The organism is Leptolyngbya sp. FACHB-60 (assembly GCF_014695775.1).
Taxonomy (GTDB): Bacteria; Cyanobacteriota; Cyanobacteriia; order Phormidesmidales; family Phormidesmidaceae; genus Nodosilinea.
Map to the genome: position 1 here is coordinate 1 of NZ_JACJOX010000064.1, position 50,563 is coordinate 50,563.

36 protein-coding genes and 2 pseudogenes are annotated in these 50,563 nt (G+C 58.7%); 16 read left to right on the forward strand and 22 right to left on the reverse strand.

Features of this window, described 5'->3' with window-relative positions; genetic code table 11:
* From H6F57_RS24125 to H6F57_RS28470, 3 genes and pseudogenes are all read left to right on the forward strand, one after another.
* Positions 1-129: pseudogene (locus H6F57_RS24125) on the forward strand (photosystem II D2 protein (photosystem q(a) protein)); the annotation flags it as partial.
* On the forward strand, positions 113-1,495 hold the full coding sequence (gene psbC, locus H6F57_RS24130) for a photosystem II reaction center protein CP43 (RefSeq protein WP_190630897.1): 1,383 nt from the start codon (positions 113-115) through the stop codon (positions 1,493-1,495). The pseudogene H6F57_RS24125 and the gene psbC, both read left to right, overlap by 17 nt.
* A 124-nt stretch (positions 1,496-1,619) precedes the next feature.
* A pseudogene (locus tag H6F57_RS28470) lies at positions 1,620-2,284 on the forward strand (amino acid ABC transporter ATP-binding protein); the annotation flags it as partial.
* A gap of 93 nt (positions 2,285-2,377) precedes the next feature.
* Here the strand turns inward: H6F57_RS28470 and H6F57_RS24140 are convergent.
* The 5 genes from H6F57_RS24140 to H6F57_RS24160 form a co-directional block, all read right to left on the reverse strand.
* The gene (locus H6F57_RS24140; RefSeq protein ID WP_190630899.1) at positions 2,378-2,620 is read right to left on the reverse strand and encodes a DUF6761 family protein; all 243 of its coding nucleotides are present in this window, start codon (positions 2,618-2,620) and stop codon (positions 2,378-2,380) included.
* A gap of 177 nt (positions 2,621-2,797) precedes the next feature.
* On the reverse strand, positions 2,798-4,009 hold the full coding sequence (gene hpsP / locus H6F57_RS24145; protein WP_190630901.1) for a hormogonium polysaccharide biosynthesis glycosyltransferase HpsP: 1,212 nt from the start codon (positions 4,007-4,009) through the stop codon (positions 2,798-2,800).
* A 161-nt stretch (positions 4,010-4,170) separates the two neighbouring features.
* The gene (hpsO, locus tag H6F57_RS24150; protein ID WP_190630962.1) at positions 4,171-5,349 is read right to left on the reverse strand and encodes a hormogonium polysaccharide biosynthesis glycosyltransferase HpsO; all 1,179 of its coding nucleotides are present in this window, start codon (positions 5,347-5,349) and stop codon (positions 4,171-4,173) included.
* Positions 5,350-5,486: 137 nt separating this feature from the next.
* Positions 5,487-5,786 (reverse strand): DUF3253 domain-containing protein, encoded by a 300-nt coding sequence (locus H6F57_RS24155; RefSeq protein ID WP_190630903.1) that lies wholly within the window; start codon positions 5,784-5,786, stop codon positions 5,487-5,489.
* The gene (locus H6F57_RS24160) at positions 5,783-6,649 is read right to left on the reverse strand and encodes an alpha/beta hydrolase (protein ID WP_190630904.1); all 867 of its coding nucleotides are present in this window, start codon (positions 6,647-6,649) and stop codon (positions 5,783-5,785) included. The genes H6F57_RS24155 and H6F57_RS24160 overlap by 4 nt, the downstream gene beginning before the upstream one ends.
* 483 nt (positions 6,650-7,132) lie before the next feature.
* Here H6F57_RS24160 and H6F57_RS27755 point away from each other — a divergent pair, with 483 nt between their 5' ends.
* A complete protein-coding gene (locus tag H6F57_RS27755) occupies positions 7,133-7,528 on the forward strand; it encodes a hypothetical protein (RefSeq protein ID WP_199289969.1) in 396 nt (131 codons plus the stop codon).
* On the forward strand, positions 7,480-8,016 hold the full coding sequence (locus tag H6F57_RS27760) for a hypothetical protein (protein WP_199289970.1): 537 nt from the start codon (positions 7,480-7,482) through the stop codon (positions 8,014-8,016). The genes H6F57_RS27755 and H6F57_RS27760 overlap by 49 nt, the downstream gene beginning before the upstream one ends.
* On the opposite strand, the gene H6F57_RS24170 is transcribed toward H6F57_RS27760, so the two are convergent.
* From H6F57_RS24170 to H6F57_RS24180, 3 genes are all read right to left on the reverse strand, one after another.
* On the reverse strand, positions 8,009-8,503 hold the full coding sequence (locus H6F57_RS24170) for a histidine phosphatase family protein (protein WP_190630906.1): 495 nt from the start codon (positions 8,501-8,503) through the stop codon (positions 8,009-8,011). The genes H6F57_RS27760 and H6F57_RS24170 overlap by 8 nt on opposite strands.
* A gap of 97 nt (positions 8,504-8,600) precedes the next feature.
* Complete coding sequence (locus H6F57_RS24175; protein ID WP_190630908.1) at positions 8,601-10,754, reverse strand: Tex family protein; 2,154 nt, start codon at positions 10,752-10,754, stop codon at positions 8,601-8,603.
* A gap of 115 nt (positions 10,755-10,869) precedes the next feature.
* The gene (locus H6F57_RS24180; RefSeq protein ID WP_190630910.1) at positions 10,870-14,547 is read right to left on the reverse strand and encodes a hypothetical protein; all 3,678 of its coding nucleotides are present in this window, start codon (positions 14,545-14,547) and stop codon (positions 10,870-10,872) included.
* Positions 14,548-14,834: 287 nt separating this feature from the next.
* Here H6F57_RS24180 and H6F57_RS24185 point away from each other — a divergent pair, with 287 nt between their 5' ends.
* Positions 14,835-15,755 carry an ATP-binding cassette domain-containing protein gene (locus H6F57_RS24185; RefSeq protein ID WP_190630912.1) on the forward strand — a complete coding sequence of 307 codons (921 nt, stop codon included), beginning with the start codon at positions 14,835-14,837 and terminating at the stop codon, positions 15,753-15,755.
* Positions 15,752-16,531, forward strand: a complete 780-nt coding sequence (locus H6F57_RS24190; protein WP_190630914.1) for an ABC transporter permease — start codon at positions 15,752-15,754, stop codon at positions 16,529-16,531. The genes H6F57_RS24185 and H6F57_RS24190 overlap by 4 nt, the downstream gene beginning before the upstream one ends.
* A 152-nt stretch (positions 16,532-16,683) precedes the next feature.
* On the opposite strand, the gene H6F57_RS24195 is transcribed toward H6F57_RS24190, so the two are convergent.
* The 5 genes from H6F57_RS24195 to H6F57_RS24215 all read right to left on the reverse strand — a co-directional run bounded on the left by H6F57_RS24195 (position 16,684) and on the right by H6F57_RS24215 (position 22,321).
* Positions 16,684-18,471 carry an NAD+ synthase gene (locus H6F57_RS24195; protein WP_190630915.1) on the reverse strand — a complete coding sequence of 596 codons (1,788 nt, stop codon included), beginning with the start codon at positions 18,469-18,471 and terminating at the stop codon, positions 16,684-16,686.
* A gap of 115 nt (positions 18,472-18,586) precedes the next feature.
* Positions 18,587-19,555, reverse strand: coding sequence for a DNA methyltransferase (locus tag H6F57_RS24200; protein ID WP_190630917.1), 969 nt, complete (start codon positions 19,553-19,555; stop codon positions 18,587-18,589).
* A gap of 54 nt (positions 19,556-19,609) precedes the next feature.
* Entirely contained in the window at positions 19,610-20,356 is a 747-nt protein-coding gene (locus tag H6F57_RS24205; protein WP_190630919.1) for an NUDIX domain-containing protein, read from the reverse strand.
* Positions 20,317-20,949, reverse strand: coding sequence for a nicotinate-nucleotide adenylyltransferase (locus H6F57_RS24210; protein WP_190630921.1), 633 nt, complete (start codon positions 20,947-20,949; stop codon positions 20,317-20,319). Before H6F57_RS24210 ends, H6F57_RS24205 begins: the two co-directional genes overlap by 40 nt.
* A gap of 10 nt (positions 20,950-20,959) precedes the next feature.
* Positions 20,960-22,321, reverse strand: coding sequence for a nicotinate phosphoribosyltransferase (locus tag H6F57_RS24215; protein WP_190630924.1), 1,362 nt, complete (start codon positions 22,319-22,321; stop codon positions 20,960-20,962).
* A 460-nt stretch (positions 22,322-22,781) separates the two neighbouring features.
* Between H6F57_RS24215 and H6F57_RS24220 the strand changes: the two genes are divergently transcribed.
* From H6F57_RS24220 to H6F57_RS24235, 4 genes are all read left to right on the forward strand, one after another.
* Complete coding sequence (locus tag H6F57_RS24220; RefSeq protein WP_190630926.1) at positions 22,782-23,021, forward strand: NfeD family protein; 240 nt, start codon at positions 22,782-22,784, stop codon at positions 23,019-23,021.
* A 300-nt stretch (positions 23,022-23,321) separates the two neighbouring features.
* A complete protein-coding gene (locus H6F57_RS24225) occupies positions 23,322-24,329 on the forward strand; it encodes a peptidoglycan-binding protein (RefSeq protein ID WP_190630928.1) in 1,008 nt (335 codons plus the stop codon).
* 362 nt (positions 24,330-24,691) lie between these two features.
* Positions 24,692-25,066: a hypothetical protein gene (locus H6F57_RS24230; protein ID WP_190630930.1), complete on the forward strand. Its 375-nt coding sequence runs from the start codon at positions 24,692-24,694 to the stop codon at positions 25,064-25,066.
* 173 nt (positions 25,067-25,239) lie between these two features.
* Positions 25,240-27,345 carry a TIGR00300 family protein gene (locus H6F57_RS24235; RefSeq protein WP_190630932.1) on the forward strand — a complete coding sequence of 702 codons (2,106 nt, stop codon included), beginning with the start codon at positions 25,240-25,242 and terminating at the stop codon, positions 27,343-27,345.
* Positions 27,346-27,418: 73 nt separating this feature from the next.
* Here H6F57_RS24235 and H6F57_RS24240 read toward each other — a convergent pair whose 3' ends face one another.
* The 5 genes from H6F57_RS24240 to mgtE all read right to left on the reverse strand — a co-directional run bounded on the left by H6F57_RS24240 (position 27,419) and on the right by mgtE (position 33,094).
* A complete protein-coding gene (locus H6F57_RS24240) occupies positions 27,419-27,826 on the reverse strand; it encodes a hypothetical protein (protein ID WP_190630934.1) in 408 nt (135 codons plus the stop codon).
* 116 nt (positions 27,827-27,942) lie between these two features.
* A complete protein-coding gene (ftsY, locus tag H6F57_RS24245) occupies positions 27,943-29,598 on the reverse strand; it encodes a signal recognition particle-docking protein FtsY (RefSeq protein WP_190630936.1) in 1,656 nt (551 codons plus the stop codon).
* 172 nt (positions 29,599-29,770) lie between these two features.
* Positions 29,771-30,415, reverse strand: coding sequence for a transcription antitermination factor NusB (nusB, locus tag H6F57_RS24250; RefSeq protein ID WP_190630938.1), 645 nt, complete (start codon positions 30,413-30,415; stop codon positions 29,771-29,773).
* A 115-nt stretch (positions 30,416-30,530) separates the two neighbouring features.
* Positions 30,531-31,307: a DUF502 domain-containing protein gene (locus H6F57_RS24255; protein ID WP_190630963.1), complete on the reverse strand. Its 777-nt coding sequence runs from the start codon at positions 31,305-31,307 to the stop codon at positions 30,531-30,533.
* Between the two features lie 389 nt (positions 31,308-31,696).
* A complete protein-coding gene (mgtE, locus tag H6F57_RS24260; protein WP_190630939.1) occupies positions 31,697-33,094 on the reverse strand; it encodes a magnesium transporter in 1,398 nt (465 codons plus the stop codon).
* A 240-nt stretch (positions 33,095-33,334) separates the two neighbouring features.
* Between mgtE and H6F57_RS24265 the strand changes: the two genes are divergently transcribed.
* A complete protein-coding gene (locus H6F57_RS24265) occupies positions 33,335-34,705 on the forward strand; it encodes a serine/threonine-protein kinase (protein WP_190630941.1) in 1,371 nt (456 codons plus the stop codon).
* Positions 34,702-35,256 carry a bifunctional adenosylcobinamide kinase/adenosylcobinamide-phosphate guanylyltransferase gene (cobU, locus tag H6F57_RS24270; RefSeq protein ID WP_190630942.1) on the forward strand — a complete coding sequence of 185 codons (555 nt, stop codon included), beginning with the start codon at positions 34,702-34,704 and terminating at the stop codon, positions 35,254-35,256. The genes H6F57_RS24265 and cobU overlap by 4 nt, the downstream gene beginning before the upstream one ends.
* A 97-nt stretch (positions 35,257-35,353) precedes the next feature.
* On the opposite strand, the gene H6F57_RS24275 is transcribed toward cobU, so the two are convergent.
* Complete coding sequence (locus tag H6F57_RS24275) at positions 35,354-36,907, reverse strand: metallophosphoesterase (RefSeq protein ID WP_190630943.1); 1,554 nt, start codon at positions 36,905-36,907, stop codon at positions 35,354-35,356.
* Between the two features lie 82 nt (positions 36,908-36,989).
* Here H6F57_RS24275 and H6F57_RS24280 point away from each other — a divergent pair, with 82 nt between their 5' ends.
* The 3 genes from H6F57_RS24280 to H6F57_RS24290 all read left to right on the forward strand — a co-directional run bounded on the left by H6F57_RS24280 (position 36,990) and on the right by H6F57_RS24290 (position 39,393).
* Positions 36,990-37,604, forward strand: coding sequence for a class I SAM-dependent methyltransferase (locus H6F57_RS24280; RefSeq protein ID WP_190630945.1), 615 nt, complete (start codon positions 36,990-36,992; stop codon positions 37,602-37,604).
* Between the two features lie 126 nt (positions 37,605-37,730).
* A complete protein-coding gene (locus tag H6F57_RS24285; protein ID WP_190630954.1) occupies positions 37,731-38,408 on the forward strand; it encodes a hypothetical protein in 678 nt (225 codons plus the stop codon).
* A gap of 118 nt (positions 38,409-38,526) precedes the next feature.
* Positions 38,527-39,393, forward strand: coding sequence for a DMT family transporter (locus tag H6F57_RS24290; RefSeq protein ID WP_190630956.1), 867 nt, complete (start codon positions 38,527-38,529; stop codon positions 39,391-39,393).
* Between the two features lie 11 nt (positions 39,394-39,404).
* On the opposite strand, the gene H6F57_RS24295 is transcribed toward H6F57_RS24290, so the two are convergent.
* The 3 genes from H6F57_RS24295 to H6F57_RS24305 form a co-directional block, all read right to left on the reverse strand.
* Positions 39,405-44,519, reverse strand: a complete 5,115-nt coding sequence (locus tag H6F57_RS24295; protein ID WP_190630958.1) for a PAS domain S-box protein — start codon at positions 44,517-44,519, stop codon at positions 39,405-39,407.
* A gap of 35 nt (positions 44,520-44,554) precedes the next feature.
* Complete coding sequence (locus tag H6F57_RS24300) at positions 44,555-45,682, reverse strand: response regulator (protein ID WP_190630960.1); 1,128 nt, start codon at positions 45,680-45,682, stop codon at positions 44,555-44,557.
* Positions 45,683-45,823: 141 nt separating this feature from the next.
* Positions 45,824-50,023: a response regulator gene (locus tag H6F57_RS24305; protein ID WP_190795048.1), complete on the reverse strand. Its 4,200-nt coding sequence runs from the start codon at positions 50,021-50,023 to the stop codon at positions 45,824-45,826.
* Between the last annotated feature and the right edge of the window lie 540 nt (positions 50,024-50,563).

Sequence of the window (50,563 nt, forward strand, 5' to 3'; positions counted from 1 at the left end):
TTTGAGACCTTCTACACCAAGAACATCTTGCTGAACGAAGGCATTCGGGCCTGGATGGCACCGACCGACCAGCCCCATGAGAAGTTTGTATTCCCCGAAGAGGTACTCCCCCGTGGTAACGCTCTCTAGCAACTCGTATATTGCTGGGCGCGACCAAGAATCTACCGGCTTTGCCTGGTGGTCTGGTAACGCTCGTTTAATCAACCTATCCGGCAAGCTGTTGGGTGCCCACGTGGCCCACTCTGGCCTGATTGTGTTCTGGGCCGGGGCTATGACCCTGTTTGAAGTAGCCCACTTTGTTCCCGATAAGCCTCTGTATGAGCAGGGCTTTATTCTGCTACCTCACCTAGCCACTCTGGGCTGGGGCGTAGGGCCCGGTGGTGAAGTGATCAACACCTTCCCCTACTTCGTTGTCGGTGTGCTGCACCTGATTTCGTCGGCGGTACTAGGTCTTGGCGGTATTTACCATGCCCTGCGCGGTCCCGAAGTGCTGGAAGAGTACTCTTCCTTCTTCGGCTACGACTGGAAAGACAAGAACCAGATGACCAACATCATCGGCTACCACCTCATCCTGCTGGGTTGCGGTGCGCTGCTGCTGGTGCTGAAAGCTTCCGTGTTCGGCGGTGTCTATGACACCTGGGCACCGGGTGGTGGCGATGTCCGCCTCATCACCAACCCGACTCTGAACCCCGCCGTTATCTTTGGCTACCTGCTGGGTTCTCCCTTTGGTGGCGACGGCTGGATTGTCGGCGTCAACAACATGGAAGACATCATCGGCGGCCACATCTGGGTTGGCCTGATCTGCATTGCTGGCGGCATTTGGCACATTCTCACCACGCCCTTCGGCTGGGCCCGTCGTGCTTTGATTTGGTCTGGTGAAGCTTACCTATCGTACAGCCTGGGCGCTCTGTCCCTGATGGGCTTTATCGCCTCCTGCTACGTATGGTTTAACAACACTGCGTATCCCTCTGAGTTCTACGGCCCCACCAACGCCGAGTCTTCTCAGGCTCAGGCAATGACCTTCCTGGTGCGCGACATGCGCCTGGGTGCCAACATCGGTGCGGCCCAAGGCCCCACTGGTTTGGGTAAGTACCTGATGCGCTCCCCCACTGGTGAGATCATCTTTGGTGGTGAAACCATGCGCTTTTGGGACTTCCAGGGTCCTTGGTTGGAGCCCCTGCGTGGCCCCAACGGCCTTGACCTCGATAAGCTGACCAACGATATCCAAGATTGGCAGGTGCGTCGCGCAGCCGAGTACATGACTCACGCGCCCAACGCCTCCATCAACTCGGTGGGTGGTGTGATTACGGAAATTAACTCCGTGAACTTTGTTAACCCCCGCCAGTGGCTATCGACCTCTCACTTTGTATTGGGCTTCTTCTTCCTGATTGGCCACCTCTGGCATGCTGGTCGCGCCCGCGCGGCTGAGGCAGGCTTTGAGAAAGGTATTGATCGCGAAACTGAACCCGTGCTCGCTATGGGCGACCTCGACTAAAGTTGAGGCCAATCCGAGAGGGTTAACTAAGTAAAAGGCTCCTGCCCTAGGGCAGGAGCCTTTTTTATTGATCTAGAAACATGACAGGTCTGAGCGAGATTTGCAGTGAAAGCCCTCCCAGTATTTGACTAAGCCTAGAGTTGGCGAAGTTGTTGTGTTGATGGGGCCATCTGGGTCGGGCAAATCAACCTTTATTCGCACCTTCAACGGCTTAGAGCCCTACCAAGGGGCAGCATCGATGACGGCACAGAAATCGCCCACGATAAGCAGGGTATAGAACTGGTGCGGTGAAAGGTCGGCATGGTGTTTCAGCAGTTCAACCTATTTCCCCACCTGACGATTTTAAAGATTTAAAAAACGTCACCCTGAGGCCAATTCACCTGTGCGGGCTATTCAAGGATGAGACGGAAGTCAGGCTATGGAACTGGTAGAGCGAGTAGGCATTCTCACCAGGCCAATAAGTATACCGGGCAGCTTTCGGGGGCAACAGCAGCGAGTCGCCATTGCTCGCGCCCTAGCTATGCGTCCCAAAGTAATGCTGTTTGATAAACCGACCTCTGCCCTAGACCCAGAGAGAGTACAAGAAGTGCTGGCTGTAATGCGTGACTTGGCAAAATCGGGTATGACAATGGTGTGTGTCACCCATGAAGTGGGGTTTGCCTAGGAGTAGCCGATCACATTATTTTTCTATCCGAGGGGCATTTAGTCGCTGACACAACCCCCGATGACTCCTTCAATAACCTCCAAGAGGAGCGGATTAAGAAGTTTTTATCTCAAATACTGCACTAAAAAAACTTTGCCCTAAAATATTTTCCATAGCCAAAGACTAGGCGCCGCTACAGCAAAATCCTGGCAATTTTTAGGTGGAGTCTTTTTAGGGAGTTAATAAATCTCAGGCTCGGGCTGGGCCATGATGAAGTTTGACGGGTCGTTGAGGTAGCGAATGGTATCTTCTTCGAGGCGGTGAATGAGATAGGGTTCGAGGGCGTCGGAGTGGCGAAGGGCGGCTAGATAGCCTTCGAGGTAAAGCCGCAGCTCGCTGGTGCGATAGCCTCGGTTCCACTGGTCGACGAAGGCATCGGTAATTCGTTGATAGTACCGAACAGCTTTGGCATCCTGAAGCATGGGAGGTAGACCTATAAAACTCGACGGTGGTTGGGGGTAGATCTCGCTCTGTAGTTAAGATTTTCCCCTAAAGGGTGAAAAACCTGATGAGTTTCTTAACGTACCGTTATACGTATCTTTATACACCGTTCTCCCAGGGCAGGGAGTGCGGGTTATGACACTACTCAATGTCGGTTACTAAGGAAACAGAGCTTTGGAGTTGGTTAAGGACTCGGGCAGAACGTTACGGTAAGCGGCAAGGGTTTGATGGGCGATCGCATCCCAGTCGTAATACTCTCTAGCATAGGCCCTAGCCCGCTGCCCCCGCAGCCGCCGTTGGGCAGAATCTTTCAAGGCCTCAGCTAAGACCTGGGTGACCCCGTCTAGGCTTAAGTCGCACACCCAGCCGCTGCCGCTGGCAGCGATGTCGGGCCAGATATAGACCCCCTTAGACACGACCACCGGCACCCCCGCAGCCATGGCCTCAGCTACGGCAATGCCAAAGTTCTCGTAGTAGGAGGGCAGCACAAATAGATCCGCAGCTTGCAGCAGGGCAGCTTTGGCATCACCGCTCACAAACCCTGTGAGCGTGGTGCGATCGCCCAGAGGAGTGGCCCGCAGGCGATCGCCAATAGTCCGCTCATAGGCTGGGTCTTGAGGATTTCCCCCCGCCAGCACCAGATGAAACTCACTGCCCAGGGCAGTGAGCTGTTCCAGGGCCGGCAACAGCAGATCGAGCCCCTTCTTAGGATCTAGGCGAGAGAGGTAGAGCATTAGGGGGCGACCCTGGGGAATCTGCATCTGCGCCAAAATTCTCTGGCATTCAGCTTCTGGCAACGCGTTTGGCGACTGCACTCCCAGCGGGATTACCCAATCTTCAGCGCTGGCCCCAAACCGATGGGAGACCTCTGCCTCGATCGGGCTAGTGAAGTGCAGCGCTGCCGCTCCGGCAATGTTGGGGGCTTCAAACAGCCGTCCGTAGATTTGCTTGAGTCGCTTTTTTTTCTGCAAATCTGCTGGGTCGAGGGTACCCAGGGGACGCAGCACATAGGGTAGACCGCGATCGCGCGCCACCGTTGCCGCCGCCGTGCTCAGGGGCGAAAACAACGCGTGAATGTGGGCCAGATCAAACTCGTGAGCGTGTTGGTAAAGCCAAGTCAAAAGCCCCGCCGAAAACTTATACCGCCGCCAGGGCGAACAGGCAAAGTAGCGCACTGAATAGTTTTCTTCCCGTACCGGCACGCCTAAGGGAACCGCCAGCGGTGACTGACCCGAGTCGCCATTGGCATTAGTGGTAAGAATCGTCACCTCCGCCCCCGCCGCTGCCAACCCCTGGGCAAAGCCACGCACCATTTGGCTGGGGCCGCCGTAGATGAGGGAGATGGAGGGGACGATTTGGAGGACGCGCATGGGTAGAGGAGGTGAGGGAGATAAGGGAGATGGGGAAATAGGGGAGTAAAGAAGTGGAAGATAGTAAGCGGAGGAGGAAACATTTAAGGATGGATATGTTTGACTGTTGAAGTAACCTCCTCGCCCCAACTCTTCCATCCCCCTCACCTCCCCTATCTTCCTCACCGCACCCCAATCTCTTCGTAGAACTCCAACAATTGCTTTGCCAACGCTCGGTTCGTATAACGACCCATGGCGCGGTAGTAGCCTGATTCCCCGAGAGATTGCCTCCGGGCAGGATTCTCCATCAAGAGGCGCAGGTGCTCCGCAAGGGCAGGGGCGTTGCCTTCGGGAAAGACGAGGCCGGCCTGGTCAATAACGTGGGGAATTTCGCCGGAGTCGGAGCCGATGACGGGAACAGCGCAGGCCATAGCTTCAATGAGAACGTGACCGAATTGTTCTTTCCAACCTTTGGCGGTAAGCGTTTTAAACTTCTCAGTGGTTTCGGAGGGCAGCACTAGGGTGTGCATGAGGTTGATATAGTTGGGCACCTGATCGTGGGGAATGCCAGTCACCCAGCGGAGGCGATCGCCGATGCCCAACCCATCAGCCTTTGCTTGAATGGTATCTCGCAGTTCGCCTCGACCCACTAGCAGCCACACCCAGGGCTGAGGCTGGTCTCGCAGAGTGGTCAAGGCAGCGCAGAGAGTCAGCAGTCCCTTTTCTTCGACGAAGCGACCGCAGTAGCCCACCACAAAGGCATCACTGGCAATAGCGAGGGACTGGGCTAACTCGGGCTGGGGCTGGGGACGGAACAGGGTTTCATCGACGCCGAGCTGAGGCATGACCCGGTAGGGGGCGATGTAACCGCGATCGCGCAAAACATTTGCCCCGTCCTGGTTGCCCACCACCAGACCGTGGGTATGCCGCAAGTTATAGGCTTCGAGAGCAGAGATCGGGAATTTGAGCTGGTAGGGTAAGTTCCACCAGGTGAACAAGACGTTTTTGGCCCTGAGGCCCAGCAGGCGGTTGAGAGTGATGGTTTGGGCGTAGCCCAGCGCTTTAGCGCCCTGCTCAACCTGAATGACCTGGGGCCGAAATTTTTGCAGCAATCTAATCAGATCGGGACCAAAGGTGAGCAATCCCTGGTTGTTTTGGCTGAGATTGCTGAGGGGCTGCACCCGAAAGTTACCCGCTCGCAAGGGTTCAGAGACAATCAGCCGGTTTTGCACGCCGCCGGGCTGCCAGCGTTGAGGAACGCCCACCACCACCTCCATCTCGGGGGAAAGCTGGGCCAATGCACGCAGCTTTTCGCGGTTGAGGTCAACAATATAAGTGTGGCTAAGCACGAGCACACGCATGGTTGGCGGCATCCACAGAAAGGGACACTTCTAGGTTGCCCAAGGGGTAGTCAGGGGTTGCACTGGGCAACCGTCAGAGGGCAGGGTTACTCAAAATGCAGGTGCCAAGCAGTGTTGCCAGGGCTGACCAGATGCCTTTACCCATCACTTCCAGAAACTGTTTCCGCATCCCCGCGATTGCCTACTGCACTCTCGGCCTGGCCGTAGCGAATTGGCCCCCTAACAGTTTTGGGGTCAACCATTTGCCCTCTCTGTTGGGCAACGATCTGCCCCTCGGCCACTAGCTCAACGCCGACTTCACGAACAGCAGGCATGAGTTCGCGCCAATTTTTAGGACTGAGGGCGCGGGCGACTTCGGAGGGGCAGATCGTTTTGCTGGGGCCGCGTTGGGCAAGCAAACCGAGCAAGGTGGTGCGGAGGTCTGCAGAAACGATCATGGCTCCAAGGCGAGGAATTCGTCCATGAGAGCGTTGACCTGGAGAGGGCGCTCCTGCTGCACCCAGTGGCTACATTGGGGAATGTAGCGCAGCCGCAGATGGCGTACGTAGTCTTCGGTGCCGACGGAGAGTTCTTTGCCCAGAGCCGCATCGGCTTCGCCCCAGATCAACAGGGTGGGCACTTCGAGAATGCCCCAGGGTCGCCACTGCGGGCCGCTAAAGCTCAAGGCCCGGTAGTAGTTGACCATGGCGGTGAGGGCACCGGGTTTGGCGGCGGCGGTTTTGTAGGCTTGCAGATCAGCGGCGCTAAAGGTACTTTTATCGATCGCCATGCCCTGCAACATTTGCTCGATCAGCCAGTAGTCGCCTGCCTGCAACAGGAGTTCGGGCAACAGCGGTAGCTGAAAGGCCCCAATATACCAGCTGCGCAATAGCTGCTGAGGATGGCGCAGCCCCTCGGCAAACTTAGCGGGGTGGGGAATATTCATCACGATTAGCGACTGGAGCAGCTCGGGGTGGGCGTAGGCAAAAGCCCAGGCGATCGCGCCCCCCCAGTCGTGTCCCACCAGCACCGCCCGGTCATAGCCTAGAGCGGCAATAGCCCCCCGCACATCCTCCACTAAAACATCCAGGCGATAGGCGTCGACACCTGGGGGCTTGTCGCTGTCGTTGTAGCCCCGCAGGTCTAGGGCAACGCAGGTATATTGGGCCGCAAAATGGTCGAGCTGGTGCCGCCAAGAGTACCAAAATTCTGGAAAGCCGTGCAAAAACAGCATCAGCGGTCCTTGCCCCTGACGGACGTAGTGCAGGTGCAGGCCGTTAGTTTGCAGAAACCCGTGCTGTCTGTTGACGGTTGCGGTCATCGCACTACTGGGTTCAACGTCTCCTTAACTATACCGAGAACCCCCAGGGACCGGGCCAATCCCTAATTTAAATCAGGGTTCTAATTACATAATCGCTTAATAGCGACCCAGGTAATACCGGGGCACTAGCTCCAGCAATAAGTTCCGCCAACTTGGCCTAGCCGAGACGCTGAGCAAAGCAAACCTATGTAAATTATGGCGGCGGTTGTAACGCTCTCACCCACAGATGAACTGTATAAGAATTTACAAAATCTTCTTGATACCACGGAGAAAACATCCGGATTCTGGCATCAGATTGCATAGCATTAGGAATGCATTGATCTGATACAGGGCATTGGCCAGCCTTCCTTAGGTCAAAGTTGTGGCTACCTTGCTAGACCTAGTGGGCTTAATAAATTTGCGATGGTGAAAGCTTTCAGCGATCGCGGCCTAGATAGCTCTTCAGAGCTTAGCCCTCACCACATTTCTGAAACTGGTGCGTACATGACCTCACTTGATGATTTGACTCTGTTGCAGTGGTTTGTCTCGGGGGATGCCACCCTAGAGGCAAATCAGTCGCTGCGCCTTCAGCCCGCCAACAATGTGCGTCAGCTTCTAGGCCGCAAAGGATCGTTGTTAGCCACCGCCTACGATGCCACTACTCCGGCTCGCATTGAGGTGCGCCGCCACACCGACTACACCAATGTGCTGCACCAGGTCTTGATCGATCATCACTTTTTGCCCGTTGGTCAGGGATTAGATAGCCAGTGTTGTGCTATGCCCAGCACCCTATCCCCCAGGGCTACCACGTCAACTACGCCGCCGCCCGCCAGCTCTGGAAGCAATGGTGGATGCAGCATAGCCGCCGCGGCAATCGCCCGCTGCAGCTTGACCTGCTAGTGTTGGCCCAAAATCAGTGGTACCCGATTCGCGACATTGCCATTAATAGCGGCACCCTCTACGTCGAGACCCTGCGGGGCGAGAACGTTTACCACGGCGATGACATGGTGGCCTGGCTTGAAAAAGAGCCCTGCGAAGAGGGCGACAAAACCTGTGTTTGGTCACCGCCGCCAGGTCGAGCTGTACCAACTCCGACTGCTGAGCCACCCGTTTCTGCTGCGCCTGTGCCGGTAAGAGTACCCGATCCAGCCCCTCGCCCGGCCCCTCCCCCAAGATTCCCAGGTGCCCCAGCCCCTCAGGCTACCGTAGACCCCACTTTGGCCCCAGTAGTCTATGCCCTAGATGGCAAGGTCTACATCCAGACTGCTGTGGGTGTGGTCGTAGTTGAGGGCAAAGAGCTAAAGGCTTATAAATCCCTGCATCAGACGGCGATCGCCTCCGAGAGCCAGTCTACGAGCGTGGCAACAGTCAGTCAGCGTCTTAGGTAAACAGCCTAGGGGGCAGCAGCCACAGCAGAGTGCCTCGACCATAGTCAATCTGAGCCCAGGTAGCGATTTCAAACTCAAGGCAGACCATGGCAGCCGTGGGCATGGCCACGGTACCACCGCCCAAAAAAAACGAAACTGCATCAGCCCAGGTTGGCTGATGACCCACCAGCATGAGCGATCGGTGGTGGTTTGGCACCGAGTGAATCACCTCTAGCACCTGGTCGATCGAGGCTTCGTAGAGGTCGTCGGTGACGCTCATGGGGCAGGGCCATTGACCGGCTTCCATGGCAATCTCTAGCGTGGTGCGGGCTCGCACCGCCGACGAGGTAATGGCCAGATCGGGGACTTTGCCCGCCGTCGCCAGCAGCTTGCCCATGGTTTTGGCGGCAACAATGCCGCGCTCGGCTACCGGGCGATCGCGATCGCGACCATTGCTCACGTTCCAGTCAGATTTGCCGTGGCGAAAGAGAATTAGCTGCTTGGTCATGGTTATGGGTCAATCATGGCTCCAGGGGCGGTATGCCCTTGATCACCTTAGGGGATCGCCCGAGGGGAATCAACGTTGCCCCCACTTTTCTCCAGCTTTAGGATGCCGCCCGCATCGACAGACCGATGCGCTTGAGCTTGGTATCCACCTCCATCACCCGCACCATCACCACCTGGCCCACCTTGACAATCTCGTTGGGGTCACTGACAAAGCGATCGGCCATCTGCGAAATATGCACCAGCCCATCCTGGTGCACCCCCACATCCACAAACGCGCCGAAGTTGGTGACATTGGTGACCACCCCTTCCAGGGTAAGGCCCGGCTTCAGGTCGGTAATTTCGTTGATGCCGTCCTGAAAGCGGGCGTAGGCAAACTGCTCGCGGGGGTCGCGGCCGGGCTTTTCTAGCTCCTGCAAGATGTCGCGCAGGGTGAGTTCTCCAGCCTCGGCGGTGGTGTATTTTTTGATATCGAGGCGCTTTAGGCGATCGGCGGCTTTGGGAATTTGCGTCAGGGGCAGGGAGAGATCCGCAGCGATCGCATCCACAATGCCGTAGCTCTCGGGGTGCACCGCCGTGTTGTCGAGCGGGTTTTTGCCGTTGCGAATCCGCAAAAACCCCGCCGCCTGCTCAAAGGCCTTGGGTCCCAGCTTTTTCACCTTCAGCAGCTCCCGACGCGAATGAAATGCGCCGTTGGCATCGCGAAATTCCACAATATTGTTCGCCACCGCCGGGGTCAGCCCCGATACGTAGGTCAGCAGCTCACGGGAGGCCATATTGAGATCCACCCCCACGTAGTTAACGCAGCTCTCAATGGTGTCATCCAGCTTTTGCTTCAGCCGCTTTTGATCGACATCGTGCTGGTACTGGCCCACGCCGATCGATTTGGGGTCGATCTTGACTAGCTCCGCCAGGGGATCTTGCAGCCGCCGGGCAATGCTAATCGCCCCCCGCACCGTTACATCCAGGTCGGGGAATTCTGCCGCCGCTACTTCACTGGCGGAGTAGATCGAGGCCCCCGACTCATTCACCAAAACTTTCACCGGGGGATTCGACAGAGTCTTCAAGACTTCCCCCACAAAGGCGTCGGTTTCGCGGCTGGCGGTGCCGTTGCCGATCGCAATCAGCTCGATCTTGTGCTTACGTATCATCCCTGCCAAAGTCTGAGCAGCCTGCTGTCGCTGGTTTTGGGATTGGTGGGGAAACACCGCTTGGTATTCCAAAAATTTGCCGGTGCTATCCACCGCCGCCACCTTACAGCCAGTGCGAAAGCCGGGATCAACCCCCAGGGTGGGCTTCATGCCTGCCGGGGGCGACAGCAGCAGATTCTTTAGGTTGGCCTCAAAGTTTTGAATCGACACCTCATCGGCCCAGGCCTTTTTCTCGGCCATCACCTCGCTGGTCAGCGACGGCTTCATCAACCGACTGTAGGCATCTTGAATCACTCCCCGGTAAAACTGGCGAATCTCGGGTACAGGGGTCTTCACCACCCGCTTTTCTAAGGTTTGCAGAATGGGGTCGGGCTCAACCTCCAGCCCCACCTTGAGAATGCCTTCGCGATCGCCCCGCAGCAGCGCCAGCAGGTTATGGGAGGCAATCGATCGCACTGGGGCCTGGTAAGCCCGATACATCTCGTACTTGGTGCTGCCCTCGGGATGGCCTTTTTTGATGCTGGCGGTGAACTGGCCGTGGTTAAGGAGGCGATCGCGCACATAGCGCCGCAGCTCTGCCCGCTCCGCCACCTGCTCTGCCAAAATATCCGCCGCCCCCTGGAGCGCTTCATCCGTAGACTGAACCCCTTTATCCGGGTTCACAAACGACTGGGCTTCCTGAAGCAGAACCGCCCGCTTGCCCGTTCTATTTAGCTCCTCAATTTTTTGGGCCAGCGGCTCTAGCCCCTTTTCCTTCGCCATGGTGGCGCGGGTGCGGCGCTTGGGCCGGTAGGGTAGGTAGAGATCTTCTAGCTCCGTCTTTTGCTGGCAGGCAAGAATCGCAGCTTTTAGTGCATCCGTGAGCTTGCCCTGGCTCTCAATTTCGGTTAGCACCGTCTGTCGCCGATCCTCAAGCTCCGTCAGGTACTGGTATCGCTCAGCAATCTGCCGCAGCTGCACCTCATCTAGATCTCCCGTGCGCTCTTTGCGGTAGCGAGCCACAAAGGGTACCGTCGCCCCTTCGGCAAACAGTGCCAGGGTGGCCTCGACCTGGGCAGGGCGAATGTCTAGCTCGGTGGCAATGGTGGTAGCGATCGGGGTCATGGGAGAGGCAACTAAGGCAATAACAGTCCTCCATTGTAGATGTGGCCTGAACAGCTCAAGGAAAATATAGTGCTGGCACTTGTTGCGACAGCTAGCTCAACCCCTGAAATAGACATTAGTAACTGACGATCGCCCCTAAAGATTTCAGCATTCGTTCTTCAGTGTTAGACAAGCCAGTGGCCCCACGAATATTGACGCCTTCGTAGGGGCGATCGGGGCGGAGGGTCTGCTGGCACAGACCCGTTGCCAGATCCCACACGCGGATTTCGTCGTCTTGGCTGGCGGTGATCAGATGGGTGCCGCTAGAGCAACCCGAGACTTGCCAAATATCTTGGCTGTGGCCCTTGAGGGTATGACGGCATTGGTTGGTTTCAACGTCCCACACCTCGACCTGGGTGTTTTGGCTGATAATCGCCAGAATGTCTCCCGCAGGACTCAGGGTAACCCCTTGCAGCCAGTGCTCTGCGGGGTGCTGCCACTGGCCGAGACAGCCATTGTCCTGCCCCAGATTCCACCAGCGAACAGTGCCGTCGTGGCTGGCGCTGGCCAGTCTCTCACCCTGGGCCGCAAGACTGTGTACCTGACTTTGATGGCCTAACAGGATGCGGCGATCCGAGCCTAGTGCTTGCTGCTGCCACGGCCAGAGACCGATGGTGCCATCCCTAGCGCCTACTACAATCCAGTCACCGTCGGGGCTAAACAGTAGGGCGGTCGGGCTATCAGGGGCACCTTCTAGCTCCCCTGCGGCGCTGCCAGTGGTGCAATCCCACACCACAATGCCGCTGTCGGGGCCGGCGGTGGCCAACCACTGGCCATCGGGGCTAAAGCGCAGCAGGGTGGCCGGGGTTGGCTTGGCGACCACCCACTGGCTCTGGCCGGTCGCGATCGACCAGAGCCGCAGGGTTTGGTCGTCGGCGCTGCTAGCCAACCACTGACCATCGGCGCTAAGGGCGACGGTGCGCACCGAACCGCTGTGGCCCGCTAGGGCACGAGGGCCAATGGCGTAGGGGCTCTGGGCGTTGACCTGCCACAGCCGCAGGTGGGTATCGTCGTGGCCAGTGAGAATGATGCCGCTGTCAGCGCCAGCGCTAAAAGCCATGCAGCACACCGGATGCGCCTGGCTGAGAAAGCTGCGCCAGCACTGGCCTCGCTTGACGCTCCAGAGTTTGATGGTGTAGTTGCTGCCGGTGACAAAATAGCGGCTGTCAGCGCTAAAGGCCAGGGTCCATACTGGCGCTCCCAGCGACGGCAGAGCATAGCAGAGACGGCGACCGGGAATATCCCACACCGTGACGGTGAAGTCTTGGCCGCTAGACACCAGGTAGCGCCCGTCGGGGCTGATGGCGAGAGCGGGCAGAGCCTGTACGTCGGTGGGCAAAATCCAGCAGGGCAGACCGGTGGCCAAATTCCAAATGGTCAGGCAGCGGTCGTCACAACCCGCTGCGAAGGGAATCGGCTGGCAGTCAGGATCGTTGGGGTCGAGCAAAAACCCTACGGTGCGAATCGCAGCGGTTGATCGCGCTTGGAGATCTTTCAGCAGAGTGCGATCGCCCACATTCCACAGGCAGGCGCGCTGGTCATCGCCGCCGCTCAACAGGTGGTTGCCCAAAGCGCTGTAGGCCAGGCTGTGAATGGCTCCAGCATGGCCCTCCAGACAGCCCTGGCCAAACCCCGAAGCGACTTCCCACAGGCACAGCCGACCGCTGTCATCACCGGAGGCCAGCTGGCTGCCGTCGGGGCTAAAGGCCAGGGCTCGCACTGGGGCCTGGTGGTCGTCCAAAATGTCGGTGTGATAGGTGGATCCCACTGACCACAACCAGATTTGCCCGCTCTCGGTGCCCACAGCCAGCAGATCGCCCTGGGGGTTAAAGGCCAGCGAGCGAATGCTCTGGCCCTCGTCAAACATCCAGACCAGCTTGCCCCGCCGCAAATCCCACAGCAGCAGTCGACCCTCATGATCGCCCGTGGCTAAGTGCCGTCCCTCCTCTAGAGACAAGCCGCGCTGGCCTTGCCTATCTTTAGAAGCAACAGGGCTAAAAGCGGCTACTGGGTCGCGCCCAAGGGCGGTGGCAAAGGTGGTGTCGCTAAACTGGGCCTGGCTAAAGCTGGCTCCCTGCACGCTCACCCGCCGCAAATCGCCCTGCCAAATGGCTAGATGAGAAAAATCGGCACCGCTAATGCCCAGGCCCAGGTGCTGACAAAGGTGAATGACGTTGGCGGCCCCGTAGCCCGGCTGACCCACGAAGGGCTGTAGAGCCTTGAGCAGGCGATCGCCCTTAGCGGCCAGAGCCCCATCGGTAGCATACTGTTGCCGCAGCTCTTCTGCTAGCGGGCTGAGCATGGCCGCCCGCTGACGTTCCTGCACTACCTCCCGGGCGGTCATGGTGACGAGGGGCAACCGCTGGAGCCAGTCGAACGTTTCGGCTTCTAGCTCAGCGGCCAGCACGCCCTGTAGTCGCTCTAGAACTAAGGCCTGCACCGAGGGGCCTAGGCTCAACACCAGCCCACGCCCGCCAGTGGCCTGAGCCTGAACCCAGCCCCGCCCTAGGGCTGACTGCACCACCGTGTCAGGTAGGGGGGGTTGCATAGCCCCGTTGAGGTCGTCGAGGGCAACTGGCTCCTGGGCCAGGGCTAGCCAGTACAGCAGGGCCCATTCCTCAGCTGGCAGTCGATGTAGGGCCTGGGTAAAGGTGCGGTGTACGACGACGGGCACAACCGTCTTCGCCGCCTGGAGCAACATCCGAGGCTGACCCTGGTAGACCTCTCGCAGTGTCGCCCCTAGCCCCCGCAGCACCAGAGGATGGCTGCCGTAGCGATCGATCAGCGCGCTCCAGTCGTCAGGGGCATTAAGCGCATCCGGGGCTTGGAGCAGCGACCGGGCCGCCTCGACAACCAGATCGCCGAGAATATAATCTCGCACCCGTGGCCCCTGCACCTGGGAAAAATCGGCGGGCTTTTCGCGGCTGACCCAGACTAGACAGCTCTGGTGATGGTGCTCGGCCCCCTGATGAAAAAAGTGTTGGAGGGCGTCGGTATGGGCTCGGTAGCTGCCCGCTGGCTGCTGAGGCTCAAAGAGCTGCTCTAGACCATCGAGAATCAGCAGGGCGCGGCGCTGGCCCAGTTGATCGAGCACCCAGTCTACCTGGGCCAAGGGGGCGATCGCCCTCGCCTGCGGGTCAAGCCAGTGGACAATCGCCCCCAGCACATCCTGCTCGGTGGCCTCAGCGGTCAGAGCTAGATAGCCACACTGGTCTACCTGGGGGGCAACGGTGGCGGCGATCGCGGCCGCCATCGTCGTCTTACCAACTCCTGGTAGCCCCCACAGCACCACTGTGCGGCAGCGATCTGCCAAAATCCACTCGGTTAGGGTGGCCAGATCGGCCTGGCGGCCCGCACAGTCGTCCAAGTCAAGGCGGGGAGACTCGCGCACCACGAGGGTAGGGGTCGGTAGGGGCTGTGGCGGCTCCACCACAATATTCGGCGGCGGGGCCGGTTCAGCCGCCGCACCCCCCTGCACCATCCAGGTGTGCAGCACATTCTGAATGTTGCGCTTCGTCACCCGAACGCCCTGGAGATCGGCATTTACCAACTCGGTGAGCAGCTGCCAGAGCTTGGGGCCGACGTCTTTTTTGAGATAGTCTTCGGTGTAGCCAGCGGTGGGGGTTGCCATCGCCGCATAGGTCTTGTTCTCCCAAGACCCCTGTAGCACCAGACGCTCGACATCCTTCAGCGGTCGCCCCTTGCGCTCCACAGCAACTTGGTTGATGTGTACAGCAATTTTCTCGAAATCCATTGGCAAAACCGCCGAGATGCCCCAATTCTGGCCTCAGTCTAACCTGAATTTTCCAGAACTTCTCAGCCGCCATGCCTATGTAATTTGGCAAAAAAATTCCCCAGCCCAAGGGCCAGGGAATTATCAGGGTGCATCTACCAGTTCATATTTCTAGGCCAGCTGAGTGAATCAGGATGGTTTGAAAGGGATTTTGTTAGAGTGCCAGGGGGTAAGCGGTAAATAGTCGGGGAAAGGGTATACCGTCGAGCCTTTGCAAAACGTTTAGAGAAGTTCTTTAGGAGCAAACCGTGTCGGATGCGCTGACCTTGAAGGCCTACGACCTTTGGAAAACCTATGGCGACGAGGCGGTGGTGCAGGGCATTAGCTTCTCCCTGGCGCCGGGTGAGATTGTTGGTTTGCTGGGGCCGAACGGGGCGGGCAAAACCACCACGGTAGGCATGCTGTTTGGCACCGTCATTCCCACTAAGGGGTTTGTGCAGTTTGGGCCGTGGCAGCTGCCGGGGCAGGGGCAACTGGCCCGCGCCCAAATGGGCATTGTCACCCAGGAAGACAACCTCGACCCCGACTTTACGGTGTTTAAAAACCTCACCCACTTTGCCCATCACTACCGCATTACCGGGGCGGCGGCGCGGCAGCGGGCGGGGGAACTGTTGGCCCTAGTAAATCTAGAGCACCGGGCCGAAGCTCAGGTAAGTGAGCTGTCGGGCGGCATGAAGCGGAAGCTGGTGCTAGCTCGCGCTCTGCTGAATCAGCCCAAGATTGTGTTTTTAGATGAGCCCACCACCGGCCTCGACCCCGATGCCCGTCAGGATTTTTGGCGGTTGGTGCAGCACCTCAAGGCCAGCGGCTGCGGCATTTTGTTGACCACCCACTATATGGATGAGGCCCAAAGGCTGTGCGATCGCCTCCTGCTCCTTCAGCAGGGCAAAGTGATTGACGAAGGCACCCCCACCGATCTGGTCGCGCGAGTGATTGGCCGCGAGGTAGCCGAGATCGAGGGGGTTGAGGCCCAAATTCTCCAGGACTTGGCCTCCCACCACGGAACTTGGTATCGGGCCTTTGGCAGCGGTCACCAGGTGACGCTACCCGATCGCGATCCTGAGGTGGTTTGGGATGCGATCGCCGCCCATCACCCCAGCCGCCTTCTGCGGCGGCCCGCCAACTTAGAAGACGTATTTTTGCGACTCACTGGGAGCGTGCTGGAATGAAGCTGATTACCGCTACCCCCTGGGGGGTGTATTCGGTCTGGTGGCGACACTTTCAGGTGTATCGCAGCACCTGGTTGGTGAGCTGCCTGCCGCCCATTTCTGAGCCGATTGTGTACCTATTAGCCTTTGGCTATGGCCTCAGCCCACTAATTGGCGATGTGGAATATTTAGGGCAAGTGATTCCCTACGCACAATTTTTGGCTCCGGGAATGATTGCGATCGGGGTGCTGTTTCAGTCGTTTTTTGAGGGAGCCTACAGCAGCTTCATTCGGCTCAATTTTCAAAAGACTTGGCAAGCGCTGCTGACGGCTCCGCTGAGTTATACCGATGTGTTTTTGGGCGACTGGTTTTGGGCGGCCACCAAGGGCACCATTGCCGGTACTCTCACCGGGCTAGTCGCGGTGCTTGCTAATCTGTATGACCTCTCTAGCCTAGTGCTGTCGCTGCCGCTGATCGTGCTTGGCAGCTTGCTGTTTGGAGCCTTTGGCCTGCTGGTAACTGGGTCTGTGAGCAAAGTTGACCAGGTGAATGTGCCGATTTTTCTGGTAGTCATCCCCATGTTTACCCTCTGCGGCACCTACTTTCCGCGCAATACGCTGCCGCCGCTGCTGGCCAAGTTTGCCTCGCTTTTGCCCCTGGCCTCCCTGGTCGATCTGCTGCGCTGGCCCCTGGGTCTGCCCCCTTGGTGGCCCCTGCTGCTGCTCTGGCTGGTCGGGTGGATGGTGGTGATGGCCAGGCTGGCCGCCCTGCGGATTTATCCGAGGTTGTTTAGCTAGCGGATATTGCAGGAGCGTTTCACCTCGCTTCCTGGGGACAAAAACTTAGGCCAAAGCGAATGCCGCGATCGCCCTAGCCACCAATTCAGCTCCGTTCAGCTCCACCGTTATTGACCCGAACGGAGCTAACGGTCAACCCAGCTCAAACACCCTTAAGCCTCTAACAGTTGCTCAGCAGGCGACGGTTGAACCAACGGCTTCACCTCGCTCTTCCAGCGGTTGGCGATGGGCATGCGCCAACCCAGGCCAAAGGCGCGATCGGTCACCTTCAGCACCGGCGGTGTCTGCCGTCGCTTAAATTCGGCCCGCGACACCAGCCGCAAAACTTTGTCTACCACCGCGGCATCGTGGCCAGCGGCGACCATATCGGCTACCGACTCGTGGCGCTGCACCAGGCGATCGAGAATGTCATCCAGCACATCGTAGGGCGGCAGCGAATCTTGATCGACCTGACCGGGCTTGAGTTCGGCACTAGGAGGTTTTTCGAGAATGTTTTGCGGAATTAGGGCGTCAGTGAGGTGGTTAACCCGCTCCGATAGTTCACCCAGGGCAGCAATGGGGCCCTGACCCACCTGCCGATTGAGCCATTCACAGAGGGCGTAAACTCGCGTTTTGGGCACATCGGCAATTACCGCCAGGCCGCCGTTCATGTCGCCGTAGAGGGTGCAGTAGCCCACCGCCATTTCTGACTTGTTGCCGGTTGACAGTAGCAGGTGACCAAATTTATTCGAAACCGCCATCAGCAGGTTGCCGCGAATGCGCGACTGAATATTTTCTTCGGCGAGGCCGGAGCTGGTGCCCGAAAAGAGGGGATCGAGCACCTGGTCGTAGTCGGCCATCAGCGGGCCGATCGCCAGGGTTTCTTGGTCAATGCCCAGGGTTTGGGCTAGGGCCAGCGCATCCGTCACCGAGTGGTCAGAGCTATAAGGAGAGGGCATGAGAATGCCGAGCACATTGGCAGGGCCGAGGGCAGCGGCTGCGATCGCCGCCACCAGCGCCGAGTCAATGCCGCCGCTGAGGCCAATCACCGCCTTAGAGAAGCCGCACTTGTGGGTGTAGTCGCGCACCCCCAGCACCAGGGCCGACCAGATCGCCTCATTTTCGTCGGCGGGCAGGGGGGCAATGTCGCCAGGGCAGAGGTCGTGTTGAATGAGGTCGTACTCCACCACCGCCAGCCCGGCCTGGTAGGAGGGCAGCCGGGCCACCAGATCGCCCTGGCGGTTAAAGGCCATGCTGGTACCGTCGAAGATCAGGTCGTCGTTGGCCCCGACCTGGTTGGCGTAGAGAATGGGGCAGCGAAACCGAGTGGCGCTGTGAGCCAGCATGGAGGCTCGCAGCTGCGCTTTGTTGACCGAGTAGGGCGAGGCGGAGAGGTTGATGACCACATCGACGTGGTCATCGGCCAGGTCGGCGATCGGATTGCGGGGGTAGCTGCGCCCGCCCCAAAACTCCTCGTCGTTCCAGAGGTCTTCGCAGATGGTGACACCAATGCGCAGGCCCCAATCACCCAAGGGAATGGTGAAACTGCTCGGCCCCTGGCCGGGGGCGAAGTAGCGGTGCTCATCGAAGACATCGTAGGTGGGCAATAGCTGTTTGTGAAAGACCTGCTGCACCTTGCCGCCCTGGAGCAGAGCGGTGCTGTTGAACAGGGGCTTTTCGCCGTGATAGCGGGCCTTGGGGTTGGCGGCGGCATAGCCCACCAGCACGGCGAGGTGAGGGGGCAAATCGGCAGCTAAGACATCGAGTGTGTGGGCCATAGCTTGAATAAAGCTGGGCTGAAGCAGCAGATCGCGGGGTGGGTAGCCACACAGCACCAGCTCGGTGGTGATGAGCACCTGGGCACCTAGGCGATCGGCCTGGCGGGCGGCATCGAGCACCTGCTGGGCATTGTGGGCCAGGTCGCCAATGGTGGGGTTGAGCTGGGCGATCGCAAATTTCATAGGAGTTATTAGGAGTTAATAGATAAAAAAGGATTTCGACCAAAACGCTGGCGGTAATCGTCCTAGGTTGTCGGTCAGCTGCGGCTTCAGCCACCGGCAATCTAGCGGGGGATAATCAGGCTTCCGAGGAAATAGACTTTTTGGGGCGACTGCGCTGGGCCGCCAGAGTGTTGCGCTCCCAAAAGACGCCATCGGCGTATCCCTGAATGGTGGGGTCTAGGTCGGCTAAGGTCAAACGTTTTTCGGCCAGACAGCAGTAATCGGGGTCTTGCTCAATGCCTACATACTGTCGCCCTAGCTTTTTAGCGACCACAGCGGTCGTGCCGCTGCCGAGAAAAGGATCGAGCACTACATCGCCTGCATTGGAACTGGCCAGCAGCAATTTTGCCACCAGTTTTTCAGGCTTTTGAGTGGGATGATCGGTGTTTTCAGTCATTGACCAAAAGGGCACGGTAATGTCAGTCCAAAGGTTAGAAGGATGAGTGAGACGGTAGTTTTTTGAACCCGTATCGTCCCAGTCTTTAGGTTGCCCGGCCAGATTTCTGTAGGGAGCCATCACCCGGCGTTTGAGCTTTACGGCATCCACATTAAAGGTGTAGGTTTCGGAAACGGTGCAAAACCAAATATCTTCACTGGCGTTTTTCCAGTTAGCTTGGGCACCGCGTCCTTTCTCACGCTCCCAGGTGATTCGATTTCTGACAGTAAAGTATTTTTCTAGCACTGGATACATGACGGTTGAGGTAGTCCAGTCGGCGCAAAAATAAGCGGAAGCGTTGGGCTTAAGCACAGGTTTGAGCTGAGAAATCCAGCTGTCGAGCCAGGCGATGTAGGTGGGGCGATCGCACTGCCTAAACTTGCTGCCGTTGAAATCTTTAGTGAGATTGTAGGGCGGGTCAACAATCAGCAAATCTACAAAGTTTTTGGGTAAGTAGGGCAGCGCCCCCAACAAATCCTGACAAATGGTTCGATTGAGGATTTCGGTCGGGGGGCGCTCACAATTCAAGTTAATTAATCGCCGCAAAAACATATCTCGCTCTTCAGCAGTGAGATCGAGCGTTCGGTTTTTAGGTGCCCTGGCTTTCATCCACTAACCCACATGTTCTAAGATTCGTACCTCCTCCCCATTTCCCCATCTCTCTCAAATGAACACCATTGCCTTTTCTTTAAAGGGCTCAAAGGCAGCGGCATCAAACCGATAGAGGCTGGCGGGTCGGCCTGCTCCGCGCGAGGTTTTTTGGCCGGTATCCTGCAAAAAACCCAGCTTTAGCAGCCGAGCGCGAAAGTTGGAATAATCGGAAAACCCTTCCCCCAAAACGGTGACGTAGAGCTGGTAGAGATCGCCTAAGGTAAAGACCTCGGGCAGCACGTCGAAGGCGATCGGGCTGTATTCCAGCTTGTTGCGCAGCCGCCGGTAGCCGTAGGTGAGAATTTCGTTGTGGTCGAAGGCGAGTTGGGGCACCTGGGCCAGGGGATACCAGGCGATGCCGCTGACGCCATCGGCGATTAGTTCGGCATCCTCGAAACGCACCAGGGCAAAGTGGCTGACCGAGAGATAGCGCACGTTGAAGGCCTGGGGCGACTCGCGGGGGTCGCGATCGGGACCGCCAAAGGTGTAGAGCTGCTCTAGATAAAGGGTGTTGACGCGAATTTTCTCGGCCAGCACCCGGTAGGCGGCGGCTTCTAAGGATTCGCCCTGGCGCACCAGGGTGCCGGGCAGGCTCCAGTGGCCCGCAAAGGGAGCGTCGTGGCGCATCACCACCAACACCAGCAGCCGGTTTTGCTGGGTATCCACAGAAAAAATCACGTTGTCGACTCCCACTTTAAAGTCGGCCAAGGGCATCGGGCTTAGGGGGTGGTCAGAGGTGCGGTGGAGTTTTGCGGACATGGGTAGAGGTGGTGTTGAGCAATGTAAGACTGCACCGCCGGGGGAATTTCGGGGGCGGTGTCGGCGGGAATGCCGTCGCACTGGCGATAGCGGGACGACGACACATCGATCGCAGGCATCTCGGCCACGGTGACGGTCGTATGCTGACGCAGATTGGCCAGGCTGACCTCCGTGAGGTCGTAGCCGGGGCGCGGAATCACCAAAATGCTGGCCGCCGCAAAGATTTCGGTCGCCCGGTGCCAGGTGGGCAGCTGCTCCACTAGGTCGGCCCCCACTACCAAGGAGAATTCGGCCTGGGGCCAGACCTGCCGCGATCGCTCCAAAGTAACTACCGTGCGCATGTGGCTAAGTTCGGGATGCACCTGCACCCGGTGGGACGGCACCGCCAGATCGTCAATCAGCAGCTCTAGCATGCGGAAGCGATCGCCCAGAGGGGTTTGGTGTGCTTTAAAGGGATTGTTGGCCGTCCACACTGCCACATGGTCAAACTGGGTGGCCAACCAGGCGAGAATGGCGGCGTGACCTCGGTGGGGCGGGTCGGCACTGGTGCCAAATAGGGCGATGCGAAGCGCCGGAGCATCGGTTGCGGTCATAAAGCCATCCTCAGGGCTGGGATTGGGGATGCTGGCGGGTGCGGGCCGCTAGCTCTACCAGGGCATCGGACAATGCTACGCCATAGTCAGCCGGACGCTCGAGCTGGCGCACGGCGGCGGGCAGACTGGCCACCGAGGCGGCGGTGCGGGCGGCGATCGCATCCAGCGATTCTAGCTCCTGCATGGCCTGCCCTTGCTTGACTACCAGTTGAAGCAGCGGCTGCTCGTCGGGGGCGGCGGTTTCTTCGAGCAGGCCGAGGCGATCGCCCACCGCCTGCCCGCCGTCATAGCGCCGAAAGATTTGCTTGCGTCCGGGGAGCGTGGTTTTGCCGCTGGCCTCTTTCATTACAGGCGTACCGTCGATATCGACTAGTTTATACACCCCATTCACCGGTTCGCCCGTCACCAGCTTAGTGCCCAGGCCGTAGCCGTCGAGCACCGCCCCAGCCTGCTTGAGGCGAGCGATTTCATACTCATCCAGGTCGCCGCTGGCCAAAATTTTGACGTTGGGCAGATGCGATCGCACCGTCTGCGACAGCGCCACTAGGTCGCCAGAGTCGAGCCGTACGGTGGCGACCTGGGTTTCTCCGCGCTGCACCTGAGCCGCTAGCCGCTCGGCGGCCGCCACCGTGTCGTAGGTATCAATCAGCAGCGCCGACCCCGGAAAGTAGCGTTGAAAAGCCGCAAAGGCTTCGTCCTCACTGCCTTCTAGAGCCGTAAAAACCATCACCAGGGCGTGGGCCATGGTGCCTGCTGGCTTGCGCCCCAGCGCCAACGCCGCCAGCACATTAGAGGTGTCGTCGAGGCCCGCCGCCAGGGCCGCCCGCGCTGCCCACAAAGCCCCCTGGGGACTAAAGGCCCGACGGGTGCCGAACTCCAGCAGCCTGGCATCAGGCCCAGCCACATCTCGCAGGCGAGCGGCCCGGGTGGCCACCAGGGTTTGGTAATTGAGCGTATTGAGCAGGTAGGTTTCTGCAATCTGGGCCTGCCATAGGGGCGCTTCTACCCGCAGCAGCGGCTCGTTGGCAAACACCGCCGTACCCTCGGGTACCGCCCACACGTCCCCCGTAAAGCCTCCCTCGCTCAATCGCTGCCAAAATTCGTCGGGGGCACGGTCAAACAGCCCCGTCTGTCGCAGGGCCTCTAAATGGCGTTCCGAAAACCGCAGATTGTTCAAGTAGTCGATCGCCTGGGTCAGCCCCATGGCAATCAGATAGCTATAGCCGGGGGGTAGCCGTCGGGCAAATAGCTCAAAACTGGCTCGGCGATCGGCCAGGCCCTCGCCCGCATAGCAGCTCACCATGGTGAGCTGGTACAGATCCGTCAGCAGACCGTAGTTATCAGGGGTAGCTAGAAGTGTGGGATAGGGCATTGAGGTAATGGCGCTATTTTTAGTTATTTATACCATAAATAATTCTGCTTTGCCGTAGTCTCATTACGGCAAAACGCAGTGACGCAAAGGAAATCCACGCCAACTTAGGCATAGTTTTGGTGATTTTTACCTATAAATGTCGGTAAAAGAGCGACGCGATAGCCATGTATTGCTCCTTCTGTCTTTAGACTGCTAACGCTTCAATATCTGTCACAGGGATGACGTTTAGCCAAGGCTGTGCCCTCTATCGTCCATCATTACTGGTCTAGAGCAGCCCTGGTTCAAAACCCTTGTTGGCATCAGGAGCTGCCCATAGCCTACGGCCACTGGTTTGGAGCACCGTTCTTATGAATATGGCCCTGGAGTACCGCTACGCACATTGGGCTGTCACACTCTGCGCCCAACCATCACTTATTGAGTAAGTACACACTCCATCTGAGACATCACCGGGAGGATAGCGATGAATCTGACCCACACTCTAGAACTTTTTGAAACTCCCAAAGCCGCACGGGTAGAGCGCCCCATTACTGCTCAGCTTGAAGGGCGAGTCTACTACGAAGGTACCTATTGGCCTGCTCGGGTCTATGAGGGAGTCATTGACGCCGGCATTGCCCTGGCTCCGTCGAGCTGGGTGACGGTAGTGGGCCGCTACGGGCTCACCCTGCTGATTGTGCCGCCGCTGGGGCCAACCTATGCATAAGGCTGGGGTAGAAAGTCTGTGACTAGCTTGAGGCGATCGCCCTAGCAAACCCGCGTTTTCTGTAAAAATCCCTAAGAATCCGGCAAAAACTACTATGATTAAGGTGGTTTTGCCGACTCCTTCCGCCACCACCGTTGACCTATGGATAGCCTGGCCCAAAGCCTTCTTTGGCTCCTCTGGGAAACGCACCCAGATGTTAATACTGTCCCAGCGGGTTCTGCCTCAGTTCTGCCGTTAGCACCTGAGCAAGGCAGAACACAGGTAGCGTCAGCGAGCAGCAGGCCCCTGCGGAATCGGTCGTTGGCGATCGCGGTAGGGGCGATCGTTCTCGGTAGCGGCCTGGGGGCACCGGCTTTAGCCAACGGGCACCTCTGGGGCAGCACCGTCTACGTCAACACTCCCGAGGGGTACGCCCTCAACGTGCGCTGGGGGCCAAGCACCAACAATGGCGTCTATCGTCGCGCACGAAGAGGCAGCCCCCTGCAACTGTCTGGCGCACGTCGCAACGACTGGGTGCAGCTAGTCGATGCCACCTGGGTCGCAGGCAACCTAGTCAGCCGGTCTCCTGTTCCTGGAGCTGGTATAACTCCCCCCGCCGACAACGCAAATAACCTGGCCACGGTAGTCACTCCGCAGAATTTTGCCCTTAACATTCGCAACGGCCCTGGCCTCAATTATCAGATCGTCGGGCAGTACATCAACGGCAGCCGCATTCCAGTAACCGGGCGGTTTAGCAACGGCTGGGCTCAGCTCACCAACGGCAACTGGGTTGATAGTGGCCACATTCAATACAGCGGCCCCATTCACGGCGGCAACCAGCCCAACCCCAACCAGCCCAACCCCAACCCCGGCACCAACCCCAACGCCGACGTGATGGAATTGCAGCGACTGCTGCGCCAGGCTGGTTTCTTGCCGTCCAATTTTATCGTCTCCGGCATCTACGACCAGACGACTCAAAATGCCGTGCGCGAGTTTCAGCGAGTGAATGGGCTGCCCGTCACCGGCATTGTGAATGCAGAAACCTGGCAAGCCCTTTACCGCGCCACTGCGCCACCAACGCCGCTCCCTTCTCCCAGCCCTTCCCCCAGCCCTTCCCCCAGTACCCCACCGCCCAACGGAACCCGCCAACGACGTGTGGTCACCGACGGCGACTCGACTTCTGTATTTGACGGCCCCGGCACTGAGTTTGGCGTCGTCAGAAGCGTGCCTAACGGCTCAATTGTGACCATCACCGGTCGCACCTCCGGTAATTGGTCAGAGCTACTCGACGGCGGCTGGATTTTTTCCCTCTGGCTGGAGCCGATTTAGACTAGAAGACCACCCTTTATCAGGCCTTTAGGATGAACGCCATCTAGCTAATGGAATAGATCAAACTCTAGGAGTTTTCTATGGTTTACAAAAATTCATACCCAATAGCTGTTAAGAGCTTCAACCATATGCGCTGTGGGGGTTTGAGGGCATTCGGAACTCTTCGCAGCGATTTTGGGATGGGCGCAACAACTTGTGACTTCGTGACGTTATGTGTATAACAATACTTAAGGGTAACTATTGAGAAAGCCGCGAACAAGACCGGATGCCTCAGTAGAAGCCTTGAAAGGTTAGTCAATGCCTCGGTGTACCGGTCTTGGCAAATCTTTACCCCGGTCACTGGCGTTTCGAGGAGCTTAACCTTGTTTAACGATACTGAGTCATCGTCTACCCTTTGGACATCTATCCAAGACGCTGCCTTTCGGGTGCTGCAAGTTATTGATGTTCGCCTGGCTTTGGTGATTGGTCTGGCGGCTTTTATGCTGGCTGTTGGGTTTGACTCTTCGGGCAACAAAGCTGAAGCCGCTGATTTGGCAACCGGCTCATCGCTAGTACCAGTCTCTGTGAGCATGGCCGCTGTACCTAGCTCTACTTTTGAGGCCCAGCCCCTCGCTAGCAATGCTCAGCTAGCCACTGCCCGTCGTCTGCATCACGGCAGTTTGACTAGCGCGATCATGACCAGCAATCGCTTGACGGAGGCCCACTTCTTCATTGACCTTCCCTCAGAGCATGAGTAGGCAACCTGTTGCCGTAATACACAGGGACTCATGACAACCAAATATACTGACTGCGCTGAGGGCTAAAATATTATGTTGGCCCCCAGCGTTGTTTAGTTTAAGCATCTCCTGGCATGGGCTTCGTTGCTCGGTTCGTTTGTTTGCTTTGATTCTCTTCACGTCGGCACATTCCTATGACCTCCTCCATTCGCTTTCTCATGTGCGCCCCCCATCACTACGAGGTGGATTACGTCATCAACCCCTGGATGGAGGGCAACATTCACCGCTCGTCGATTGAAGCCGCCCAAGAGCAGTGGCAAAGCCTCTACCAAATCATTGCCGATCGCGCCGATGTCAATCTGGTCAAGCCTCAGCAGGGCTGGCCCGACATGGTGTTTACCGCCAATGCCGGGCTGATCTTGGGCAATCAGGTGGTGCTCAGCCGCTTTCTGCACCCCGAGCGTCAGGGCGAGGAGCCCTTCTTTAAAGAATGGTTTGAAGCCCAAGGTCACCAGGTGTTTACCCTGCCTCCCGATCTGCCCTTTGAAGGTGCAGGCGATGCCCTGCTCGACCGCGAGGGGCGCTGGCTGTGGGCAGGCTACGGCTTTCGCACCGAGCTAGACTCCCACGGGCTGGTGGCCGAGTGGCTAAACATCGAAGTACTGTCGCTGCACCTGATGGATGAGCGCTTTTACCATCTCGATACCTGTTTTTGCCCACTGACCGGCGGCTATCTGCTCTACTACCCTCCCGCCTTTGACGCCTATTCAAATCGGCTGATTGAGCTGCGGGTGCCCCCCGAAAAGCGCATTGCTATTGACGAGCCCGATGCTATCAACTTCGCCTGCAACTCGGTGAATGTCGATCGCATCGTAATCATGAATAAGGCCAGCGATGAGCTGAAGACACAGCTGGCCGATGTGGGCTTTGAGGTGGTAGAAACGCCCCTAACCGAGTTTCTCAAGGCCGGGGGTGCCGCCAAGTGCCTCACCCTGCGCGTCACCGAGCCCTGGCACCCCGAACCCGCCGGAGAAAAGGGAATCATCGCTCGCACCGTCACCATGACCGGCCACCTGCTCGACTCTGGCCTGGTCAGCCGGGCGCTGGATTTGGTGATGGAGGGCGGCGGCAGCTTCCAGGTGCTGAATTTTGATCTGGGCGAGCAGCGCCAGAGCACCTCATCGGCAGAAATTCGCGTCTCGGCCCCCGATCGCGAGGTGATGGACGAGATCATGGCCCAGCTGATCGACCTGGGTGCAGTAGCGCTGCCTGAAGAACAGCAGGATGCCCACCTGGTGGCCATTACCCAGGCCGGGGTTGCCCCCGACGACTTCTACAGTTCCACCATTTACCCCACCGAGGTGCGGGTGCGAGGCCAGTGGGTGCGGGTGCAGGGCCAGCGCATGGATGGCGTCATTGTGGTGTCGGAGTCTGAACCGGTGGCTGGCTGCAAGCTACTGCGTGACCTGGCAGTGGGCGACCAGGTGATTGTCGGCTATGACGGCATTCGCAGCGTGCGCAGCACCAAGGACCGCAGCCGTGCCGCCGCCATCACCGAAGAATTTAGCTTTATGGGCTCGGGGGTCTCTAGCGAGCGCCGGGTCGAGCTGATTGTCGAACAGGTAGCTTGGGATCTGCGCCGTCTGCGTGACCAGGGCGGCAAGGTGGCTGTAGTGGCTGGCCCGGTAGTGATTCACACGGGCGGCGGCGACCACCTGGGGCGGCTGATTCGCGAGGGCTATGTGCAGGCGCTGCTGGGGGGCAATGCGATCGCCGTCCACGACATCGAGCAGGCCATGCTGGGCACCTCCCTGGGGGTTGACATGAAGCAGGGCACCTCAGTGCGCGGCGGTCACCGTCACCACCTGCGGGCAATCAACAGCATTCGCCGCTGCGGCAGCATCGCCAACGCGGTCGAGCAGGGCGTGCTGACTCGCGGCGTGCTCTACGAGTGCGTCAAGCACGATGTGCCCTTCTCCCTAGCCGGTTCCATTCGCGACGACGGCCCCCTGCCCGACACTAAGATGGATCTGCTCGCCGCCCAGGCTGAGTACGCCCAGCTGATTGAAGGCTGCGACCTGATTCTCATGCTGTCGACGATGCTGCATGCGATCGGCGTCGGCAACATGACCCCCTCAGGCGTGAAGATGGTCTGCGTTGACATCAACCCTGCCGTGGTGACGAAGCTGGCCGATCGCGGTTCGCTAGAGTCTACCGGGGTGGTGACCGATGTGGGTCTGTTCCTCAGCCTGCTAGTGAAGCAGCTCGACAAGCTCACCCAGCGCCACGTGATGGCTTAGCTATAGAGGGCTATAAAATCAGCGTCCTAAACCTATTTCAGGCTTGGGGCGCTGATTTTTTAAATTGAATGATTTAATCGTCAATCCATCTTGGATTGCCTAAAGCTCCATAGTTAGCCTCACAAGTTGTTTTATAAATCTCTAGAGTCATTTGGAGAATCAGGTGATCTGAATCACTGATTGAATCGTCTTCTTTTATCAACTTATCAATAAGCTCCGTCCTGAGCTCACCCGCGTACATTGCCGTTAAAGCAATAGCATCGTTCTCTTGCCGGTGAGTAAGGTACTTTCCAGACTTCGTGAAGATTTGTTCGTTAGTAACAAAATCAAGCGTTCTATACAAAGATTCGGCTTGCATAAAGAGGCTTCGTACAGCTTGATAAGCAACACCTTTCTGGCCTTCTACGCTGATTTTGTCTTTTACGGCTTCATAGAATTGATTGGCATTTGGTTTCATTGTCTTGGGGTTGAAGTATTTCACTTTTACTTCTCCTAGAGCAAAATAAAACTGTGTCAATATTACCCATCAACCGGCCCGCTAATCTGCAAACCAGAAATTAGAAGCCAACAAACCTGCCGCTTTTAGATTTGAAAAGCTTAACCACTTACCAGGGCTTCGACAAACTCGTAGCTGGAGAAGGGTCGCAGATCTTCAATGCCTTCCCCGGCGCCGATAAAGCGAATGGGTAAGCCCAGCTGCTCGACCACCGCTAGAGCGACGCCGCCTTTCGCGGTACCGTCAAGCTTGGTGAGCACTACACCGCTGAGATTGGCGGCTTCGGCAAAGACTTCCGCTTGGCGCAGGCCGTTTTGGCCCAGGGTGGCATCAAGCACGAGTAGGGCTTCCACCTGGGCATCGGGGGCTTTTTTGTCAATGATGCGGCGAATCTTGGCCAACTCATCCATCAGGTTCTTTTTGTTTTGCAGGCGACCGGCGGTATCGACCAGCAGCAGCTCAATATTGCGAGATTGTGAGGCGGCGATCGCGTCATAGACCACCGCTGCCGGGTCGGTGTTTTGCCCGGGGTTGGCAATCACCTCTACATTGCTGCGGGCACCCCAGGTTTTGACCTGCTCGACGGCGGCGGCACGAAAGGTGTCGGCGGCAGCAATCAAGGTGTTATAGCCCGACTTTTTGGCAATGTGAGCCAGCTTGCCGATGGTGGTGGTTTTGCCCGCGCCGTTGACCCCGGTCATCAGCCAGATGTTGAAGCTGCCCTTTTCGGGAGTAAACGCCAGGTTGTGGGAGTCGGCCAGGGGCGCATCAAGCATGTCTCGCAGAATGGATTTGAGGTAGGCGATCGCCTGATCGGGCGGCAGCACCTCCTGGCGCATGCGGGCTTGCAGCGCCTCAATCACTTTGTCGGTGGCGGCAACGCCCACATCGGCCTGCAACAGCAGAGCCTCAATTTCCATCACCGCGTCGTCATTGAGCGGCCCCTGGCCCACGATCGCCTTGAGCTGGTTGACCAGGCCAAGGCGGGTTTTATTCAATCCCTGGCGCAGTTTGTTGAGCCAGGTAATTTCTTCGGCAGAGATGTCGTCGGGGCGGCGACCTTGAGCGGCAAGGACTTCTGCCGACCAGAGAAAGGCTTCGTCGAGGTCGATATCGGGCAGGACGGGAGCGGGCGGCGCAGTGACGGCAGCCACGGGTGCAGGCTCGGGTTCTGCGATCGCCATTGCCTCTAGCTGGGCCAAACGGTGCTGGCGCTCTTCCTCCGTCTGCGCCCAAAAGGGACGGGGGGTCGCGGGTTCGGGTGCAGGTTCTGGCTCCGGCTCGGGCTTCACCGCAGCTGGTTCCTCAGTCGGGACTTCAGCTTCGGCAGCGGGTTCGACGACAGAAGGTTCTACGGCAGATTCAGCGATTTCTAGGGATTCTGAAATGGCCGCATCTGTCTCAGCGTCCAATGTTTCCGCTGGTTCTGCAATCTCAGTCTCAACGACTGGCTCATCAGCGACAGACACTTCACTGGCTTCAGCATCAGCCTCCTCCACCTCAGCCGCTGCCTCTTCTGCCGCTTCAGCGGGTGCTGTTTCGGCAACTGCATCTTCGGTCTTGACCTCAGCCTGCTGTTTTTGAATGTTTTGGTAGGCCGCCTTGGCCCACTTCAAATAGTCTTCTGACGAGAGCTGCGGGGTGGCTGGGGCAGGGGCTTGAGCGGGTTCCGGGGCTTTAGCCTCGTCCTTTTTAGCATCAGCATCGGCGCTGTTAGACTTGTCGAAACCGCGCTGAAACCAATTGAACCCAGCCATATCAGAGCTACCTTGGACGTTGTTACTGTTGTTAATAGTATCGTTCTCAGGGCAAACCACGGGTACGTTCATCCACACCCGACCAGAGCTTAAGACTCACCAGAATCCAGCTAACTCAGCCCGCTGCTAGCCCCTTACCCATCCACCCCCTACCCCTCTTTCTACCCACTCCCTACACAACGGGACTATCGGCCTCTACTTCCACTTCATCCCCTCGGCTCACCACTCGGCGCAGCACGCCGTTGATAAAGCGGTAGCCGTCGTCGTCGCTGTAGCGCTTAGCCAGTTCTACCGCTTCGTTGATGGCGACTCGATCGGGGGTACCCAGGTAATTCATTTCGACCACGGCCAGGCGCAGAATGTCGCGATCGATGCGGGGTAGGCGCTTTAGGTTCCACGCCACCATCGCTTCGTCAAGAATGCTGTCGACCTGGGACTGGTGTTTAGCGGTGTTGGTGAGCAGCTCCAGAGCAAAGGCTTCGATCTCAGACTGGTTGCTAAGGCGAATAAACTCGGGCAGCTCTACTGCGTGGGCCAGCCGGTTGATGGCGGTCTGGGTGAGAGCGATCGCCTCTTCGACCATGGCCCGGCCCTTCTCAACGTCGCTAGCACGGGTGCCGCTGTCAACCAGGTGCTGGTTGCCGCGCTTCAGCTCATCGGAGGCAGTTTCAAGGGCGTCTTTGGCCTCGGCGGTCAGGGTTTGAATGGCCGCCAGCAGCAGTTTTTCAAAGTCTGGGGGCGCCAGTCTGCCGGGCTTGTCAGAAAGCTGGCTGAGGCCCAGTAGGGCCAACTCGCGGGCCATACGGCGAGCTTGCATAGATCATGTCTCCCAGAAGCGGCGGTGCAGGGTCTTCCCAAGGCAAAACTGACCCGGCGAAGTTTTACGCACACCGACGGCCAACCTCACCCCAGGGCTAGAACCAGGCTATATCTTAGCAATCTTCGTCTACCGGCAAGACGGAAAGTTGCTGGGGATAGTCGGCCAGGTCGGGGGTGAGTTCAGAGATGCCTCGATCCAGAGCCATGGGGGCTGTAGATTGACCTTCGTTGGCTATAGATACGACGCGATCGGATGGAACCGCCGCCGCCAGGTTTGGCCCAACAATACCGCCCGAGAGAATCAGCTTGAAGGCGTCTTCAATCGATATCGACAGGTTGACGACGTCGCTTTCAGGCACGATGGCATACCAGCCGCTGGTGGGGTTAGGGGTTGTAGGCACAAAAATGCTCAGCATCTGGGGGGTCGCCGTAGCCGTAGCCGTCATGGCTCCGGTGACAAAAGCAACTGCCCAAATACCCCGACGGGGATACTCCACCAACACGGCGCGCCGAAACCGCGTACTAGAGTCTTGAAAAACGGTTTGCAACAGCTGTTGCAGCGTTTTGTACACCGACCCCGCCAAAGGAATTGACTGCACTACCTTTTCGCCCACATCCAGCAGCCAGCGACCGGCGATGTTGCGGGCCATCAGGCCAATAATCAAAATGGCCAACAGGGGCACCGATAGGCCAATCAGCAGGTTAATCAGGTCGAGCAAAAAAGGGTTGAGGCCATCAAAGGGAGTCAGCTGCTTGGGAAATCGGGTGAGCAACCGCACTACCCAGGCCGAAATGGTGATCGCCAACCAGATGGTAGTTGCCAGGGGAATAACCACCACCAGGCCGGCAATTAGATCGTTTTTGAGGTCTTGCTTGATCTTTTGCAGCACAGGGACCTCAGGGTGATCGGGGCTGGAGAGAGGAGGCTTGTTGAGGGTAGGCGAACCGTTTAAGTCCATAATCCCAAAATACTAGCTAGGGATGGCTGAGGCTGAGCAAGCGGAATAACAGACTGAGCTAGTTTGAAACGAACTTATTTAAGTATGGGCAGCCAGCTAATCTGATCTGCAACGACTTCTAAGGACATTGTAAACATTTGTATCGAGAACCGGGCAAAAAGACTGCCCGATCGACTCAAGTCTGGCTTTTATGTTCTTCTATCCTAAAGCAAATGCGTAGCGTAGCTAACACAATGGCCCGAGGGGCAGGGTTTGAAGGGGCAGGGTTTGAAGTTTAACCACCGGCCTAAGACCCGCTCCGTGAACTTTAATCCCTTGGCCTAGGCCATCCCTAGCATGTAACGGGCCAGGGTGAGGTAAAGCAGCACCCCTAGCACATCGACAATGGTGGTGATGAAGGGGGCTGACATAAGGGCTGGGTCTAATTTCAGGGCGTCGAATAGCAGGGGCAAGGCGCCTCCAGCAGTAGAGGCCAAAATGGAGATAGCGACCAGGCTAATGCCCACGGTGATTGCAATGGCTGGGTTGCCCTGGAGAACGTAGGCCCAGACGGTGACCACCGCCCCTAGCATCAGACCTAGAACGGTACCGGCGATCGCCTCCCGGCGAATTACCGAGAGGGCCTGCTTAGAGCTAATTTCTTGGGTATTAAGGCCGCGAATTACCACTGTGGATGACTGCGCTCCGACGTTGCCGCCGCTGCCAATCAATAGGGGAATAAACGCGGCCAGGGCCACTACCTGCTGCAAAATGTCTTGCTGACTGCTAATGACGGCGGTGGTGGCGGTGTTAGTGACTAGCAAAATCGAGAGCCATACTACCCGTTTGCGGGCCACATCAAACAGGTTGGCCTGAAAATAGCTATCACCGCCGCTCTGGACGCCGCCCAGGGCGTAGATGTCTTCGGTGGTTTCGGCCTCAATCACGTCGATTAGGTCATCGACGGTGATGATGCCCACCAGTCGCTCTTCGGTATCGACCACGGGCACCGCCAGAAAGTCGTAGCGCTGCACCAGGCGGGCAACGTCTTCTTGGTCGGCGTCGGTGCGTACCGAGATTACGTCGCGGGTCATCAGGTCACCGATGGTTTGCTCCGGCTGGCCGGTGACTAGGTGCCGCAGCGACAGAATGCCGACCATGCGGCGGGCGGCATCGGTGACAAACAGGTAATAGATGGTCTCGCTGACAAAGGCACGGCTGCGGATGTAGTCTAGGGCGCGCAGAATCGTCCAGCCTTCCTTGAGGGCCACGTATTCTGGGGTCATAATCCGCCCAGCGGTACCGGCTTCATAGCCCAGCAGTTGTGCGGTGGCCTCGCGCTCTTGGGGGCTGAGCTGAGATAGCAGGCTGCGCACAAACTTGGCGGGTAGCTCGTCGAAGAGTCTGGCCCGGTCGTCGGGCGACATTTTGTCGACAATGTCGAGCACGTCCTGGCGCTTAAAATCTTCGATCAGCGCCTGCTGCACGCTGGTGTCGAGGTTTTCGTAGACCTCGATCGCCTCACCTTTGCCCAGCAGCCGAAAGGCGATCGCCTGCATGGCCTCGGGCAGGTCTTCAATGGCCTCGGCAATATCGGCAGGCTGCACCGGCACCAGCAGCGCTTTGGCCCCTGGCAAATTGCCCTGCTCCAGCAGCACTTGTAGCTGCGATCGCACTAGCTCTTGCAGCTCCCTACGGTCTACGGCGAGGGTACTTGGTGTATTTTGCGTTTCACTCAACGCCTGTGCCCCAGCTACAACATTGCCTCTAGTCTAGTGGCCTCTGGTCTCGCAGAGAAGTCAAACCATCAGGATTATTCTCTTAACTCCGGCAAAGACAAATGTTAGAGCTTCAACTGGCCCAATTCGGTGGCCTCAGATAGTCGCCCTAGCCATTGGGCCAGCCGTTGGAATTTAGCCTCAGCAGGATTTTGTCAGCGGCATAATAGGGAAGCATAGGCTCCAAATCTTACCCCTGCCATGGAACCCACCCAGGCTAGCAGAGCTATCATCGACGGCCGCTATCGGATTTTGCACCGGCTGGGCCAGGGTAGCAGCGGCACCACCTACGCTGCCGAACGGTTGGCCACGGGCCAGACCATCGCTCTCAAAGAACTTTCCCTGCGCGGCCTGCAAGACTGGAAAAAGATTGAGCTATTCGAGCGCGAAGCCCGCATTCTCAAGACCCTTAATCACCCCGCTATTCCTCAATACATCGACTTTTTTCAGGTTGATACCGCCGACAATCGCTGGTTTTATCTAGCTCAAGACCTGGCCGAGGGCACCTGCCTGGCCGACTGGGTCGAAGGCGGCGGTTGGGTCGATGAGGCCGAGGCTCGCCGCATTGCTACCGCCGTTCTCGATGTGCTGATCTACCTGCACGGCCTTAACCCACCCGTTATTCACCGCGACCTAAAGCCGCAGAACATCATTCGTCGCGACGATGGCCACATTTACCTAGTTGATTTTGGTGCGGTGCAGACAGTTTACCGCGACAGCCTCCGCCAGGGCAGCACGGTGGTGGGCACCTACGGCTACATGGCTCCCGAGCAGTTTCGCGGCCAGGCTGTGCCCGCTACCGATCTCTATGGGCTGGGGGCCACCCTGCTGTTTTTGCTTACCCACCAGTCGCCCGCCGACCTGCCCCAGGAGCGGCTGCGTATCAACTTTCGCCCCTATGTGGCGGTGTCTGCCGCCTTTGCTGACTGGCTTGAGCAGCTGATTGACCCGCTTGTGGAGGATCGCTTTGCCTCCGCTCAGGTGGCACTGGCGACGCTAAATACTCCCAAGCCTCTGGCCGCTCCTGTTCAGCCCTTAGCCCTGCGCCCGCCAGCGGGCACGAAGGTGCAGGTGTACAGATCTCCCACTGAATTGGTGGTTACCATTCCACCGCCGGGGCTGCGGGGCAAAACCGCTGGGCTAGCTCTGCTCAGCCTGTTTTGGAACGGGTTCATACTGCTGGTTTTAGTGGCGCTGATTCTAGAGGGAGAAGGCTTTGTGCTGCTGCTGCTGGCCCCCTTCGGGGTCTTTGGCTTTAGCCTGATTTCCGCCGCTGTGAATTCTCTGATGGCCCACGTACGCCTGAGCATTGACCGGCAACGCTTCTCCCTGACCCGCCGCCTGTGGAACTGGCGACACCAGATAACGGGCAACACCGCCGACCTGGTCAAGGTGGAAGTGAGAACAGGTGATTCTGGCGCTAGCGCGGATGCCAGGGGCGATCGCTCCACTTATACCATCGCCCTGCTAGACGACCTTAACCAGCACAAGTTTGGTACTCCCCTAACGGTGGCAGAAAAAGCCTGGCTGGTGGACGAAATTGAGGCGTTTATCCAAAAGGTCGTACCTTGACAACCAACCACCGCATCTCCTTAGTGACCGGCCCGGCGCGATCGGGCAAAAGCGAGTGGGCAGAAGCGTTGGCCACCAACTCTGGTCAATCGGTGATTTATATTGCCACCTCTACCGTTGACCCAGCAGATTTGGACTGGCAAAAACGAGTGGAATTGCACCGCGATCGCCGCCCTCCCCACTGGCAGCTGCAAGAAGTTCCCGTTGCCCTGCCCGAAGCCATCCTCTCAGCCACCACCCAAGACTGCCTGCTGATCGACTCCCTCGGCACCTGGCTGGCCAACTTGCTAGAGCAAGACGACGACACCTGGCAAGTCACCGTGGATTCATTAATCGAAAGCCTGCGACAGACCCCCAGCACCGTGGTTCTGGTTTCCGAAGAAACCGGCTGGGGCGTAGTGCCCGCTTACCCGATCGGGCGACTGTTTCGCGACCGCCTCGGCACCCTCACCCGCCAGGTCGGCACCGTCGCTGGCGCGGTGTATTTAGTTGTCGCTGGCTATGCGGTGGACTTGAAAATGCTGGGGCAGGGAGTTGGTAGGGAGTTTTAAGTTTTAAGTTTTAAGTTTTGAATTTTGAGTTCTGGACTCCACAGCTTAAATTCAACACTCAAAATTCAAAACTCAAAACTTTCTTCCCCCTCACCCCCTACACTTCAAACCCATCCATTTCATACCCCTTCCAATCGCCGTCATACTTCTCAGCCACCAACGGAACGATCGTCAACTTGGGTGGGGTTCCCTCTGCGACATCGACCCGCAGACCTGAGTAGGGGCGCTTAAGGCGACTGCGGCTACCATCGCGGCCCAGGTAGAGGTGAGATTTGGCCACGGCGCGGGTGCTGTTATGATCGTCTTCCGTTAGCTCAGAGCCTTCTCTTCGCTGGCGACGCAGGCTGTAGCCGCTGCCGCCGCAGATCACCCAGGGAATGTTAGCATCGCCGTGGCCGGTGTCGCCCGTGCGCACATAGTCGAGGCAGTGGGCATGGCCGTTGAGCACCAAATCGACCAGGGGGCGATCTTGGGAAACGTCTGCCACTTCAGCGGCGACGGCGTCGAGCACCTGGCGGAGGTGGTGACGCACGGCCAGGGTTTGCCCCTGATCCCACTTGGTGGCTTCGGTAACGTAGGGCGGGTGGTGAAAGAATAGAACGCGCCCGCGCACCGCTGGATTTTGCCAGGAGGCACTCAGGCGATCGCGCAGCCAGTGGAGCTGTTCAGTATCCACCGTTTGCAGGCGAGAGCTGTTGAGCTGCTTGTTAATGTCGTTGATCTGCTCATCGATAGCTTCAATGCGCTCCGTGATTTCTTCCTGCTCGTCCTCATCGTTGGGGGTAAATACCCCCATGCCTGCCTGCCGCAGGAGGTCGGCTTTCTTCACCTCTAGCTGCTGACACCGCTGCTGCAACTCCTTGCGACCGGCTTCGCCATTGGCGATGGGCAGCGGCTGGTTAAAGGTGTTGGAGTCGAGGGCAAAAAAGTCGATGCCACCGTAACGAAAGCTGTAGTAGTGGTTGGGCAACCGGGTAAACTCGCCAGGACGGTAGGTCAGCGCCCGCGCGTCGTCTAGCTTGCTGCTGTAGTGGTCATCTAAATGCGCCACCAGCCCCGACTCGGGCACCGCCTTTAAATAGTCTAAAAAGGCTTTGGCGTAGGCATCTCCCTGGTGAGACCCGCGCCAGCTCACATCTAGATCAAGGTAAGAGCGCAAGGCATAGCGCAGCGGCCCGCTGATGCCCGACAGCAGCCCCACTACGGCGGGCAGGTCGTAGTAGTCGTGGTTGCCCAGCACCGGCAAAATTGGGTGCTTAAAGACCATGCGATCGTAGGCGATATGTCGGTAGTCATCTCCCCCCACCAGCCACTCCTGATAAGGCCTAATGAAGTTTGACCGATACTGATCGCGAGACCCCACCAGGTACACCACATCCCCGGTGTGTAGGGTGAACCGGGCCGAGTCGATGTGTTTTAACAGCTGCTCGGCCACCTGCCGCTGGGGGCTGCCGCTGCGGTGCCGCCCGGTGCCGCTATCGCCCACCACCAAAAACGAGAATGTTTCGTCCTCTGCGCCCGGCTCGTCGATCACCAGGCCGGTTTGATCAATGCCGCGCTCGACGATCTGGCGGTGCTGCCACCGCACCCGCTGCTGCATCCGCTGAATTTTGGTTTCGATGGAAGGCTCAGTTACCAGTTTTGGAAGCATGGTGCTTTGGTGCGGTGGGTGGGCGGTGTGTAGAATAACCCCGTAGCATGAATCTCGCTAGACCGGCGAAACAGCAGCCACTATGGGTCTTTATAACGACAGAATTCTGCCTTACCTGATCGAGCTTTCCATGGCCGATTCTATCTTGGGCTCCTATCGGCGGGAGGTCTTGGTCGATGTAAGCGGCGACGTGCTCGAAATTGGCTTTGGCACGGGGTTAAATTTGCCATACTACCCCGATCAGGTGCGCCAAATCGTCACGGTAGACCCCAACCCAGGGGTACATCGCCTGGCCCAACAGCGCATTGATGCCTCACCCATCACAGTAGACCATCGCATGCTTAGCGGTGAAGCCCTGCCCATGGCCGACCACAGCTTTGACAGCGTCGTCAGCACCTTCACCCTGTGCAGCATCCCCAAAATTGAGCAGGCCCTGGCCGAAATCTATCGGGTGTTGAAGCCGGGTGGTCGGTTCTTTTTTGTCGAGCACGGCCTCAGTGATGAACCCTCGATTCAAGCCTGGCAGCATCGCCTGACGCCGCTGCAAAAGCGCATCGCCGGAGGATGTCACTTTGACCGCGACATGGGTCAGCTAATCGAGCAGCGGTTTGACCAGGTTGAACTAGAAGCGGCCTACGCCAGGAAGGTGCCCAAGTTTGCTGGATACTTTTATCGAGGTGTTGCTGTCAAGCATTAGCGATCGCAGAGGCTGACTCGTCTGAGGCACTATCTATTCGCCGTAGGTGCCGTTAGGCTAATAAGCAACCTAGCCCATTTTCAACCGCCCCCGCTCGAAGCTATCCCCTAGAAGATTCTGCCCGCTATGGCCACCCGCCTCTGGAACTTTCTCACCACCGACCCCGACCTGGCTGCGTTGGAGATCGCCGACAGAGCGGCCGATGCCGCCGATGCGGTGCTGGGCTTGGCCGAGGTGCTCAAGGAAGAAAGTCCTGATCTGCGGCGAGTAGCTGCTTTGGTCAGCCAGCTTGACTCACTGCTGGAGGCGATCAATGCACCCCTGGGCAAGCTCCTAGGCGCAACGCTACCTTTTGTTGCCATCAGTACCGGGCTGCTGAAGGTTTATGGCGAGACTACAAAAAAAGAGCCGACCCTGGCCCAGGCAGTAGCCCTAATGAGTCAGGCGGCCTATCTGGAAAGTTTGCGAGAATTTGTCAAGCAGCATCCCAAAATCGAGCAGTGGCTGATCGCCAAAGACGGCACCCCCCAGGCTAGAACGATCACTCTCCCCGTTAAGGCACTAGGCATCTTTGAGCTAACGGAGCAAGACGCTCGTCTCGCTACCCTGCATTTCCATCAGTCAGCTTTGGCAGGAGCGTTTAACAATGCGCTACGGGCACGACTGGTACAGTTAGGGACAACCCCTGAGCAAGCCGATCGCATTACCAAAGTTGTTGCCAAAAACACCAATCGACATATGAAAACGGCGATCGCTAATGTGGGTGACTTGCTTAAACATCAGATTGAAAGCGATCGCCTGTAGAAGGCTGTGATGCTGGTCAATAGTTCGAGCAAAGCTGTAAATTCTGCGTTTAACCAACGCACCACCGCTGCTACACAAGAAATTTTTCCGCTGCTAGAGACCAAAGCGAGGGCCACCCTTGATCATTTACCTCAAGCTTTTGGTCACCATGGTGCTCTGGGGCGGCACGTTTATTGCCGGGCGGCTGGTGGTGCAAGATATGGGGGCCTTTGCGGCGGCCTTCTGTCGCTTTGCGATCGCCTCCCTTGCCCTCATTTTGCTCACCTACACCGTCGAAGGCAGCCTCCCCCAACCGCCTAGAAGACTCTGGCTGCCCATCGTTCTGTTGGGCCTCACGGGCATCTTTGCCTACAACGTGTTTTTCTTCTCGGGGCTCAAAACGGTCGAGGCGGGGCGAGCGGCATTGATTATTGCGCTAAACCCGGTGGCGATCGCCCTAGGAGCTGCCCTTTTTTTCAAAGACCCGCTCAGCCGCACCAAACTGTTGGGCATTGGCCTCTCGCTGCTGGGGGCTGCGGTGGTGATTAGCGACGGCAACCCAGTGCGGCTGCTGCGGGGGGATGTGGGCATTGGTGAACTGTTTATGCTCGGCTGCGTAGTTAGCTGGATGGGCTACAGCCTGCTGGGCAAAACTGTGATGAAAGAACTTTCCCCCTTTGCAGCGACCACCTACGCCTGCGGGGTCGGGACGCTGCTGTTGCTGGGGCCAGCGCTGAGGGAGGGGCTGGGGGACGCGATCGCGGCTGCATCTCTCACTACCTGGGGCGGACTGCTGTATTTAGGCCTGCTCGGCTCAGCGGTGGGCTTTACCTGGTACTACGAGGGCGTACGGCAGCTCGGCCCCGCACGAGCCGGGGTGTTTATCAACCTGGTGCCGGTGTTTGCGATCGCCCTAGCCGCTCTATTGCTGCAAGAAACCCCCACCTCATCGCTGCTGCTGGGCGGCAGCCTGGTGATCGCTGGCGTGGTGATCACCAACCGCTAGGCCGCTGGGCACTACTGCCGCTGAGCCTTTTCTAGCCGCGAATGCAGAATGTCGAAGGCAAACTCGTCGACCTGCCAGCTCAGCCAATCGATCAGGGTTTTCTGCTCAGGGGGAATCTGGGTCAGGAGCTGGGTAAGCCGGTCGCCATCGAGTTGCACCGTAGCCTGCTGGAGCTGGGCTAGCAGCAACGGCGGTAGGGATCGCAGCTGGGCGATCGCCGCCTCAGCAGACAGCCTCACCGCATTGTCTAGCGGTGCCAAGACCGGGCTATAGGTGTACTCGACCCCCAGATGCTCAGCCAGTTTAGCCAGCACATGGTCGAACTGAAAGGGCTTGCGCACAAAGTCGTCACAGCCCGATGCCAGGGCGCGGGCGCGATCATCCTCAAAGGCGTTGGCGGTGAGGGCAATGATTTTGGTGGGCGCTGCGGCCGTACCCTGCTCCTGGGCGCGGAGGGCGCAGGCGGTCTCGGGGCCGCTAAGGGTGGGCATGCGCATGTCGAGCCAGATGAGCTGGGGCCGCCACTGCTGCCAGAGGTCAAGGGCCGTCTGGCCATTGTCGCCCTCGCGCACCTCAAAGCCCACCGCCCGTAAGACCTCGCCTAGCAGGTGCCGGTGGGTGCTATCGTCGTCGACTACCAAAATGCGGTAGCGGGGCTGCCCGGTCGCCAGCCCCGTGATTTGGGTGAATGGTGACGGCGTTTCGCCATCCACCCCGTCGGCTACCTGCATCGGCAGGGTAAAGGTAAAGGTAGACCCCTGACCGGGCTGGCTTTCGACCGTAATATCGCTGCCCAACATCTGCACAAACTGACGACTAATCGAGAGGCCCAGTCCGGTGCCTGCCCCCTGCCCCACCTGCACAAACGGCTCAAACAGGCGATCGCGATCGGCAGGGGTGATGCCAATGCCGGTATCGGCGACGGCAAAGGTCACCGCCAGCAGAGCACCGGGTAGCGGGGCCGAGGTCAGGCGGGCCGGAGTCACCCGCAGCGTCACCTGACCAGCCGGGGTAAATTTAATGGCATTGCCCAGCAGGTTGATCAATACCTGGCGCAGCTTAGGTTCGTCGGCGACAACATAGCGAGGCAGGGTCGGATGGCAGTCTAAAACCAGCTCCAGCCCTTTGTCTTGGGCTCGCAGGTGGAGCATATCGCTCAGGGCATTGAGCAAGGCGTGGAGATCAAAACGGACGGCGTTGAGGCTGACCTGGCCCGCCTCGATCTTGGCCATTTCCAAAATGTCGTTGATCAGCATCAGCAGGTGCTCGCCGCTGCGGTTGATGATGCGGAGGGCCTGACTGTGGTCACCGCTGAGGGTGGCGTCGCGGGCCATCAGCTGGGCAAAGCCCAAAATGGCGTTGAGGGGGGTGCGCAGCTCGTGGCTCATGTTGGCCAAAAAGGTGCTCTTGGCCTGGTTAGCCGCTTCGGAGACCTGAACCGACCGTTCTAGCTCCCAAGTGCGCTCCTGCACCCGCTGCTCTAGCTGTTGGTTGAGCTGGAGTAGCGATGCTTCTACCTGTTTGCGGGCGGTAATGTCTTCGTAACAGCCCAACACGCCGATCACCACATCGTCGGCGTTGGTGAGGGGCACCTTACTGGTCAAAGTCCAAAGGTCTTTGCCATCGACCGTGGTGGCGCGTTCTTCGTAGCCCAGTTTGGGCTGGCGGGTGGCCATCACCTGCCGATCGTCTGCCTGGTACTTAGCGGCATAGCTGTCCCAGGGCCATCCAGCATCGGTTTTACCGATAACGCAATCTGGGGTCAGCCCGTAGTCTTTGGCGAAGGCTGGGTTACAGCCCAAAAACCGCGATTGGCGATCTTTCCAAAACACCCGCTGGGGAATGGTGTCGAGCACCAGCTTGAGCATGTTGCGCGACTCTTGCAGGGCCAGCTCGGCCTGCTTACGATCGCTGATGTCGTTCACCACCCCCAGCAGATATTGCGGTTGGCCCTGGGCATTTCGCATCAGCGAAACCGCCAGCGCTACCCACACCGTTGACCCGTCAGAGCGCACGTAGCGCTTCTCGATCATAAAGCTGGGCAGGTCGCCCCTGAGCAGCGGCTCGACATGGGTGCGGTCGAGGTTCACATCGTCGGCGTGGGTCAAGTGGGTGTAGGTCATGGTCAACAGGTCGGCTGTGGAGTAGCCCACCAGGTCACAAAAGATTTGGTTGACCCGCACAATGCGCTCGTCTAAATCGGCCTCGATAATGCCCAGGGCCGATTGCTCAAAGATGCCGCGAAAGAGTTCCTCGTTTTCCTGCAGCGATAGCTCTGCCTGGCGGCGCTCAGTGATATCGGTGGACACCCCGACGACGCGGTAGATCTCACCGGCCTCATTCAAAACAGGAAAGGAGCGATCGCTAATCCACCGCAGTTCGCCATCGGCGCGGTAGATGCGATAGACCTTATCTACAGCAACGGTGGTTGTGGCCGGCAGGCTTACCTCCACCGCTGGTCGGTCGTCGGGGTGAATGCTGTTAAGCCAGAGTGATGGCGACTGGTAAAGCGCCTCGCAGGACAGGCCCCAGATCCGTTCAAAGCCAGGGCTGACGTACAAAGTTTGGCGGGTGTCTGCGGTAATCATCCAAAAGACCTCTTGAGTGGCCTCAGCAATCTGGCGAAAGCGGGCCTCACTCTCTTGAATGGCCAGCTCCGACCGTTTGCGATCGCGAATATCGCGGCTGATGGTGGCCAGACACAGGGGCACCTGGGTGTCGGGGTCTTTTACCAAAAATATCACCTGCTCCACGGCGATCGCCTCGCCAGTTTGCCCGTGGCAAAAGGCAGACTCGCCCCGCCACACCCCCTCAGCCATCACCGTGGGCAACACCTCTTGCTCTAGTCGCAGCCGAGTTTCTGCGGTGTGGAGCGTGCTGATGGGCTGACCATCCACGGGTACATCCTCTAGCCCCACCAGGCGGCGGCCAGCCCGGTTGAGGTAGAGCGCGGCACCGCTGAGGCTGGCGGTGCCAATTAGGTCGGTGCTGTTTTCAACCACGGCGGCCAGGGTCTGCAGGGTTTGGGTGCGCTCCTGCACCCGCTGCTCGAGCTCTTCGTTGAGCTGCTTGAGGGCCAGTTCAGCCTGTTTGAGCGTCGTAATATCGGTTGTGGTACCGAGGAATGTCTCGGGCTGACCTTCGGCATCGCGGTGCAGTTCTCCCCGCGACAGCACCCAAATCATCGAGCCGTCTCGGTGCAGCATGCGGTATTCAAAGAAAAATTTTGCGCTCTCGCTGCTAAAGTAGCGCTGCATGGCGGTCTTTAGGGGAGCGTGATCCTCGGGGTGAACGAGCCTCAGCCAGTCTTCTAGGCTGTCTCCGATGTCGTTGTCGGCATACCCTGCTAGGGCCTTGATGGTGGGATCCAGGTAGCCCCTTTGAACCTTCAGATCGAGTTCCCACACGCCCGTTCGGGCGGCTTGGGTGGCGCGGCGGTAGCGTTCTTTGGTCTGCTCTAGGGCAAGCTCCGCCTGCTTGCGAGCGGTAATATCTTTAACCGTGCCCACCACCCGCAAAACCGTGCCCGCTGCGTCGGCAATCGGAAAGGCCTGGCAATGCAGCCAGCGCACCTCGCCATCGGGGCGCAGAAAGCGATACTCACAGTCCGTGCTGGTGCCCTGCATCTCCTGGGCGGCGGCGACGGCGACGCGATCGCGATCCTCAGGGTGCACGCCGGTCAGCCAGTGGTCTAGGTCGTTGATAGCGGCGAGGTCAATCCCCGTGATGGTGGCGTAGGCCGGGTTGAGGTACTCGTAGCGCAGCGCCACCGCGTCAAAGACAAAAAACCCCTCTCGCACCGTTTCAGCCAGCTGCCGAAAGCGGGTATCGCTCTCCTGCTGGGCCTGTTCTGCATGCTGGCAGTCGTAGAGCGCCTGCTGGCGATCGCTGATATCGCGCACCAGCACCAGCACCTGATCGGTCTGGTAGGGCACCATGCGCACCACCTCGTACTGAATGCGATCGCCGAAGCTTAGCTGCTGCTCAAAAAACTGGCAGATACCCGTGGCCAGGGTGCGCTCAACCGCTGTCAGCCACTCACGGGCAAGCTCGGGGGGCAGCACGTCAGCAAGGTAGGCACCTACAATATCTTGGCCCCCCTGGGGTAGGAGTTCTCCCAGAAAGTGGTTGTAGGCAAAATCAACATACTGCCCCTGGGCGTTGACCACCGCCATCAGGTCGGGCACCGCCGAGAAAATCGCCTGGTTTTTAGCCTCACTCTGCCGCAGCGCCACCTCTGCCAGCCTGGCCTCGGTGCGGTCTTGGCCGGTGCCCCGCAGCTTCACCACCTGACCCTGGTCGTTATAAACCGCCTCGCCCCGGCCCAATATATAGCGCACCGAGCCATCGGGACGGACAAGGCGGTGCTCGACCTCGTAGGGGGTGCCTAGGGCGATCGACTGCTCAATAGCTGCCTCCAAAAACCGCCAATCCTCCGGGGGCATGGTCTGCTGCCACTGCTCGTAGCTAGGCGCGCACAGGGCCGGAGCGAGCCCGTGAAGGCGAAACATCTCCGCCGACCAGGTGATGGTTTGGCAGGCCAGATCAAACTCCCAGCTGCCCAACTGGGCAATGCGCTGAGCCTCGGCTAGGCTGCTGCGGCTGCGGCGCAGAGCCTGCTCGGTCTGAGTGCGATCGCTGGCGCTGGCCATGCCCCAATCGAGCTGCACCATCAGCGCCGACATGCGTCTTTGCAGCACATCTAGCTGCCGGTGGGCGTCGTCTAGGGCGACGTTGCTCAATTTGAGCTGTTGCCCCTGGCGGTAGTGCTTTAGGGCGGCAGCCACCGTAAACACCAGCTCGGCATCGGTGCCGGGGTAGGGCAGCCGGCGATAGATCGGTTCAGGTTCAGGGCTGGGCCGATCGGTTAGAGACAGCGTCGGGTCGAGCACCACCACTAGCGCTTGGGGAAAGCGATCGCAAAATGATCGCCGATCCCCAGTGGTCAGCCAGCTGGCGGTGACGATCGCCACCGCCACTTCATCGGTGCTCAGCTGGTCGAGGCCGTCTGCCACCGCTGGGCTCTTGGTTGCCAGCACCACGCGACAGTCGGAAAATTCGGCGGCGAGCAGGGCGGGCACCTGGGCGGGTGCATCGACACAACAGAACAGCGTGAGCGGACTCATGGGAATTTCGAAAGCAGGAGGGAGAAAAGCCGAGGTTAGCCATCGCGGCTAGGAGTTGCCTGGAGGGTGAAATAAAAGGTGCTGCCCAGGCCCAGCTGCGACTCCGCCCAGATGCGGCCGCCGTGGCGCTCGACAATCTTTTGACAGGTGGCCAGGCCAATGCCGCTGCCGGGGTAGCTCTGGGCATCGTGGAGGCGGTGAAAGGCCTCAAAAATCTGCCCCAGGTACTCAGCCTCAATGCCGATGCCGTTGTCGTGAATGCTAAATTGCCAGGTCTGGGGCAGGGGCTCCACCGACAGCGTAATCTGGGGCACCGTATCGGGCCGAACAAATTTCAGGCCGTTGCTAATCAAGTTTTGAAACAGCTGCATGAGCTGCACTTCATTGCCCATTACGGTGGGCAGATCGCCATAGCACAGCTGTGCCCGCGACTCTGTCAGGGCCACCTTGAGATTGAGAATCACCTGGTCGAGTAGGGCGTTGCAATCAACCGGGGTAAAGGTGGGTTGGGCCTGCCCCGCCTGGGCGTAGGCCAGCCAGTCTTTAATCATCTGCTGCATGCGATCGCTGGCATCCAGAATGCTCTCCAGGTAGGGCTGGGCCGGCGACTGCTGCACGGCGGGGCAGGTGAGGCCAATCAGCTTGGTATAGCCCAAAATGCTCTGCAACGGCTGCTGCAAATCGTGGGACACCACCGACGCAAACTGCTCTAGCTCTCGGTTAGAGCGCACCAGCTCCTCGTTTTGAGCGACTAGCTGGGCCTGGAGCCGCCGCAGCTCTAACTGGTGGGCAATGCGGGCCAGCACCTCCGCCTCCTGAAACGGCTTGGTGACGTAGTCGGCCCCGCCAGCGGCAAAGGCCTTGACCTTGTCGATCGCATCGTCGAGGGCGCTGATAAAAATTACCGGAATGGCTTGGGTGAGGGGATCAGCCTTGAGCCGCTTGCAGACCTCATAGCCGCTCATCTCCGGCATTTTAATGTCGAGCAAAATCAGGTCGGGGGGAGCGGCCTGGGCAGCAGCGATCGCCCACTGGCCGGTCAAGGCCTTGCGCACCCCCAGCCGATGCCGTCCCAGCATAGCCGAGAGCAGCCGCAGATTGTCAGGAGTATCGTCAACAATCAAGATGTCGCCCTTGACGACCGCATCGTTAGGGGAAGTCATGGAATACCTCCCGCCTCGAGCTTAGACACCGTGCACCTCCGTTCTCTAATTCGTTCTAACCGTTCTACCGATTGCCGTCTCAATCCCAGCCTGCCAAACGCCTCGGGGATCAACCCAGCTAGGGAAAGCGACGTCTTAACCCTACACTTCAGCGTTCCCCGGCCGGGTCGCCTCGGCCCTAGGGCGCAAACAGTCGAGAATGCGATCAAACTCAAAGTTTCTGGCCCAGCCAGTCAGGGTTTGAGCCACGCTGACCGGAGCGTCGGGCATCTGGTTGAGCAGCTCAAGCAGACGATCGTCGGAACCGGCAATAGCCGCCTGGGTCAGGCCTAATTGCCATTCAGGGGGCATAGTTTGTAGCCACAGCCCGAGCTCTACTGGCGCGAGCGTGGGCACGCCTACTCCAGCTCCCCTGGCCTCTCGGGGGGCAGGGGGAGCGGCGTCAGCCTCAGCGGCGTAGCAATAGCGCACCGGCAGATAGGTGGCAATCTTTTGTAGTATCGCCTGCATCTGAAAGGGCTTGCGCACAAAGTCGTCGCACCCGGCGGCTAAGATTTTAGCTCGCTCTTCTTCAAAAGGGCTGGCGGTGAGGGCAATAATCACCGGTCGAGGGTCGAGGGGCAGCGCTCGAATCTGCTCCGTAGCGGCGTAGCCGTCAAGACCAGGCATGCGAATATCCATCCAGATCAGGTGGGGGCACCAGCTGCGAGCCTGGTCGACGGCGGCATGGCCATCCTGGGCGGACTGCACCTCAAACCCAGCGGCGGTGAGCAGGCGCACCAGCAGGTAGCGGTTAGCGGGGTGATCTTCGACCACTAGCAGCCGCCAGGGGGGGTGATCTTCAGCCAGACCGACAATTGGGGGTTCGTCGAGGGCCGGAAACACCGCCGATCGCTCGATCTGCTGCACAGGCAGCACAAAAGTAAAGGTTGACCCCTGGTTGAGCTGGGTCTCAAGAGTGAGATCGCCCCCCATCAGCTGCACGAACTGCTGGCTAATCGGCAGCCCTAGGCCGCTGCCCTGGTGCGATGGCCCCAGATTATTCTCTGACCAGCGAAGCCCCGCCGCACTCTGAATAAAAGGCTCAAACAGGCGGTTGATATCCTCATGGTCAATGCCAGGACCGGTGTCGACCACGGCAAACTCTAGGGAGACGTTAGCGGCGGGGCCGGTCACCACAGGCTGCTTCAAAATTGGCTGGCAGCGCACTCGCAGCATCACCCGACCGGTCTGGGTAAATTTGATGGCGTTGCCCAGCAGGTTGATCAAGACCTGGCGCAGCTTGCCCTCGTCGGTGGCGATATAAGTGGGCAATGCCGGGTCGCAGTCAAAGCTCAGGCTCAGCCCTTTGGCTTCAGCTTGCAGGGTGAGCATGGCCTCCAGGCTAGACAGCAGGTACGACAAATCAAAGGTGGTGACATGGAGCGAAATGCGCCCGGCCTCGATTTTTGACATTTCCAGCACGTCATTGATCAGTGCCAGCAAATGTTCGCCGCTGCGGCTGATGATTTCTAGGTAGTCTTGGGCCTGGGTCTCTAGATGGCAGTCGCGGGTGATCAGCTGGGCAAAGCCGATGATGGTGTTGAGGGGGGTGCGCAGCTCGTGGCTCATATTGGCCAGAAAGGTGCTCTTAGCCTGGTTGGCGGCATCGGCGGTTTCACGGGCCTGGCGCAGGGCATCTTCGGCCTGCTGGCGCTCTAGCTCCGCCGCCGCCCGGGCCGCAAAAATACGTAAGATTAGCTCGCGGGTGTGGTCGTCGACCATGGGTTTGTCGTCGATCACCGCCAGATGGCCAATCACCTGGGAGGCCGCATCCACGAGGGGAATGCCCAGGAAGCTGATCGCCCCCAGCGCCCTCAGCTCGGCATCGTCGGGGTAGAGCACCTGCACCCGCTGGGGCACGTAGATCACCTCGCCCGCTACCACCTGCTCACAGGGGGTGCCGGCCAGGTCATACTCCAGGCGATCGCCCAGTTGACCATGCCGCCAAAACGCCAGGATGCGGACTCGACCTGAAGCTGTCGGCAGCCGTTGGGTAATCAGGACATGGCGCACCTGCAAAATATCGGCCAGATAGCGCACCAGCGACTCGAAGAAATCGCTGCCCGTTTTGGCGGCCGTGCCTTCTACAATCAGCCGCAGCGATTCCTCCTGGCGCTTCACCTGGGTGAGGTCTTCGGCCACCCCTACTAGGCGATATACCTCCCCCTGCTCGTTGCGAATCGGAAAGGCCCGCACCCGTACCCAGGCCAGCTCCCCCAGGGGGCGAGCAATGCGAAATTCTTCGTCGTAGCTAAAGTGGACTAGGGCCTCGGCAGCGTGGCGGCGGGGCAGGCCCCGGGACACCCGATCGCGATCGTCGGGATGCACCGCCTCTAGCCAGGCCAGCGGGTTGTGGTAAAGCTCTTCTCGGCGTCGGCCCCAGATGCTCTCGTAGGCGGGCGAAACGTAGGCAAACTGACGCTGCTGGGGCTCGTAGATCCAAAAGATGCTGTCAATGTATTCGGCCAGCTGACGAAATTTTTCTTCACTCTGGCGCAGGGCGGCCTCGGCCCGCTTGCGATCGCTGATGTCGCCGGTCGAGCCCACTAGGCGAATCGGCCGCCCCTGCTCATCCCACAGGGCCTGACCCCGCGAGCTCACCCACTTGTAGCTCTGGTCGCGGCAGCGCAGCCGATACTCCACCTCGTAGGTGGGCAGGCGACGCTGAATCAGGTAGGCGTGGTGTACCGCCATGACGCGATCGTAGTCGTCGGGGTGAATGCGAGACTCCCAGCGCAGGTCGTCGTCGCTCAGCCGTTCGTTAGTAGCCGGGTTGGTGTAGCCCAGCAGCGCCCGATAGCGATCAGAGAAAAACGCCGTCTGGGTGCGAAAGTCGAGGTCGTAGATGCCCGCATTGCTGCCCTGAATGGCAAGCTGCCAGCGCTCTTCACTCTGCTGTAGTTTGATCCTGGCCCGCTGCCGCCGCTGCTCTAGTCGGTCGGCGCTGATCACCTTGCCAATGCTCTGGGCCATCAGCTCAATGATTTCGGTCTCATGCTGATTAAACCCCTGGGGGCGCGGGGTCGTGTCAAAAAAGCACAGGTTGCCGTAGATCTCACCCTCTACCCAGATCGGGGCGCCCAGGTAGGACTCTAGCCGCAGTGCCTGATACAGGGGGTGTTGGCGCAGCTCTGGCCGCTCACCAATATGGGTAAAGCCCACGGTGCGCTGCTGCCGAATGGCCAAGCTACAGAAGGTGCTGTCGAGGGGGCAGCGCAGGTTAGGCTCTAGCCTAGGCAGGGTGGTTTCGATCGCAATCGCCACATAGTCCTCGCCGTCGATTTTGCCCACTAGACCACCGGCAAACCCCAGCACCTGGCGGCCGGTGTTGAGATAGTCATGGAGCAGGGCATCAAAGCTGTCAAACTGGGTCAGGCTGAGGCGGTGCAGCTGCTTCAGGCTCTGGCTAAAGTGGTTGAGCGCCTGGGAGTTTTGCAGCAAAATCTGCTCAGCCTGCTTGCGGGCGGTAATGTCGCGGTACTGCCAGAGGTGCCCCTCTACGCCGCGATCGCCTACCAAGGGCACGTAGTCACGCTCAAGGGTGCGACCGTCGGCCAGGGCAATTTCTTCGGCCACCACTGGCTGCAGGGCCTGCCGCAGGGCCGCTATGCGCCGAGTGAAGACGGTGGCATCGCTCCACAGGCCAGCACTATCTTGGGCAAAGGCTTGGCCATCGGCCCCAATCAAAGCGGCTGGGGGCAGATCTAGACGAAACAGGTCGCAGCAGGGCTGGTTGACCATCACCACTTGGCCGCTCAGAGACTCTAAGATCACCCCCATTTGGAGGTGCTCAATCAGGGTGGATAGCCGAGCTGTCGCCTGCTGGAGGCTGGTCTCGGCCTGACTGCGATCGCAGATTTCCTGCTGGAGCTGCTGATTTTGCACCGTCATGCACTGCTGCAAGCGGCGAATCGTCAGCTGGTTGGCCACCCGAGCCAGCAGTTCTTCGACCTGAAAAGGTTTGGTGAGATAGTCGGCGGCCCCCGCCTCAAAGGCCCTAACCTTATCGAGAGCCTCATCCAAGGCGCTGAGAAAAATCACCGGTATGGCCTGGGTGCTAGGGTCGGCCTTCAACCGCTGGCACACCGCATAGCCATCCATCTCGGGCATGCGAATGTCGAGCAGAATCAGTGCTGGGTGGGTGGTGTTCACGGCCCGCAGCGCCATAATTCCGCTGCGGGCGCACCGCACCCCGTAGCCCTGACCCTTGAGGGTCTTAGAAAGAAACATGAGATTTTCTAACGAGTCATCTACAATCAGCAGAGTTTCGCCAGCCGCAACTCGATCGGCGTGGGGCATTGCAGGGTTGGGGCAGGGCAGCGGCATGAATCGAGACGTTAGAGCAAGACCACTGTAGCCAGGATTCCCCATTTATCGGGGTCTCACCCAAAAAACAGGTGAACTGCTATTAGCGGCGACGGGTTATTTGGATGGGATCTCAAGCCTCTTCCTGGGCCAGCTATGCTACCACCGTAACTAACCTATAGCCGACGGGGAGGGGAATCAACCCCCTCCCCGTCGACTTGGCTGGCCCCTGGGGTGTGCTGTCGGGGCCTACGCTGGCTATAGACAACCAACCTGAGGAACTCCCGCCCGCTGACGTGACACTGCCCTGGGAACATATCTATGATGGGTGGCAACTGTGACAACAGCGTGAACATCAGCAGCCATCCGATCGAGCCGGGGCGCGCTGCTGTCGCGGAAATTCTGCGATCGCGGCAGGCATCCTAGGGCGTGTAATCAATTAGGTAAGCTGGGATGAGTTGTGTTTCAGCCTCCGATACTGATGACAACCCGCCGCTACGCCCTACGTGATGACCAATGGGACCGGATCAAGGA

Excerpts from the sequence above, each read along its gene's own strand:
- H6F57_RS24140 (WP_190630899.1), bottom strand. The coding sequence starts at position 2,620 with ATGCTTCAGGATGCCAAAGCTGTTCGGTACTATCAACGAATTACCGAT.
- hpsP (WP_190630901.1), bottom strand. The coding sequence starts at position 4,009 with ATGCGCGTCCTCCAAATCGTCCCCTCCATCTCCCTCATCTACGGCGGC.
- hpsO (WP_190630962.1), bottom strand. The coding sequence starts at position 5,349 with ATGCGTGTGCTCGTGCTTAGCCACACTTATATTGTTGACCTCAACCGC.
- H6F57_RS24155 (WP_190630903.1), bottom strand. The coding sequence starts at position 5,786 with ATGATCGTTTCTGCAGACCTCCGCACCACCTTGCTCGGTTTGCTTGCC.
- H6F57_RS24160 (WP_190630904.1), bottom strand. The coding sequence starts at position 6,649 with ATGACCGCAACCGTCAACAGACAGCACGGGTTTCTGCAAACTAACGGC.
- H6F57_RS27755 (WP_199289969.1), top strand. The coding sequence starts at position 7,133 with ATGACCTCACTTGATGATTTGACTCTGTTGCAGTGGTTTGTCTCGGGG.
- H6F57_RS27760 (WP_199289970.1), top strand. The coding sequence starts at position 7,480 with ATGCAGCATAGCCGCCGCGGCAATCGCCCGCTGCAGCTTGACCTGCTA.
- H6F57_RS24170 (WP_190630906.1), bottom strand. The coding sequence starts at position 8,503 with ATGACCAAGCAGCTAATTCTCTTTCGCCACGGCAAATCTGACTGGAAC.
- H6F57_RS24175 (WP_190630908.1), bottom strand. The coding sequence starts at position 10,754 with ATGACCCCGATCGCTACCACCATTGCCACCGAGCTAGACATTCGCCCT.
- H6F57_RS24180 (WP_190630910.1), bottom strand. The coding sequence starts at position 14,547 with ATGGATTTCGAGAAAATTGCTGTACACATCAACCAAGTTGCTGTGGAG.
- H6F57_RS24190 (WP_190630914.1), top strand. The coding sequence starts at position 15,752 with ATGAAGCTGATTACCGCTACCCCCTGGGGGGTGTATTCGGTCTGGTGG.
- H6F57_RS24195 (WP_190630915.1), bottom strand. The coding sequence starts at position 18,471 with ATGAAATTTGCGATCGCCCAGCTCAACCCCACCATTGGCGACCTGGCC.
- H6F57_RS24200 (WP_190630917.1), bottom strand. The coding sequence starts at position 19,555 with ATGAAAGCCAGGGCACCTAAAAACCGAACGCTCGATCTCACTGCTGAA.
- H6F57_RS24205 (WP_190630919.1), bottom strand. The coding sequence starts at position 20,356 with ATGTCCGCAAAACTCCACCGCACCTCTGACCACCCCCTAAGCCCGATG.
- H6F57_RS24210 (WP_190630921.1), bottom strand. The coding sequence starts at position 20,949 with ATGACCGCAACCGATGCTCCGGCGCTTCGCATCGCCCTATTTGGCACC.
- H6F57_RS24215 (WP_190630924.1), bottom strand. The coding sequence starts at position 22,321 with ATGCCCTATCCCACACTTCTAGCTACCCCTGATAACTACGGTCTGCTG.
- H6F57_RS24220 (WP_190630926.1), top strand. The coding sequence starts at position 22,782 with ATGAATCTGACCCACACTCTAGAACTTTTTGAAACTCCCAAAGCCGCA.
- H6F57_RS24235 (WP_190630932.1), top strand. The coding sequence starts at position 25,240 with ATGACCTCCTCCATTCGCTTTCTCATGTGCGCCCCCCATCACTACGAG.
- ftsY (WP_190630936.1), bottom strand. The coding sequence starts at position 29,598 with ATGGCTGGGTTCAATTGGTTTCAGCGCGGTTTCGACAAGTCTAACAGC.
- nusB (WP_190630938.1), bottom strand. The coding sequence starts at position 30,415 with ATGCAAGCTCGCCGTATGGCCCGCGAGTTGGCCCTACTGGGCCTCAGC.
- H6F57_RS24265 (WP_190630941.1), top strand. The coding sequence starts at position 33,335 with ATGGAACCCACCCAGGCTAGCAGAGCTATCATCGACGGCCGCTATCGG.
- H6F57_RS24275 (WP_190630943.1), bottom strand. The coding sequence starts at position 36,907 with ATGCTTCCAAAACTGGTAACTGAGCCTTCCATCGAAACCAAAATTCAG.
- H6F57_RS24280 (WP_190630945.1), top strand. The coding sequence starts at position 36,990 with ATGGGTCTTTATAACGACAGAATTCTGCCTTACCTGATCGAGCTTTCC.
- H6F57_RS24285 (WP_190630954.1), top strand. The coding sequence starts at position 37,731 with ATGGCCACCCGCCTCTGGAACTTTCTCACCACCGACCCCGACCTGGCT.
- H6F57_RS24295 (WP_190630958.1), bottom strand. The coding sequence starts at position 44,519 with ATGAGTCCGCTCACGCTGTTCTGTTGTGTCGATGCACCCGCCCAGGTG.
- H6F57_RS24300 (WP_190630960.1), bottom strand. The coding sequence starts at position 45,682 with ATGACTTCCCCTAACGATGCGGTCGTCAAGGGCGACATCTTGATTGTT.
- H6F57_RS24305 (WP_190795048.1), bottom strand. The coding sequence starts at position 50,023 with ATGCCCCACGCCGATCGAGTTGCGGCTGGCGAAACTCTGCTGATTGTA.